This is a genomic window from Chryseobacterium taklimakanense (assembly GCF_900187185.1).
Lineage (GTDB): Bacteria > Bacteroidota > Bacteroidia > Flavobacteriales > Weeksellaceae > Planobacterium > Planobacterium taklimakanense.
The window spans coordinates 1,035,833-1,093,503 of record NZ_LT906465.1 but is presented as its reverse complement, the minus strand read 5'-3'; the positions used below and the strand labels follow the sequence as shown (position 1 = coordinate 1,093,503).

Genomic DNA, 57,671 nt, shown 5'->3' with positions numbered 1-57,671 from the left:
GCACATTTCCTCTACACTCTCCATTCTGTGTGTAGACAATATAATTGTAGTTCCCTGATTTTTTAGATTAATGATCTGATCTTTGATGAGGTTGGCGTTTACCGGGTCAAAACCTGAAAACGGCTCGTCAAGAATCAGAAGCTTAGGTTTGTGGAGCACGGTCACCACAAACTGGATTTTCTGCGCCATCCCTTTGGAAAGTTCAGAGAGTTTTTTCTTCCACCATTGGTCGATATTCAGCTGCTCAAACCAATATTTGGCTTCGTGCAGGGCATCGTTTTTTGTCATTCCTTTCAGTTCGCCAAAATAAAGAAGCTGGTCGCCCACGGTCATATTCTTGTAAAGGCCGCGTTCCTCCGGCATATAGCCAATTTGTTTGATGTGATTGGGATTCAGCTTTTCAGAATTGATGAAAACTTCCCCGGCATCCGCCTGCAAAATTTGGTTTACAATCCGGATGAAAGTTGTTTTTCCGGCACCGTTTGGTCCCAGAAGCCCATAGATGCTGCCTTCAGGAACATCGATGCTGAAGTCCTGCAGCGCGATTTTCTTTCCGGAATTGTATGTTTTGGTTACGTGTTCTGCTTTTAGCATTACGGCTTTTTTTTAATAATTAGTGGGTGTGGCAAAGGGAATGTTACGGCGTACGCCCAAACACCAGATTATGAAAATTTTATTTCGCAAAAGAATGTTCTTTGTAAAAATGATCAGTTTCAGCAATCAGTTTATCCATTTCAGCTAAGGTGAAAACCTCCAGAAATCTTCGTTTGAATTCTTTAAAATGAGGAATGCCACGGAAATAATTGCTGTAGTGCTGGCGCATTTCAATCAGTCCCACACGTTCGCCTTTCCATTCGGTGCTCCATTCTGCGTGTTGGCGTACAGCTTCAAGCCGCTGTGAAATAGTGGGTTCCGGCAAAATTTCACCGGTTTTAAAATAATGTTTGATTTCATTAAAAATCCACGGATAGCCAATGGCGCCACGGCCGATCATCACACCGTCGCAGTCGTATCTTTTTTTGTATTCTTCGGCTTTTATGGGACTGTCGATATCGCCGTTTCCAAAAATTGGAATTTCGATATTCGGATTGTTTTTTATCCTGGAAATGTGTTCCCAATCAGCTTCACCCTTGTACATCTGAGAACGGGTTCTGGCGTGAATGGTGAGTGCTTTTATTCCGGCGTCCTGCAGTCTTTCGGCAACTTCATCAATATTTATACTGTCGAAATCCCAGCCAAGTCGTGTTTTCACCGTTACAGGAAGATGTGTGGAAGTTACCACAGCTTTGGTAAGTCGAACCATCAGATCAATGTCTTTCAACACTCCGGCGCCCGCACCTTTGCACACCACTTTTTTTACCGGGCAGCCAAAATTGATGTCCACCAGATCAGGTTCTACGGTTTCCACAATTCGGGCAGACATTGCCATCGCTTCCTCATCGCCACCGAAAATCTGGATGCCTACAGGCCGTTCGTAATCAAAAATGTCAAGTTTTTTTCTTGATTTAATGGCATCACGGATCAAACCTTCCGAAGAAATAAACTCCGAATACATCAAATCTGCCCCGTGCATTTTGCACAGCCGGCGAAACGGCGGATCGCTCACATCCTCCATGGGTGCGAGCAAAAGCGGAAATTCCGGCAGTTCTATATTCCCGATTTTTACCATGGTGCAAAGATAATAATTTGCAGCCGGCTATCGGCTATCTGCCTTCGGCGATGTCAAAAAGTAATCTTTTAAACTTTTAAATTACAGGTAATTTGACAGGTTGATCGCAGATCACAGACCGCGGAACACGGTTAAAATGAAGCCTTCACCTGTACCGAACCGATATGAATGGTCCTGTCGCCGGAATTACGCCCTTCATAATTCATATTTAAAATGATGAAAGAATTCAGATTTTGCTGCAGGAATACGCTCCAAACCTGATTTTTACCGGGCTTCAGTCCGTCAAGCATTTGATTTCCGACGATTGAGAAATTGTTTCCGTTAAAATCATTGCTGATGAACGTGAAATTTCCGCGAACTGAAGTTTTCTGTTTTTCCCATTGCAAGCCGCCGGTCAGTTCAAAAGCTTTAAGTTTTTCAATGCCGTCTGTGCGGTTTTTGTGGCGTAAAGCAGAGGAAAATTCGGCCTGTATGGCTTCTGAAAATTTATAGGTGATTTTTGGTTTTGTTTCAAAGTTTTGAAGGCTGTAATCCCTGGATTTGAACAGCTCCGAAGCATTTCTGACATGGGCAAAAGAATTTTCCCAATCGGCACGCAGATTTTTGTTAAACCAATAGCCCAGATTCATAAAATGCATATTTCTGAAGCTTTCCTCGTTGCTGAAATTGGCATTGATGAGGTTCTCGGTGGAAGTAAAACGGTAATTTCCGTTCCAGCCAGATTTTTCGGTGGGATTGAACTGCGCCGTTGCCAGAAAGTTTTGATTTTTAAGAATTTGATCAGCTTCCTTTTCAAAAGGATTCAGCACCAGAACGCGGTTTCCTTTCATAAATGAGTTTTGAGAAAGCAGTGAAAGATTAAAGTTCCACCGTTTAAGAAACTGATTTTCAGAATTAAAAACTGCCGCAGGATTCACGAATAATGCGAGCTGCAACTTGTTTTTGTTGGAAGGAAGATACCTGACTGTATTGGTGTAAATTCTGATGTATTGCGCCAAATCAGCATATTCCGCAATTTCAAATTCATCGAGTTGCTGTATACCGTCGCCGTTGTAGTCCGTCCATTTGTAAATGCCCTGTCCGTCGGTAACCTTAATATACTGAAATTCGCGCTGCGCTTCCTGGCCGTTGCCCAGTTCATAAAACGCCTGCAAACGCATACCGTTTCTGAATAACTGCTGATTGTAAAGAAGATTCCCCACCACAAAATCCTGATTTCCGTTGTCTGACAAATCCTGATTCTGATAAAAGAATTTCCGGTAGTGGATGAGCGCGCTCAACTGCGTTTTTTCGGTTTTAATGATTTGGCTTTCAGTCATTAAACCTAAAATATGATTCATGTCTTCCAATTTGTTGTCACGAATGGAATCGTTGTCGCGGAAGTACATTTTTGCAAGAAGCTTCGTGCGGGCAGAATCGCCGATCTTCTTCTGTAAAAACACTTCTTTCCAGCTGAAGCTCGATACATCATAACGCTGCGTTTCTTTATATCTTCGCTCATTATGTTCCAGGCTGCCGCCGATGCCCCAGTTTCCTTTTTGGCCCTGCCATTCATTTAAAATATGGCCTCGGATGAATTTGGTGTCTTCAACACTTCCGCCTGTATCGAGGTGTGAAAATTTTCCGGTGGTGCTGAATTTTCCTTTTTTTAAACCAAAATCGAAATCATTTTTTAAACCTTTGTAAGTGTCTTTTTCATTCAGATAATTAATTTTATAGTTCAGAAATGCTTTTTCTTTCCATTGATTGGTAAAACTGAAAATAAAGCGGTTCTGGGTTCGCTGACTGAATTCCTGTACCAAATTGAAATCGCGGGCAAATTCCACATCATTAATACGGTCGAGGATATGGAAGCGTTTGTTAATGTGCTGATACTCAAAAGTTGGTGTTCCTGTCCAGTTATTTTTCCTGAAAATTTTTGAACCGAAAATTCTTCCGGCATATCCAGTGTTTTGGTTGTTGTTGATGGAAGAAAACAGGTTGACATCATGATTACTCAGCGAGAAATCTGTGCCAATTTTTCCTTCATTTAAAAGGTATTCAGTGTGGGCAGAGATGACCTGTGATCTCTGCGGTGAAGGCAACCTGCGCAAAGCAGAGTAATCACCCAATCCTTGACCGGTGTATTCGAAAACACGGCCGTTGTTGGTGGTTTGCTTAATCCTGTAATCGCCTTTGCCTTCACCAAGATAGGTGAATGAAACCTGATAAAGTTTCTCGTTTTTATCTGTAGAGAATTCATAATAATTCCCGGTGGCGTTCTGTATGAGGCGGTACAGGATTTTATTCACATCATATTCCGTTTCAGAACCCGAAGGCGAAAACATCAGGTCCGGATTGTTTCCCGCATTGGCGAGAACCTTTTCATCTTCTTTACTTAAATTCAGTGCGACAGGAGCGTTTTTATTGTCACTTTCAACAAACCAGCTGATGCCGGTTTGCAGACGTTCCCGGTGATGGCTGATGCTGCCCGTAAGCAGGAATCTGGAGTAATTCCGGTTGGTATAATTGTAAGAAATCGTGATGAAATTCTGCCTGTAGATCGGCCGGAAGCTGGTAAAGGTTACCTCACCGGTGTTATAATTGATGACGTAATCCTGGTTTTCGCCGCGCTTCATCAGGATGCCGTCGATAAACACCTGCTCCGAACCGGAAAGAATGGTGATAAACTGTTCGCCATTTATCCCATTGAGCCGGTAAGGTCCCTGATTTCCCTCGATGCCCTGAAATCTCACGCGGTGAAACTCGCTTCGGGCAACACCTGCGGAAATGTCCGTAAAAGTTTTATTTTCCTTACCAAAAACCGTTTGATACTGAAGCCCCATGCTCCGGCGCTGGAATTTCCCGAAATACGTTTTATCATCATACAAATCTAAATGTCCGGCCCGGATTATCGAGTTCTTCCGGATGTTGAGCTGCATATAGATTTTATCAAATTCCTCCAGCGTCTGCGTATAGCCATCGGCCTGTATAGGCAAATTATGGTCTGAAATGGAAGCTAATACCGAAACATCATCTGAAAGTTTGCCGGAAATCTGCAGATCCATCGAACTCTGAACTGATGATCCCTGGCTGTTGCCAAACGTGATTCCGCGGATGATGGAGCCTTTCGAATTTAAATCACCAAGGATTTTACTGCGGTCGTTTTTCACAAAAACCCCTTCGTCCACAATAATTTTATTTTGAGTCCTGATAAAATCGGCGGTATCCCTTTCAAAAATATCTTTGTTGATTTTGGAAGCGAGGATGCTGTCCTTTTTCAGAGAATCCTTGGGGAGGTTCGGGTTTTTCCAATCGAAAATTTGGGCGTTAATTAAAATTAACCCATTGAAAAACAATAAAATAAATATTCCCTTCAAATCCCGGTAAAAATGTTCTGCAAAAATAAACGAAAATATGATGTGGAAATTGTGGATATTTTTAACATTAAATTAAACTGTAGCTTTCAGAAACTTATTATCTTTATGGCGAAAAAAATAATTTTAAATTTTATATTATGAAAAAACTTTATTCTTTGTTAGCTACAGTTGTTGCTACTATTGCATTTTCTCAAGGGAAAATTGTTATCAATGAAATTTATGGGGCGGGCGGAAATTCTGGAGCTACCTATACCTGTGATTACGTTGAATTAAAAAACATTGGTGACGCACCTCTAACATTAACTGGAGCTTCTTTGCAGTATGCAGCTTCGGGATCAAGCAGTACATTTAACAGTTATCAGGCTTTACCTGAAATTACACTTTCTCCCAACCAGACTTATCTAATACAGGAAGCTTGTGGAACAAATGGTGCACCTTTGCCAGTAACAGCAGATTTTGTTGGAACTACAAATACTTCATTTACAGGAACTGTATATAATACACCATTAAATTTTGCTGCAAGTAATGGTAAGGTTGCATTAGTTAGCAATTACAGCCAAGTTGTTTCTCCAACAGATGCAAATGTAATTGATTTTGTAGGTTATGGTACAGCGTCACTTTATGAAGGGACAGCCCCAGCTCCTGCAGCCTCAACCACTAAATCAGTTGAAAGAATATCTGGAGATTCCAACAACAATGGTGCAGATTTTGCGGCAGTGACACCAACACCAACAAATTCTACATTGGCCGTTTCTGACATAACCTCTTCAAAAGTAAAATTCATCAAGAATACTTTAGTAACCAATACAATTGAATTTTCTGCAAAAGCCAACGTTAAAATTTACAGCGTAAACGGACAGGTTGTTAAAACCGCTGCTGTAAACGACGGAACTTCTCTTGATATTTCTGCACTTGCAAAAGGTGTTTATGTGGTAGCAGGTGATGTTGATGGACACTCAGTTTCTCAGAAAATCATCAAAAAATAATCACTCACAAACCAAAACTAAAACTGCTCCGCCGATGTGGAGCAGTTTTTTATTATCACCGTCACCAACCTCGCCTTGCCACCCAGAGCTTGTAGAAGGGTAGCAGTTAATACCATCCCTTCCGGAAATGGTTGGTCAGCGCATTCATATTAAGTACCAGTGTAAACCTGATCCGTTTGCTGTAGTCTTTAAATGAAGGCTCGAAGCCCAGGGACGACTGTACGGGGAAATAAACTTCAAGAAAATCGGGAATAACCTTCAGTTTCACACCCGAATCCCAGATGAATTTTGCGTGATGGCCTTTATTCTGGTACAGACCGGCATCGGCGTAGACATTGAACATTTTCCAAACGTGCGCATCAACATTCGTGCTGGTGATCCATTTATTGACTGAAGAATTCAGATATGATTTAAAGCCGCCTTCTGCCAGGACATACTGTTGCGAAAGGATACCCGAAGTGGCGCTCTGCCCTAAAAGATTGTAGGAAAATGCGTAATTAGAAACCTTCGAGACACCAAAATTAAATAAATCGTTTCTCGATCTGTTGCTGAAGAAGTAGCCGCTAAAAAATCTGAAACTTACCTTCTTGTTTTCAGCAAACTCCCAGCGGTAGAAAGCTTCTGCAGAGAGTTTCTGAAAATCCTTCATCACCTGAAGGTTTGAGCCAAAGGAAATTTCATGAATGATTTTGTTGTCCGTATATCCGTACCCTAAGCTCCAGATGCCGTATTTGTCATATTCATTGGCTGCAACCATTTCCGGAGTGAGGTCTTTCTCGAAATAGTTGTAAGAAAGGTGCAATGAGCGCGAAATATCACTTCTGGAAACCTTTGAAAAGATGAGGCTGGAGAATGCAGAAAACTTTTTATAAGAAAGATTTTTGTCGTAGTGGAAATATGAGCCGGAAGTGCCGACCTGCCAATTTCTGAAGAACGAATCCACCGGCCTGAAATTGTAAGCCAAAAGCCCGGAGCCGGTCATTTTTCCGGTGCCGGTACTGTAAAAAGGCGTGAAACTGTAGAGAAACTGCTGGTCAAACAAAGATTTATTCTGGAAATTAAGTCCTAAAAGCGCCTTATCATAAGCATTGAAACTTACACTTGGATTCATATAAATTTCGTTGTATTCAGGATTGGGAACATCCTTGCCCAACTTGAGTTTTACTTTTTTTGTATTGGTAAAAAATCCTTTGGTGTAAAGATAATTGTCTCTGTAATTGGCTTCCGGGAAGATGTAGCCGTCGTTCAGCTGTATTTTGTTGATGTCGTTTCTTGGGATTAAAAATTCGCCTGTATGCTTTCCTGAAGCCGTATCGTACCAGTAGGATTCTGAGTGCCCGTGCCGGTCTTCGGAAGTTATCTTTATAGGAATATTGAAATCTGTGTTTTTTGAAATCTTAACCAGATAACCCTCGGGAATTTTTTTGAATTTTTTAGCTTTGAAATTTACCCGCATCTCCCTGTTGATATAAGTTTCCAGGAAGTCTGAAGAATATGCGGACTGTATCGCGAGCTGATCGAGGAACGATTTCGTGTCGATAATTTTACCCTTATTTTCAGTAAGAAAGTTTTGGATGAAGGCATCGAATTTTTCATAGGTCATCTTTTGGGCAATAAAGTCAAAAAGATTACCGGTCTCGAAATTACTGATCGCCATATCATTGAAATTGCTCAGCGCACTGAACGGTTCACCAATTTTTTGATCAAGATTTTGCGCCATAATGTATTGGTAGGCAATTCCGTATCTTTCTGTGAGCTTCAGCTTTCCGATGTTGAAGTATTTTAGCGGTTTAATGCCGAAAATACGGGCGTTTTCCGGCAACTTGCCCAGGAGGTTCTCGTCGGCGTAATATTTTGCGAGGTATTGCTTTTCGATGTAGGTCTTCAGGCCGTTTTTGAACCAGTGATTTTTGTTTTTTTCGGTAATTCCAGCCTGTTTGAAAACATTTTTGGTGATGATGCTGATATAGTCCAGATCGGTTTTCTGCGCATCCGTAAACATCTGAAACTTAAATTTCCAGAATTTAATATCATCATTACCGAAAAATTCCTCCTTGTTTTTAAATTTTTCCGAAATAAAAATCTTATCCGGTACAAACCCCATTTTTTCCTGGATGAAATTAAGATGTAGCGGAATGAAGAACTCCAGGCTGCTTTTCTCAGCTTCGGTGATTGGATAGCCAAAAACAACTTTGGTTTCTTTGGCTTTGTTTTCTGCAATTATGGAGACAGGTTCAGTTTTCGTAATAATGAATTCGGGATCCGCCGTCAGTGTTCCGGCAAATTTTTGTCCGTTCTTTAGAAGATTTCCTTCTGTGTAACAGTTTTGTGGTGCGTGAAGTTCTATTTCCCAGTAGCTTCCACCGTTCTGGGTTTCGTCAATGTCAAGAAAATGCCTGCCGTATTGATTTTCGGTCTCAAAAGTATCAGGAACGATAAAAAAATATTTTAGTTCAGCTTTACCTTCACCGACGCCAAATCCGGTAATTGAAATTTTTGGCAACTTTAAGTCGTACTGTAAACTCAGGTTCAAGGATTCACCGGGTTTCAGCGGTTCCGGTAATTCAAAATAAAGATTTTCAGAATCCAAGTTGAGATCGGCTTTTACCCCGTTTATGCTGAGATTCTGCAGAGATCCCAAATCTTCTTTTTTTGCAAAATGAAGGTCTTTCCTGCGGTCTTCAACTTTACGTTTTGCCAAGGCCGTGCCTTCATTTTTATAGGCAGCGATCCAGTTCAGCAGCTTTATTTTCGTAATAGGGACTTGCAGCCGGTTGGCATATCTGAAATTTTGAGAAACAGTTATTTCCTTCAGATTCGTGGAAACATCTGCCTTTATAAAAATACTGTCCTGCTGCGCATGTACCACAACAAAACTCATCACACAAAACAAAAAAAAGAGCAGTCTCTTCAACATTCTTTCAGCAAATGGCATCAAATATAAGGTTAACTTTCATAATATGAAACCATTATTTCACCTTTTATAATATCTTTTATAAATTTGATTAAAGCAAAAAAATTGAAGAACTTTTTCTGTTTATTTCTGTTTCTAATGATTTTTTTTCCGTGCATTTTCAACGCGCAGGTAATTGAAACCACGAGAGAAATCGAAATGAGTGCGGAGAGCAGCACGATAAAAACCAGATTTAAAGCCCCACAGGGATATCGCTGGGAAACCGCTCCGACGGAAAGTTTTGAGGATTTTCTGATAAACTTCCCACTGAAGCCTGCAACTTTCCCGTTACGCGACTACCGCAACCTGCCTCTGGCCAAGCAGTATCAGCACGCAGCAATTTTGGATATTGATGTGGGCGAGAAGGATCTGCAACAGTGTGCCGACGCCTGGATGCGGCTTTACGGTGAATATCTCTGGCTGCATCAACGTTATGATGAGATTGAATTTGAATTCACGAGCGGCCAAAAAATGTCGTGGTATGATTACAAAAAGGGAGTGCGGACCACAGAGGATAACGATTGTGTAAAGTTTCATAAAACAGCAAAATATTCCGACAGCTACGCTAATTTTCGCGAGTATATGGATTTGGTTTTCCGATATGCGGGTACTATTTCGCTCGACAGAGAAACTGTTCCTGTGCTGAAAAATTCAGACATCAGGGTGGGAGATATAATCATAAAACCCGGAAGCCCGGGACACGCCGTCTTTATTGTGGGAAGCGCTAGAAATTCTGTTGGTAAAAGGGTTTTTCTTTTGGCAGAAAGCTATATGCCGGCTCAGGATATCCATATTCTGAAAAATCCTGTGAACAGCAGGATTTCACCGTGGTACGAGCTGGACATCAACGCACCGAAACTGATGACGGCCAAGTACCTCTTTGCACCCGCGCCGATAAAGCGTTTTAAAAGTATAAAGTAAAACCGGCCTTAATTTGGCCGGTTTCTGATTTTTTATTGTTCAGTGAGCTCAAAATCACCTTTGATTCTAACCATATTGCTGATCACCGCTTCGGGAAATTTGCCGCCTATTTCAAAATCGGATCTTTTCAGGCTTGCATAGACCTGATAGCCGTAAGTGGTTTTTTTATTCATTTGGTTGACCGTCGATCCGCGATAGATCAATGTTACTTTTACCGGTTTAGTGACGCCGTGCATTAGTAAATTGCCGTTTGCTTCGTAATAATTTTTCTTGAGCCTTTTTATCGAAGTGCTGGTGAACACCATTTTAGGATACGTCGCAACATCGAAAAAATCAGCACTTTTCAGGTGATTGTCTCGGGCCTCCACATGCGTGTTGATGCTGGCTGGATCAACTTCAAACATGATTTTTGAGTTTGCAAAATTCTTATTATCCGTATTGATGGTAAGGTTTGCCTTATCGAAATTTCCGGTGATATCGTTGATGGTAAGGTGAATCACAGAAAACTGAATTCGTGAATGCGCGGGATCACTTACCAGCACTTTCTGTGCAAAAACGCCTACTGTAAAAAGCATAACTGCGACTAATGACATTAATTTTTTCATAAGCTGAAATTTTTAAGAATTGGTATGAATAATTAGATTTTTTCTAAAATTAGCACTTTATTTTGAATATTGGGGGTATGAAGCGTAAATTTCATTTACAGTTAATTTATATTTTACAGTTCTTGGTTCTTCAGATGCCGTCTTAAGGCAGGAATTTTTTTACCTTTTCATAATTAAGTTTTAAAGATAACTGGTCTGATGTGTTACATTCATAAAGTTTATAATAAACCTTTTAAGTGTTTTTTGTTACCAATTATTGCCTATATTTGTATTCATTGAAAGATATAAATATTCTACTATGAAAAATATAGCTATTGCAATTTTTTTGGGTGTTACCCTGATTTCGTGTTCTAAAAAAGAAGCAAATCCTAATGCGGATTCCAATTTAATGCTTGAGGAATCGGCTACTGCAACGGCGGGGGCTGCGGCAGGCGAGCATGAAGGTAAAACGCTGATCGCCGGGATGGACTGCCTTACTTGCCACAAGGAAGATGCAAAACTTATCGGCCCTTCATATCAGGAAGTAGCTGCGAAATATACGGAAGCTGATATAGACCAGTTGGCTCAGAAAATCATTGATGGCAGCGTAGGTGTATGGGGACAGGTACCGATGACGCCACACGCCGGCCTCAGCAAGGAGAATGCTAAGAAAATGGTTGAATATATCCTGACTTTGAAGTAATAAAAACTTTAAAAAATAGTGAAAGGCGCTTCGGTACACGGAGCGCCTTTTCTTTTGTTTATTTTATTGATTGTCTTTTCCTTAGCCCTGATCGTCGCGGTTACCCCACAGCGAAGCCGCGGAACGCAGTGGAGCGGCAGAGCGAGGAGTAGTAGCAGAGAGCAGGTTCCCGGCTCCTGAAAAAAAATATGTCAATTTGTCACAAAAGTTTGCGTGGTATAGTATTGGAGAAAACCTTCGCAAACAGTTTTAGAAATAAAAACATATAATATTATGAGCAAAATAATTGGAATTGACTTAGGGACAACCAACTCCTGCGTTTCTGTAATGGAAGGGAAAGATCCGGTTGTGATCCCGAACTCTGAAGGTAAGAGAACAACACCTTCGGTGGTAGCATTTACAAAAGACGGAGAAAGACTTGTGGGCGACCCGGCTAAAAGACAGGCGGTAACCAATCCTCACAATACCGTTTATTCAATCAAAAGATTTATCGGTACACACTTCAAAGATGATGCTTTGGAAGTGGCAAGAGTTCCTTACGCTGTGGTTTCGGGACCGAATGATACCGTAAAAGTAAAAATCGACGACAGAGAATATACACCACAGGAAATTTCGGCGATGATCCTTCAGAAAATGAAGAAAACAGCTGAAGATTACTTGGGCCAGGAAGTAAACAGAGCAGTAATCACCGTCCCGGCTTACTTTAACGATGCGCAGAGACAGGCCACGAAAGAAGCGGGAGAAATTGCAGGTTTGAAAGTGGAAAGAATTATCAACGAACCCACTGCGGCTGCACTAGCTTACGGTTTGGATAAAAAACAGAAAGACCAGAAAATTGCAGTTTATGACTTAGGTGGCGGTACTTTCGATATCTCGATCCTTGATTTGGGTGACGGCGTTTTCGAAGTATTGTCAACAAACGGTGATACACACCTTGGTGGTGACGATTTCGATGATGTGATTATCAACTGGCTGGCTTCCGAATTCCAGACTGAAGAAGGGGTGGATTTGAAAACAGATGCCATCGCGTTACAACGATTGAAAGAAGCCGCAGAGAAAGCAAAAATTGAACTTTCTGCATCTACACAGACGGAAATCAACTTGCCATATATAACGGCTACCGCTACAGGGCCAAAACACCTGGTGAAAACTTTAACAAGAGCAAAATTCGAACAGCTTTCTGAAGATCTGGTAAGACGCTCGATGGAACCATGTAAAAAAGCATTGGCTGATGCCGGTCTTTCCACTTCAGATATTGATGAGGTGATTTTAGTGGGTGGTTCTACGAGAATCCCAATCATCCAGGAAGAAGTTGAGAAATTCTTCGGTAAAAAGCCTTCAAAAGGTGTAAACCCGGATGAAGTGGTGGCTGTAGGTGCTGCAATTCAAGGTGGTGTACTGACCGGTGATGTGAAAGACGTATTATTGTTAGACGTAACGCCACTTTCACTGGGTATCGAAACCATGGGTTCTGTTTTCACAAAACTGATTGAAGCTAACACGACTATTCCAACCAAAAAATCTGAAGTTTTCTCTACTGCAAGCGACAACCAGCCGGCAGTAAGCATCAGAGTAGGGCAGGGTGAAAGACCGATGTTCAACGATAACAAAGAAATCGGTAGATTCGACCTTACTGATATTCCACCGGCACCAAGAGGAGTTCCACAAATTGAAGTAACCTTCGATATCGATGCGAACGGTATTTTGAGTGTTTCTGCGAAAGATAAAGGAACAGGTAAGGAACAGTCAATCAAGATCCAGGCATCTTCAGGACTTTCTGATGAAGAAATCGAAAGAATGAAGCGTGAGGCTGAAGAAAATGCAGCTGCCGACGTGAAGAAAAAAGAAGAAGTGGAAGCTTTCAACAAAGCTGACGGACTGATCTTCCAGACTGAAAAGCAGCTTAAAGAATTCGGTGATAAACTTTCTGCAGACAAAAAAGCAGGCATCGAAACAGCAGTTGCAGAACTGAAAACCGCCTTTGAAGCCAAAGATGTGGATTCTGTAAAAACCAAAACCGAAGCCTTGGATGCTGCATGGATGGCAGCTTCTGAAGAACTGTACAACGCACAGGCCCAGGCGCAGCCGGGCGCAGATGCAGGCCAGGGTAATCCTGGAGGCAATGCAGCCGGAGCGGATGATGTTCAGGATGCTGATTTCGAAGAAGTCAAGTAGGGAAAGTAACAAACGATAATTATTAATTACTAAATCGCTGTAAACTATTTGTTTACGGCGATTTTTAATTTTAGCCCATTTTAAATAATTGTCGATTTTAATTGATTTTTATCATATATTTGTATCACATTTGTATCGCGCCTTATTTGGATATAATGTGCGTCTTATGCGCCTTATTATATTTTCAGTTGAAAAGTAACACAAAAATTCAGGGAGAATTATTATAATGGGATTTAGCAAATTAAAGATACCGAGAGTATGCGAACAATGTTCGAAACCATTTGAAGCTAAGACAGTTACTACTCGTTTTTGTTCTTCTTCTTGTGCGAATAAAGCAGGGAAAGAACGGAAGAGACAGGAGAAAATTCAAAAAGAAACCGAAGGTTTACTTCAGAAATATTCTAACAAGATTGCGGAAACTCAAACTCGTGAATTTATTTCTGTTTCCGAAGCAACAGTAATGTTTGGAATTTCAAAAGATACTATTCACAGAATGATTAAAAGAGGACTGATTACAGGACAAAATCTTGGAATAAGATTAACCCGCGTAAAAAGGTCAGATTTGGAAGCATTATTTACGGCTGTAAAAATCCCCGTCGAGCAAAAGAAAGAAAAACCCAAATTTGAAGTTGGCGAATGCTATACAATTTCGCAAATCTGCGCGAAATTTTATGCGGATCCGGTCACTGTTAATAACGCAATTAAGCGATATAAGGTTCCGACTAAAAAGGTTGGAAGTTTTGTATATGTTCCTAAGATTTTAATTGATGAAATTTTTGCTGGCAAATGAAAAAACTGCTTAAAACCAAAGTCACTGTGCGCCTTCGTAAGGCAGAGTTTCGCAAGGAATGGTATATTTATCTTGAAAGTTATCCAGTGAGTGTTCCGGGAAAGAAGAATCTACAGAGAATCCGGGAATATGTGAACCGCAGTGTTACCACGGTGGTCTTCGACAAGAATAGACCTGCGCGAACAAAGGAAGATTCGGTATCCTATAAACCCAAAAGGGATGATAATGGAATTATTGTTTGCAAAAGCAAAACCGACCAAGAAACCATGATTTATGCAGATTCCCTTCGGAAGCTACGCCAAAGAGAATTTGATACTGTGGAACTCTACAGCGAACTTGATAAATTTCAGGCGGAACAGAAAGAAAAGTCAGAAGAAAATTTTGTTAAGTACTTCGAAGGTTTAATTAAAAAACGCCACAGAAACAGTTCTGAATCTATCAGAATTAACTGGGAGCGCGTCATTCACTTTTTGACTGAGTTTGGAGGTGAAATTATTCCGTTTTACAAGATTGACATTAAGTTTTGCGAGAATTTTAAAAACTATCTTTTGACCGCCCCACGAGGTGGAAATAAACAAGGCACACTTTCTAAAAACAGTGCCGGCACTTATTTCTCAATTTTTAAAGCAGCGCTAAGGCAAGCGTTCGTAGATGGATATTTTTTATCGGAAATTTCTGCTAAAATAAAAGGTATTGCTGACGAAGAATCAAGAAGGGAATATTTGACGATTGAAGAACTTAACAAACTTGCTTCAACAGATTGCGATAGTGATGTGTTAAGGCGCGCTGCATTATTTTCTGCACTAACAGGGCTTCGCTTATCCGATATTCAAAAACTAAAATGGAAGGAAATCAGTGTTGAAAGTGGCTTGCCAAAAATCCATTTTACACAGCAAAAAACGAAAGGCGTGGAATATATGCCCATTTCGGAACAGGCAGTAGAACTTTGCGGCGAAAGAAAACTGCCGGATGATTTAGTCTTTGAAGGATTGCCAAATTCAGCGTGGATTTCCCGACCTCTGAAAAAATGGATTGAAAGCGCCGGAATTACCAAAAATATTACTTTCCATAATTTCCGCCACACCTTTGCCACTTTACAATTAGCCAATGGAACTGATATTTACACCGTCAGCAAAATGTTAGGTCATACCAATGTAAAAACGACGCAGGTTTACGCCAAAGTGGTGGATGAATCTAAAAACAAGGCGGCAAACGCAATAAAGTTAAACCTCAATTCCAAATAAGTCGACTGATGAATATTAAATTTTTTGAAAATGTTCTAAAGTACGGATCTGTCTTGGTGGGTTGCGTCGTTGTAGGTATTATTGCGAGGAAAATTTATATAGATTCGGGAGGTGATGATTATACAGGTACTGCAATTATGTGGGCAGTTGTATCAGTTTTATTTATTGTCTATTCTGGAATTATGATTATTCTTAACGAAGTTTCAGACTCGGTAATAAAGAATAAAAGGTCTAAAAAAATTACCGAAAGTAACGAAATAGAAGACTCACCTGTAATTTCAGAGCAAATAAAATTTGACGACTCTACCGAAATTTTAGAAACAGAAGAAATTCTGAAACCAGAAGAAATCTTAGAATTACCTACGGAAGAACCATTAATTAAAATTGAAGAAATTCGTACAGTGAAAGCCGAAGCACTTTCCAAAGTTGCTGAAGAAAAGAAAAATATAGCGCTCAGTTATACTCGAGAAGAATTTGCGCTTTATCTTTCAGATGCAAATTTGGATAGCCTTTGCGAATCGGTTTCGGTGTATGCTGAAAATGGTGATTTTGAAAATTTAAAATCTGTACCAATTAATGATTTGACGAGTCTTGATTTATTTCATTTCGGCTGGAACTTATGGAATCATTTCCGAATTCGCGATCAAAGAGAAACAGCAGTGTTTTTAAAAACCGTTTTTGCGGAAACACTGAAGGATATCGAAGTTGAAAGCATAAAAAAACACCTGAAAGATGACGAACGAAAAGGTATAATCAAAATAAAAAAGGACTTAACACAACCCGATAGTGATCAATAATCACAATTAATTTGTGATTTATAAGTGATTTCCCTGTGATCCGGTGTTTCCGGCCGTCACAGGGAAATCACTTTTTTTCTTTGCGCCATAATAATCAAAAACAAGTATTATGGAACAGACAGAAATTTCATTTGAAAACCTGCCGAAAGCAGTTGCATTTCTTTCGGATCAAATTGCAGAAATCAAACAGATTGTTAAAAGTCAGCATTCCGCTCCGGAACCCGAAAAAAGAATTCCGATTGATATTGAGGCTGCCTCAAGAATTATCGGAAAGGCAAAGCCAACAATCTATACGCTGGTTCGCGAGCGCAAAATTCCGTGCTATAAAAATGGTAAGAAACTCTATTTTTTTGAAGATGAATTGATGGCTTGGATTTCTTCCGGCAAAAGAAAAACTATTCTGGAAATCGAGGAAGATGCAGAAAAGTCATATAGAAGAAAACATCTTTAATATGGACGAATCCCCTAAACTCTACCAAACCGATTCCGAGACCACTACCATTTTCGATATGGTGATGAAGTATCTTGAAAGCAAGTATGACCTTCGCTTTAACGCCATCGCCCTGGAGATAGAAATATCGCTCAAGGGAAAGGACGACTGGACAGAGCTAAACATCAACTCCCTGCTGATAGAACTCGTACAGGCCGGGATGCAGATCACCATGCAGAAGTTGGAGATCCTCGTACGGAGCCACCTGATAAAGAGATACAACCCGTTAGCGGAATACTTTAAAAAACTCGCGGGCTGGGACGGCGAAGACCATATCCGGAAGCTGGCGGGATTTGTTCGGACCAACGACAGCGAAGCGTTCCGCTACCATCTCGAGAAGTGGCTGACCCGCGCCGTGCTTTGCGCATTGAAGAAAGACTATGTCAACAAGCAGTGCCTCGTGCTGGCAAGCTCCAAACAGAACACGGGCAAAACCACCTTCCTGCGGTTCCTCATCCCGGACGGGCTCAGGGATTATTATTCCGAAAATGTCACAGTGGACAAGGACGGCATCATCGCTATCTGCAAAAACTTTATCCTCAATGCCGACGAATTGGCCGTCCTGTCCAAATCGGATGTCAACACGCTGAAATCCTTCATCTCGATGGGCGGCGCAAAAGTAAGGGTGCCTTACGGACGGAGGCCGGAGAACATGGATAGGATATGTTCCTTTGTTGCCTCCACCAACAGAACAGATTTCCTTACCGACGAGACAGGAAGCGTAAGGTGGCTGGTTTTCGAAGTTTTAAGCATTGACTTCAATTATTCCAAGGAAATAGACATAGACAAGGTATGGGCGCAGGCGTACCACAATGCTTTTGAAAGAAAAAATTACCAACCGGAAATGACGCTCTCGGACATAGAGGCTAATGAGCTGAGGAACGAGCAGTTTTCCCAGCTTTCACTTGAGCAGGAAATCGTTTCCGCACACTTCGAGAAATCGAAGGACATCAAGGACTTTCTTACGGCGACGGACATCGTTGTGGCAATGAACAACGCCCTGAATTTAAGATTGAACAACATCAAGGTCGGAAAGGCGCTCACCAGGCTCAAGTATGAAAGAATCAAGCATCCGAAACTGCAGGTTTACGGCTACCTGATCCGAAGAAAGATTGACTGAAAGAAAGTTTAAATCCTTGACATTCAATTTATCCTACCTACTTACCTAAGTGGACTTACATAACTCATTTTCAAATTTTTATCAAGGTAATAAAATAGCTAAGTTTTTACCTAAACTACCATCGTTAAAGAAGGGATCCAATTAACAGGTAACAACAAGGTAAGTTATAAAATGATATAACTAACTGATATTCAATATTTAGGTAGGCAGGTATGGAAAAACGGTAAAAACATAACTGGATATAAAAAAAATAAACTTTAAAAAACACAAAAAATGAACTGCAAACAAGCTAACGAAAATATCAGCATCCGGGAAGTCCTTGAGAGTTTTTCTCTTTTCCCGAGCAAAGACAACGCTAAATCCGCATTCTATCATGCGATAGACCGCGAGGAGCGCACACCGAGCTTGGTCGTAAATTTTACTAAAAATACGGCCTTCGACTTTGGAACGGGAATGATGTACGACAATGTCTCCATCGTCCAAGCCATTAAGCGATGCTCGGTATCGGATGCGTTGGAATATCTTTCTCGTTTCGATTTTCCTTATAAAAAGCCGAGTGTGACGGAAGCAATTACTGCTGAAAAGAAAAACGAGATTCTTGAAGTAAAAGAAGTTAGTCATCCGGCATTGTTAGATTATTTGAAATCAAGAAAACTCGAGTCACAAAAATCGGCATTGAGCGAAGTCCACTACCGGATTAACGACAAAAGATATTTTGGGCTGGGTTTCAAAAACGATTCGGGAGGCTACGAGATCCGCAGCAGGTTTTCCAAAATCTGTCTTGGAAAAAAGGATATCACCACGATAAAAAATAATTCTGAAAACCTCAAGGTTTTCGAGGGATTTACCGACTACCTCTCCCTTAAAATTTTAGAACCGGAAAAGACACCTTCCGACTATCTAATTCTGAATTCTGTCGCCATGGTTCACAAGACATCAGGGCTTTTTGGAAATTATAAATCTGTCGAAATGTACCTGGATAACGACCGCGCCGGCGAACAGTGCAGGGATTCAATTTTGAAAATATTCCCGGAGGCAGATGACCGCTCGAATGAATATTTCCCTCATCAAGATCTGAATGATTTCCTGATATCACAGGAAGAAAAGACGCTTGAAAATAAGCTTGAAAAAAATCAAACAGCCATACACGAGTCCGAGGAAAACCAGAATATTTACAGGAGAAAAAGATGAAGATTTATACAAGCCGGCCTGCGCAAAATAAGCACAGGTGGAATGCTCTAAAAAGGCTGGGTAAAAACTTGCCATGTGTCTAGTGCAAAAAGTACCCAATGTTTACAACAAGCGTGGGGCTTGTCGTAAAAATCGGGCTTTTTGGCTTCCTCCTGTCGTCGGAAACACTTGTTTGGAAATGGAATTCAAGCCAGTAATTTATAATCATAAAAAAATTAAACACAAAATAAACACAAGATGAAAAATGACTTTTTAAAACAGTTTGTCAGACAGGTTTCCGAGCAGCAAATTGCAAAGGTTGCAGAAGAAAAAAGAAAGAAACGGTTCCGAGAAATTGGTCGAAAGGGAGGTTTGAAAAAGAAGACGGCGAACCAATTTTCGAAGGTAGTCTCAGTTCGTTTTACCGAAAAAGAGTTTGAGAAAATTCAAAAGGAGGCTGACTTCTACAAACTCAAAATATCAAAATATTTAAGACTGGTTTCAACCGAAAAAGAACTCAAAATAAACGAGTTTCAAACCGACGCGGTTCTGTTGAATTACGGCAACAATTTTATAAGGATATCCAATCTGCTCCGGAACAGAGAATGGAATGAGTTTGAAAACAAGAAAGAGATCCTTGAGGAAATTCAAACCACAACGAGGTTGATCCGGGAATACCTCTACCAACAAATCATCAAGCATGAACAATTCGGCAACGACGAGGAGGATCAGTAAGATAGCGATTGAATACAACGGCAATGACAAAGGCACGGCGGAATGTGTTTATTCCAACAACCTGCTTTCAACAACACCGGAGGAACAGTTTGCGGAAATGAAGTTTATTGCCGAGAGAAATCCGAATGTAAAGAAATGGGCTTTGACGGGTTACATATCTCCAACAAAGGAAGTCGGCGACAGTCTGACGAACGAAGAGTTGAAGGAACTGGCTTTAAAATCATTGAAGGATGTGGGACTTACGGAAAATAACCAGGTCGTCCTGGATGTCCACAATTCCACGAAGCAGAAACATATCCACTTCATCGTGAACCGCATAGATATTTATGGTAAATGCACGGTAAAATCTGCCAATATCGGAAAGCGCTTCGGTGAATCAGTGAGAAATGTCTGCAAAGAGATGAACCTTAAAACAGATGTGGAAATAGGGAAAGAGAAAAAGCAGCAGATGCTGAAAGTTCTGCAAAACTGTCTGAAGGTCTCAAGAAATTTTGACGACTTGGTGGATTATATGCGGAGATGCGGTTACAGAGTGACGCTCTCGCAGAATGTGAAGGACGGTATTTCGGGGATGCGGATTGTTAGATTAAAGGACATAAACGACCAAACCCAGAGGCAGTATCATCCCGGTTACAAACTGTCGGAGATCACCAGTAAACTGAAGATTAAGGACATCAAAGAAATTCTAAACTGGAATGCGGAAAGCCACCAGTCGGCAATTTTCAGTCAGAGTAATCCACAAACGAACGAAATAAAAAATCCGGAAAAATCATCCCTCAAGGAGATTGAGAATGCCGTGAAGGAACTGCTCAAACCGAGCTACACACCGGCGGCTGACGACGAATTGCTGAGGAAGAGAAAAAGGAGGCGATAGGTCTTTAAAAAAAACATCAAAAAAAAACAAAATGAACAACAACGAATTTAACAACCAAGAGAATACAGAAAATTATTCTTCACAAGATGCAGGCATCGAACTTTTGCACCGCGTCATAGAAAGTAATAAGGCGGTAGAAATTTCGGGGAAGGCGATTTTCCACATGTACTGCGACATCAAGGAGGATGTAAAGAAAATCCAAGCACTGGCACATCAAGAAAATCTAAAACGGCAGGAATTGCTCAAATCCATCCCCAACAATATTATCGCAGAATTATCTCCGGACGTTATAAAGCATCTGGAAAAATTCCATCAGAAATCAGATACTGTTAAATATTGGTTTTTCGGAATCCTGGCTATATTGCTGGTTGCATTTTTTATTTTAACAGCAACTGTTTATCTCGGAAAAAACTGGTACCGAGAGAGCATCCGCACCAAGACCGAGGTTCGGGAGGAAATACTTTCCGAAATTAAGAATGAAAACAAGGCGATTTATGAAACCGAGCAGGTAAAGCAGCTGGAACATAACACCACGCTGATGAAAAAATGGATGAAGAAAAATCCTAAAGACGCAGAAAAGTTCTTGAAGTTTAAGGAGGGGTATGAGAGTAGGTAGACTAAAAATTATTTGAATCTGTCTCACAACTGAGGCAGATTTTTTTTTGGTTTTTTTCAAGAGAGTGTTGTTTATTTTCAGATTAATTCGTATATTGTACTGGTAATCAATACGATGTATGAATTTCAAAGACTATAATCAATCACAGCTGTTTTTGTTTCCCCCAACTTTTGAGGACCTGATCCCGGAATCTCATCCGGTTCGGGTGGTTAACGATATCATTGAGAAGATAAAGATCGAACCGTTATTAAAAGCCTATAAAAAAGAAGGCAATCCGAGCTACCACCCGAAGATGATGCTCAAGATTATGGTTTTCGCCTATATGGAAAACACCTATTCCAGCCGCAGGATTGAAAAGCTGGTCCGCGAGAATGTCAACTTCATGTGGCTTTCGGGAATGAAGATGGTAGACCATAACACCATTGCACGTTTCAGAAGCCAGCGCCTTCAGGATGCCTTCAAGGATATTTTTCGGCAGGTCGTCCTGCTTTTGGCAGACGAAGGACTCGTTACTCTGAAAGAAATGTATACGGATGGCACCAAGATAGAGGCACAGGCAGGAAAATATACTTTTGTGTGGAAAAAATCTATAGAAACCAACAAAGCAAAGATGCTCCGGCAGCTGGAAGAACTCTGGACCTACGCGCAAAACATTGCCGCATCCGAGGACAGGGATCCCGAGCCGCCGGAGTTTACCAAAATCAGCAAAGAGAAAATCCGTGAAACCGTGGAAAGTATCGACAGAAAGCTCAGCGGCAGCGATACCCCGGACAAGAAGGGGAAAGCAAAAGCCAAAGCCAAACTTCGTTATATTAAAAATAATTTTGAACAGAACCTGGAGAAGTACAAACTTCAGGAAGAGATTTTAGGCGAAAGAGGCTCCTACAGCAAAACCGATCCCGATGCCACCTTCATGAGGATGAAGGACGACCATATGGGGAACGGACAGCTCAAGCCGGGGTACAATCCACAGATCTCCACCGAGAACCAGTTTATCCTGCACTACAGCATCCACCAGCAGACCACCGACAGCACGACGCTTCCTGATCATTTGGAGGGTTTTAAAGAAACTTACGGAGAAGAAGTTTTCGCCGGGCTTGAAAGCATCACCACAGATGCGGGCTACGGCAGCGAGGAAAACTACGAATATCTTGAGCAGGGCGGCATTGAAGCCTATGTAAAGTACAACACCTTCGACAAGGAACAGGACCAGAACTACCAGCAGAAACATAAAACCTTCAGCAAGGAAAACCTTCACTACAACGAAGAAATGGATTTTTATGTCTGCCCGATGGGACAGCGGATGGAGAAAACCCACGAAAGCAGCAGGAGAACCAAGAACGGCTTTGAGCAAAAACTTTCGCACTACCAGGCAAAAAAACTGCGAAGGCTGCCCGATACGCAGCATGTGCCACGGCTCGAAAAACAACCGAAGTCTGGAGCGCAACCACAATCTGGAGCGGCACAGGGAAAAAGTCCGGGAACTCCTTAAAAGCGACGAAGGCATCAGGAAACGCAAACGGCGCTGCTATGACGTGGAAGCCGTCTTCGCCCACATGAAACACGCCCACCAGTTTAGAAGGTTTACACTAAAATCCCTCAAAAAAGTTGAAATAGAGTTCGGATTACACGCTCTTGCACACAACCTAAGGAAGAAAGTGGCCTAAAAGGCCGCCTTCAAACATGTCTTTACCTCAAGAATTAAAAGTCCTCTTACAAAAAAAATCCATCTCATCAAGTTATGAGACGGATTTTTTTGTGGATTGCAATCTCTTAAACTGGAATCATAATGTTTATGATAAATGTCATTTTCTTTCAAAACTTAACAAATATGTAAAAAAAACAGCCGATTAATTTAATAATTTATTAATATGATATTCGCTCAAAATAGGTTTTTGCCGATATAATTTTGCAATGAAAATCTTGAGCAAATCTTTATGAACAAACTATTCATCCCGGTTTCGCTGCTGTGCATCGGAACCTTGGCGGCTCAGACGGCAGACAGCCTCAGAGCGAAAACAATCGAAGAGGTGGTGGTAGTCGGATATGGCAGCCAGAGGAAATCCAAAGTTTCGAACGCGGTATCTCAGGTAGAGCTGGATAAAATCGGCTCCAGATCGCTCTCAGGAGTAGGTTCTGCACTTCAGGGGAAGGCACCCGGCGTCACTGTGATCAATGAGGGCGGTGATCCGACTTCCTCACCGCGCGTAAATATCCGCGGCTTGGGGGGCATCAATGGTGAGGCTCCCCTGTATGTGGTAGATGGCGTAGTTTTCGAAGGTACGCCGAACATTAACCCGAATGATGTTGAATCCATCTCTGTGCTGAAGGACGCCTCTGCCGCCATCTATGGAGCGCGGGCTTCCGGTGGTGTGGTTCTTATTAGCACGAAACAGGGCAAAAGAGGCGCTCTAAATGTAGAGCTGGATGCTAAATATGGGATTTCCAAGGCATGGAAACTTAGGCATTCCCTAAATGCTTCTGAATTCCAGAGCGTGATGACGCAGGCCTACCAGAATGAAGGCAAGGCGGTTCCAGATGCTTTTGATCCTGCTAAATATCCTGATGGCGCTATTACGAGAACTGACTGGGTGGAGGAAATATTTCGCACGGGTGTTACTCAGGAGTACAATATAAACCTGACGGGCGGTGGGGACAGCTCTCGTTTCTTCGTTGGTATGAACCACCGCTCTATGGAGGGAATTTTAGACAACACCCAGGCTAAAAGGTATAGCTTCCGGGTAAATTCCGACCACACGGTAAATGATTGGCTGAAAATCGGCGAAAATATGTATTATCATTTTTCTGACGGCAATTCGGCTAACACGGCCAGCGGCTATACGGGCGCTATTCTCGCAGCAATGTATTACCCGTCGAATGTTCCTGTCTATGATCAGAACGGAAATTTCTCCGGCCTGCCGATCAGCGTGGCAGGGAGCTACGGCGATATGATCAACCCCGTGGCCTACCTGAAAAGACTTACCTATAAAAACCCAACCCACGAGATTCTTATCAATCCTTATGTTGAGATCTCCCTGCTGGACGGGCTGAAATTCCGTTCAAACTTTTCACAAACCTTCCGCCTGGCAGACAGCAAGGAATTCACGCACCGTGTGTTAGAGGTTGGAAAGATATTCGACTTTAACAGGCTTGAGCAGAATTCCAGCAACATGTCCAGCAGCCTTGCCGAACAGATTCTAAGCTATAAAAAAACATTCAGCGGTCATACTATTGATGCTACGGTAGGCTATACATTCCAGAAAAACATATCAGATGGCTTCTCAGCAAGGGGGGAGGATTTTAGAAATGAGCATCCAAACTACCAATATCTGGTAAATGCCAATGATAATAAAAATGTATCCAGCTATAAATATTCTGATGCGCTCACATCGCTGCTTGGCCGTGTGAATTACGATTATAGAAGCAGATACATTATAAGCTTGCTGGGCCGCCGCGACGGATCCTCTATGGTATCTAAAGATAACCGTTATGAAAACTACTACGCTGTTTCCGGGGCATGGGGCCTTGGCAGGGAGAGCTTCTTTGAGAATGTAAGCTGGATGAGGGATTTTAAATTGCGTGCGAGCTATGGTGTGCTGGGGAATCTCGGGGGCATATCGTATGACGCTGTAAATCCAGTAATGAGGAGGGAAAATTACATCATATTTGGCCAGGACCCTCAGCCGAATGTAGCATACTTCCCAAGTGTATACCCCAACCCTAATTTGAAATGGGGTAAATCTGAGCAGACTAACTTCGGTATCGATATGGGCTTCCTGAACGGCCGCCTGACGCTCACCGCAGATTATTTCATCAAAAAATCCAAAGACCAGATTTTTGAAGTGCCTTTGCCGATCACGGCGGGTTACAAGACCACCTTCATAAACGCGGGGCTTTTTGAGGATAAAGGATACGAGATCGGCCTCAACTTTCAGGGACCGCGCGGAAGAGAGATTTTTTACAGCTTTAATGCCAACCTGAGCCACCTTCAGAACAAGGTGAAGGAAATGCCGGTACAGCAGATTTCGATGAACAACAGTGTCCGCGGCGTGCTATATCCTACCAGAGTAGTCGTGGGCGACGCTTTGTACTCATTCTACGGTTATAAAACTGCGGGTCTCTTCCAGTCTCAGGAGGAAATCAATAATTACAAGGATGCCAATGGTGTCCTGATCCAGCCGAATGCGAAGCCCGGCGACATTAAATTCCTTAAAAAAGAAGGCAATACCGGCAGGCTGAACAACGATGATATGGTTTACCTCGGGAATCCTTATCCTAAACTCAACTACGGCTTCAGCGCTAATTTTAGCTATAAAGGCTTCGACATCAACGCATTCTTCCAGGGGGTGTACGGCAGCAAGATTTTCAACGGGCTGAAATTCATCACCCTGAACCCGGGCGGTACAGGACAGAATTACAATATGGATACAGATATCCTCAACGCCTGGACGCCAAACAATACCGGCGCCTCTATCCCTCGCCTGGCGATTGGCGACCCTTCCGGGAACTACTCCCGCGTGTCGGATTTCTACATTGAGAAAGGAGATTATCTCCGCCTGAAAAACCTTACCGTGGGCTACACGCTCCCGCTGAAATACACCGAGATGATCGACATCAAATCAGTCAGAATTTACATCACGGCAGATAACCTTGTGACCTTTACAAACTACAAAGGCTTCGATCCTGAAGTGGGGATGAATAACTATGGTATTGATATTGGCCGCTATCCACAGGCGCGCACCGTTCTCTTCGGGTTAAATGTTGGACTTTAAAAAATAAAACTAAATATGAAAAACTGGAATAAAATAATTGCCGCATCTTTCTTAGCAATTTCTCTTACATCCTGCGACAGGGAGCTGGACATCGCCCCCCAAGGGCCGCCCACAGAGGCTACCTTCTGGAATACCGAATACGATCTGATTACCGGTGCCAATGCAATGTACCGCCTGATCTACGATTCTGAATTCTACGGTAGAGGCTTGTTTTGGTACATCAACGCATCTGATGATATGATTACAGGCCGCTCCAAGGGCGAGGCAGATAATGCTAAAAACTTCAGCAGCGCCTACATCGGCGCCGGTGATCTGGAAAAGCAATGGGATATGCGCTATACGATAATATTCCGTGCAAACCAGATTATTAAAAATATCGACCGGATTCAGACAAGTCAGGAGGTTAAAAACAAATATCTCGGAGAGGCGCTTTTTATGAGCTCCAGGATGTATTTTGAACTTGCATCAAACTACGGCAACAGCAAAGCCGGCGTGCCGATAGTAGATCCCACAGCTGAGGCATCGCTGGAAGCCATCCCGCGTGCCGCAAATGTGATGGAAAACTACAACATGATCGTCCGAGACCTGAAACGAGCAGTAGACCTGCTCCCGGCGCAGGAGGCTCTGCCGGCTACCGATTATGGCCGCCCTCATAAAGTGGCCGCGATGGCGCTTCTCGCTAAAACTTACCTTTTCATGGAAGACTGGAAAAATGCTGAATATTGGGCCGGAAAGGTAATGACTGATGGCAAGCGAGCCCTTCTCCCAAAATATGCCGATGTATTTAAAGCAGAAAACAACTATGGCTCCGAGTACATCCACTCCGTACCTTCCACTCCTGGGTTCGGGGCGTGGGGCAGCATCTTGCCCGGGGTAATGCTGGAGAACAAAGGCTGGGGCGAATATAATGGCTGGGGCTATTTTCAGCCCACCAAGGAACTTTATGATGAATTTGAGCCGGGAGATGAGAGAAGAGAAGTCACCATACTGAAGCCAGGAGACAAATTTATGTTCAACGGCAAAGAACGCACATATTCTTCCACGAACTCACTGAGTGGCTATCAGTTTAATAAGTACATGGATGCCTTCAAATATGATCTGAAATCCGGCCATGTAAGCCCCGATGGAAACTATCCCAATACAGACCTCGCCGTACCCATCATGAGATATGCAGAAGTAATCCTCATAAAGGCCGAGGCACTACTTAAACAAGGAAAAAATGCGGATGCAGAAATTAATATGATCCGTCGCAGAGCAGGGCTATCTCCCAAAATCAATGCCACAATGGCAGACCTGAAACACGAGCGCAGATGCGAACTTGCCGGGGAATGGGCAGACCGTCACCGCGACCTTGTACGCTGGGGCGATGCTCAGGCGGCCTACGCCAAACCACTCCACGGGGTGGATGGAAAAGTAGTATGGCCGGCAAGAACATTCAACCCGAGTGTGCATAATGTGTGGGCGGTGCCGCAGCGCGTGATCACAAACAGTAAAGGTATCATCAAACAAAACGAGGGCTGGTAAGGGTTGTAGGGTCATGAAAAAACTATTTTTCTTTATATTTTTGGTTTCAGGATTTTGCGCAGAATTTTCTGCGCAAAATTTTTCCGATTATTCCGTGCGGAATGCGCATTCCCACAACGATTATCATCAGCCCATACCTTTCTGGACGGCCTATTATGCGGGTTTTGGCTCCATTGAGGCAGATGTGTTTTACCAAAACAATCAGCTTTTGATTGGCCACGACCCGCACGAGCTCACTTCAGATCGTACCCTTGAGAAGCTTTACCTGGAGCCCATCGCCGTCTTACTCCGCGAAAACAATGGCAGCATCCGCGCAGATAAAATGGAGAAGCTGATACTTTTCATAGAAATGAAGAGCGATTACAGATCAGAATTGCCCGCGCTGGTGCGCCTGCTGGATTCTAAGTATCAGATTATTATACAGAATAAAACTGTGAAACTCATCATTACGGGCAATGTGCCGCAGCCTTCAGAGTTCAAAAATTACCCTGAATATCTTTTTTTTGACGGAGATTTAACGAAAGAATACTCGCCCGATCAGCTGAGAAGGGTGGGCATGTTCAGTGCGCCGCTCAGGGATTATACCAAATGGAATGGTAAGGGCATTATGCGGGATGAGGAATCGGCGAAAGTGCGGGAAGCTGTTCGGCAGGCGCATCTGCAGGGCAAGGCCATCCGCTTCTGGGGTGCGCCGGATTTTGCGAATGCCTGGGTAAACCTTATGGATGCAGGCGCGGATTTCATCAATACCGACAAAATCCCCGAGCTGGCAGCCTTCCTCAACCAAATTCCAAAGAATGAGTACCGCAGCCATACTTCCTTTGAGGCTTACCACCCGAAGTTTCCCAAATTTAAAACACGGGCTAAGAATGTCGTTTTAATGATTGCCGACGGCGTGGCGCTCCCTCAGCTTTACGCGGCATACACAGCCAACCGCGGCAGCCTGAATATTTTTAGAATGCCTTACACCGGGATCTCCAAAACCAACTCTGCCAATGCTTTTGTCACGGATTCTGCGCCCGGGTCCACGGCGTTTTCCTCCGGGGTAAAGACCAATAATAATTTCGTAGGGGTAGATCCTCAGGGCAAGCCGCTGCGCCTTTTGCCGGAAATTTTGAAAGAAAAAGGAATCGTGAGCGGGCTCATCTCCACGGGCGATGTTACAGATGCCACGCCTGCAGACTTCTACGCGCATACGGACAACCGGGACGACAGCCGTGCGATCCTTCAGCAGTTCGCGGATTCCGGAGTGAAAATCCTCGCCGGCGCACCGGCAGTGGAACTTTCCGAGGCGGAGAGGGAAAAATTTAAATCTCAAAAAATTAACATCTTCAGTAATTCCGAAATTGCGGATTTTCAAGGGGAAAGAGCATTGATAATGGATCCCTTGGCTTCAAAAAATTTCGCCGAGCGCGGCAACTGGCTTATTAATACTTTTGAAAAAACTCTAAAAGTTTTAAGCCGGAATAAAAAGGGTTTTTTTATAATGGCAGAAGCTTCCCGCACGGATATCAATCTGCATTCCAATGAATTCGGCAAAATGGTGGATGAGCTGCTCGATTTTGACGAGGCAGTGGGCAGGGCGATGCGATTCGCTGACGAGAACAGGGAAACCCTCGTAATCGTAATAAGCGACCACGAAACCGGCGGCGTCACGCTGCTGGATGGAGATCTGAAAACTGGGCGCATATTTGCTCAGCAGAGCACCAACGACCACACCGCGCTGCCGGTATCCGTTTTCGCCTATGGCTCCGGGGCAGAGCGGTTTGTCGGTTTTTATGAAAATACCGCAGTTTTTTATAAAATCTTGAACGCGCTAAATATTAAACCATGAAAAAATTCTTTTTTGCATTGTTGCTTTCTGCCGTAGCAATGGCGTACGCGCAGAAAAATCAGTTGAAATTTAATTCTGATGGTGAGCTTAAAATCCTCCAGTTTACGGACATACACTGGAGCAATGAGCCGAAATATACCAATAAAACTACGGAAACCCTCCGCAGGATAATAGCGGCTGAAAAGCCTGATTTCATCGTGCTGGATGGCGATAATGTCAACTGTATCCCGATGAGGGACGGCTGGAGAAACCTTGGCAAAATCATAGAGGAGGCAGGCGTGCCGTGGACTTTGGTCTTCGGAAACCACGATGCCGAGCAGGACTGGACCAATGCACAATCTTTTGATTTTCTGAAAACTTTCCCGCATTTTGTTGGTGAAAAGGGCTCTGTGGCAGGCGTTGCAAATTTCTCGCTCCCGGTGCATTCTTCAAAAACCAACAAACCGGCCGCTACGCTTTATTTCTTAGACAGCGGGGATTACACCCGCAACCCTAAGCTTGGCAACTATGCGTGGATTAAGCGCGACCAAATTTCCTGGTACGCTGAAGAAAGCGAACGGATTGAAAAATCTGCGGGGAAAACTTTGCCCGCGCTGATGTTCTTCCATATCCCGTTGCCGGAATTCGCGGTGGTGGCGAAGGACCCGGCAAAAGTGGGAGAGGCAAATGAAGATGTATCTTCGGCGGCGGTAAACAGTGGCTTGATGGCCGCTATACTGGAGCGCAAGGATGTAATTGGCGTTTTCTGCGGGCACGACCACGATAACAATTATATCGGAAGCTACCGCGGGGTTGCGCTTGGCTACGGTGCGAAGACCGGCAACGATGGCTACGGCAGGCTGGAGCAGGGCGGCAGAGTGATAACTTTAAAAGAAGATCAGTTTGCTTTTTCATCCTATCTGTCGCTGCCTTCCGGCAGGAAATTTCCTTACAGTTTCCCGTCCGGGCTTTCGGAAATTAGCGAAAAAACCAAAGTTCTGAAAGCGCAGAATGTGAAACCAAGTAATGAAGGCCTGCATTACAGTTATTACGAAGGAAAAATAAAATCGGTAAAGGAAATTGGGAACCTGAAAGAACTGAAAAGCGGTACTGCAACTAAAATAGACCTTGAGAATGCCGCCGCAGAAGACCACTTTGCCCTGTCCTTTAGCGGGTATATCCGCATTCCCGAGACTGCTTTTTATAAATTTTACAGCTACTCTGACGACGGCTCCGTTATTAAAATAGATGGCCAAACCATTGTAGATAACGATGGCGGACACAGCGCTCAGCGCAAAGAGGGCATAGTGGCGCTGGAGAAAGGTTACCACAAAATAGAGGTGCTATACTTCGAGGACTATATGGGGCAGGTGCTGGATGTGGGCATCTCCAGCATCGGGATCCCTGAGCAGAATATCCCGGCTGAGATGCTTTCGCATTGAAATTTTTTATGACTATATCGCCGCCTGCCGCTATGGCTGGCGGTTTTTTTATTTGGATAAAAAAATGGTTGGATAAGGCTAACAGCCTTGTATACGGATAAATTTGCGATGGGCAATATTAAATTTTTGCTTTGAGGCCTATCCTGCTGAGCCTTAGATTCCATCAGAAATCAGATACTGTTAAATATTGGTTTTTCGGAATCCTGGCTCTATTGCTGGTTGCATTTTTTATTTTAACAGCAACTGTTTATCTCGGAAAAAACTGGTACCGCGAAAGCATCCGCACCAAGACCGAGGTTCGAGAGGAAATCCTCAAGGAGATCAAGAATGAAAACAAGGCGATCTATGAAACAGAGCAAGTAAAACAGCTGGAACACAATACCACGCTGATGAACAAATGGATGCAGAAAAATCCCAAAGACGCAGAAAAGTTCTTGAAGTTTAAGGAGGGGTATGAGAGTAGGTAAATCAAGTGTTGTTTGTCCAGTTTTTTAATTAAAAAACTGGACATTTTGTTTTCTTCACTGCGAGGATACTAAATGCTACCTAAGAAATTTAATTTCCTTAATTTTGAAAATTACGGAAAATTTGCGTTAACGGTACAACCGGAATGCACAAAAAAATACGACTAAAAACTAAATGACAAGCACTATACAAAAGACCCAGCTGCGAAACCAAATATGGAAAATTGCCAACGAGGTGCGAGGTTCCGTGGATGGTTGGGATTTTAAGCAATTTGTTCTCGGAACTTTGTTCTACCGTTTTATTAGCGAAAATTTTGCTAATTATATGGAAGGCGGAGATGATGAGATCAATTATGCTGAACTTTCAGACGATATTATCACGGTAGATATAAAAGAAGATGCCGTAAAAACCAAAGGCTACTTCATCTATCCCAGTCAGTTATTCGCCAATGTAGTGGCGAAAGCGAAAGACAATGAAAATCTCAATACTGAATTAAAATCAATTTTTGAATCTATAGAAAATTCTGCATCTGGCTATGCTTCAGAACAGGATATTAAGGGTTTATTTGCTGATTTTGATACCACCAGCACAAGATTGGGCAACACGGTAGATGAGAAAAACAAGCGTCTTGCATCGGTTCTGAATGGCGTAAGCGAACTTCCTTTCGGTAATTTTGAAGACAACCATATCGATTTATTTGGCGACGCTTACGAATACCTTATTAACAACTATGCCGCAAATGCAGGTAAATCAGGTGGCGAATTTTTCACGCCGCAGAATGTTTCGCGGCTAATTGCCCAACTCGCCATGCACAGGCAGGATAAAGTGAACAAAATCTACGATCCCGCAGTTGGTTCCGGATCCTTGCTTTTGCAGGCCAAGAAACAGTTTGACGACCATATTATAGAAGAAGGGTTTTTCGGGCAGGAAATCAACCATACCACTTATAACCTGGCCCGTATGAATATGTTCTTGCACAACATCAATTACGATAAATTTGATATTGCGCTGGGAAATACCTTAACGGAACCCCACTTTTTGAATGATAAACCATTTGACGCCATCGTTTCTAACCCGCCGTATTCTGTTAACTGGGTGGGTAACGACGATCCAACCTTAATTAATGACGACCGTTTTGCGCCTGCCGGAGTCCTTGCTCCAAAATCCAAGGCAGATTTTGCTTTTGTGCTCCACGCGCTCAATTATCTTTCGGCAAAAGGAAGAGCAGCCATCGTCTGCTTTCCGGGAATATTTTACCGTGGTGGTGCAGAACAGAAAATCAGAAAATACCTGGTGGACAATAATTTTGTGGAAACCATTATTGCGTTGCCTTCCAATCTGTTTTACGGCACCTCTATTTCCGTGACTATTTTGGTGCTTTCCAAACATAAAACCGATACCAGAACCCAGTTTATTGACGCCAGTGGCGAAGACTTCTTTAAAAAAATTACGAATAATAATATTTTGGAAGACCACCATGTCGCCCGAATTATAGAAATTTTTGATACCAAGGAAGAAGTGGCGAATGTAGCAACGACGATAGACAATGCGAAGATTGCGGAAAACGACTACAACCTTTCCGTGAGTTCTTATGTAGAAGCCAAGGACACGCGAGAGAAAATAAATATTGATGAGTTAAAGGCCGAGGTTGCAGAAACCGTAGCCAAAATCAATACGCTTCGTGCCGAGATTGATCTAATCATAAAAGAAATTGGAGGATGAGCGAAATTATATTATATATAACAGACGATGGCCTTACCAAAATTAATGTCCAGCTTGAAGATGAAACCGTTTGGATGACTCAAAAACAGTTGGTAGAGTTGTATCAAACTTCAAAATCGACAGTGAGTGAACACATTAAAAATATTTTTGGAGATGAAGAATTGAACCAGGAAGCAACTGTTCGGAAAATCCGAACAGTTCAGCAGGAAGGTGGTAGAGAGGTTTCCCGTGAATTGGACTATTATAATCTGGATATGGTTATTGCATTGGGGTACCGTATCAATTCCAAAATAGCGACCCGTTTTCGCCAGTGGGCAACCCAAAGATTAAAAGAGTACATTGTGAAAGGCTTTGCGATGGACGATGATCGGCTGAAAAATCTTGGAGGCGGGAATTACTGGAAAGAATTATTAAACCGGATTCGGGATATCCGCTCCAGCGAGAAAGTGATGTACCGGCAAGTCCTGGATTTGTATGCTACGGCTACGGACTACGACCCTAAGAGCGATGAAAGTTTGGCATTTTTTAAAATGGTGCAGAACAAACTGCATTATGCGGCACATGGCAATACTGCGAGTGAAGTAATTTATATGCGGGTAGACAGCAACAAACCTTTTGCCGGACTTACTAATTTTAAAGCGGAGGAACCAACCAAAGCCGAAGCCATGATTGCTAAAAATTTCCTGGAAGAAAAAGAACTTAGAGTGCTGAACAATTTGGTGGCAGCGTATTTTGATTTGGCAGAACTCAGCGCCATTGAAGAACGTGAAATGCGTATGGCAGATTTTGTAACCGAGTTGGATAATATCCTGCAATCTGCAGGAAGAAAAGTCCTGGATAACGCCGGAAGCATTTCCCACGCACAAGCCAAGGAAAAGGCGGAGCGGGAATACCGGAAATACAAAGCCAAAACCCTCAGTGCGGTAGAAAAAAATTATTTGGAAACCATAGCAGATCTGGAAAAAACTGCAAAAAAAGCAAGCCGTAAAAAATGAGTATTTTAGAAAAATTATTGGAGGGAGTTGATGTTCAAATGAGGACAGTTGGTGAGTATATTGACTATTTGCAACCAACAAATTATTTGGTGAGAACTAAAAATTATCATCCAACTTTTAGTACACCTGTGTTAACTGCTGGTAAAACATTTATTTTGGGCTATACTAGCGAAGATACGGGTATATATGAAGCGTCAAAGTCACCAGTAATAATTTTCGATGACTTTACAACAGCAAATAAATGGGTAGATTTCGATTTTAAAGCAAAATCATCTGCAATGAAAATTTTATTACCAATTGATGACTCTATTATTTCATTAAAATATTTTTATTATTGGCTCAATTCATTACCAATAGATTCTTCTGATGGAGACCATAAACGACAATGGATTAGTAATTTTTCATTAAAGAAAATGCCAATTCCCTGCCCTGAAAATCCTGAAAAGTCTTTGGAAATTCAGAGAGAGATTGTGCGCATTTTGGATGAGCTCACGGAAAAAAATACCGCCATCATCAGCGAACTTTCCAAAGAAATTGAGTTAAGAAAAAAGCAATACGAGCATTACCGCGATAAGTTGTTGGATTTCAATGAAATAGGGGGGGGGTAAATGGTTCAAAATGAGCGACTTAGGAAAAATTATAAGAGGGAATGGCTTACCCAAATCAGATTTTGCAGAAACTGGAATTCCTGCTATTCATTACGGTCAGATTTATACTTATTATAATACTGTCGCATATTCAACAAAATCATTTGTGTCGGCAGAGACGGCAGAAAAACTACAAAAAGTAAATTATGGTGATGTAATAATTACCAATACAAGTGAAAATTTAGATGACGTGGGAAAATCACTTTTATATTTGGGAGAGGAACAAGCAGTTACAGGAGGACATGCGTCAATTTTCAAACCCTCTGAATTGATATTGGGAAAGTACTTTGTTTATTACACTCAAACTATTCATTTTTATAATGAAAAGAAAAGATATGCTAAAGGAATTAAGGTTATCGATGTTTCTGCTAAGGATATGGAGAAGATATTAATTTTTGTTCCTGAATTAGCAAAACAAACCCGCATTGTAAAACTTTTAGACGAATATGATTTGGCGAATAAAACCATCATAGAAGAACTGACCAAGGAAATAAAATTAAGAAAAACAGAGTACGAGTATTACAGGGATCTTTTGTTGGATTTTCATGATCAAAAAGTTAGCGCATAATGGGAAAAACTTTACGGGAAATAGCTCAAGATTTAAAAGACGCCAATAAAAAGGTGCAGTTAATCTATGCCTTTAACGGAACCGGAAAAACAAGACTTTCCCGCGAGTTTAAAGAATTGATTTCTCCAAAATCCAGTGAAACCGAAGATGAAAAAGTAAAAGTATTGTATTATAATGCATTCACTGAGGATTTATTTTATTGGGATAATGACTTGCAGTATGATTCTGATAGAAAACTGAAGATACAGCCAAATAATTACACCAATTGGGTTTTGGTAGACCAAGGGAAAGAAGCGAGCATAACAACACATTTTCAACGCTATACCAGTGCTAAGTTGACACCGAAATTTAATGAAGCATACAGTATAAAAGATGCTGCAGAAAAAGACATAATTATCCCGGCATTTTCTGAAGTCCATTTTTCTTTTGAACGAGGTAATGATGAAGCGCCAGAAAATATAAAAATTTCTAAGGGGGAGGAAAGCTGCTTTATTTGGAGTGTTTTTTATAGTTTATTAGAAGAAACTATTGATGTGTTAAACATTCCTGAAAAATCAGATAGAGCGACCGATGTTTTTAATGATTTGAAATACGTGTTTATTGATGATCCTGTAAGTTCATTAGATGAAACCCATTTAATTGAGTTGGCAGTTAATATTGCGGAATTAATTAAATGGAGCCAATCTGAAATTAAATTTATAATTACAACTCACAACCCGTTATTTTATAATGTCTTATTTAATGAGTTTAATAACGCAGAACCGAAATATAACTACAAACCAAAACACTCTTCAAAATATATATTAGAAAAGTTGGAGGATGGAACTTATTATTTAAAAAACCAAAATAATGATTCGCCATTTTCTTATCACTTATTCCTTTTATCAGAATTGGAAAAACTTATAACTACACCGGAAAATATTCAGAAATATCACTTTAATTTTTTAAGAAATATTTTGGAAAAAATGTCTACATTTTTAGGCTATAATAAGTGGAAGGAACTTCTACCTGCCGAATCGCAAGAAGCTTATTATAATCGAATCATCAATCTTTCAAGTCACAGCAAATTTTCAGGGGAAGAAACGACCGTAATAAACGACAACGATAAAAGAGTCTTAATTTACTTGGTAAAACAAATCAAAACGAATTATCGTTTTAAAGACCATAAAAATAATACAACAGAAGAAGAAAATGTCACAGTATAATACCATCGCCGAAACCAACAACTTCATCGTCCTAGATAAATACGTTAAAATATCTTCCGTACATGAAGCGCCTGCAGTTTACCAAACCGAAGCAGACCTGGAAAAGGAGTTTATAAAAGACTTAATACAGCAAGGTTATGAAGATGCTTCCCATATCAAAAGTGCAGGTGCCATGCTCGAAAATGTACGCACGCAACTTCAGGTGCTCAACAATATGGTTTTTACGGATAGTGAATGGGTGCGCTTTGTAGAAGAATATCTGGACAAACCCGGCGAAAACCTGATAGAGAAAACACGAAAAATTCAGGACAACCATGTTTATGATTTTGTTTTTGATGACGGGCATATCCAGAACATTTATTTGGTAGATAAAAACAACATAGCACGCAACAAAGTGCAGGTGCTCTCACAATTTGAACAAAAAGGAAAGCACCAAAACCGCTACGACGTTACCGTTTTAGTGAACGGTTTGCCACTGGTACAGGTAGAACTCAAAAAGCGTGGTGTAGCCATTCGTGAAGCCTTTAATCAGGTACACCGTTACACCAAGGAAAGTTTTAATACAGAAAATTCTCTGTTCAGATATGTGCAGATTTTCGTGATTTCCAACGGAACAGATACGCGGTATTTTGCCAACACGGTGCAGCGCGACAAAAACAGTTTTGATTTTACCATGAACTGGGCCCGGGCAGACAATTCCCTGATTAAAGATTTAAAAGATTTTACCGCCACCTTTTTTCAGAAAAAAACCTTGCTGGATGTTATTTTAAAGTACGCTGTATTTGATGTAAGTAATACATTGCTCATCATGCGGCCCTACCAGATTGCAGCTACCGAAAGAATTTTATGGAAAATACAGAGTTCTTACCAGGCAAAAAACTGGTCAAAAAATGAAAGTGGTGGATTTATCTGGCATACCACAGGCTCGGGAAAAACTTTGACCAGTTTTAAAACGGCGCGACTGGCCACAAAATTAGATTTTATAGATAAAGTATTTTTTGTGGTGGACAGAAAAGATCTGGACTTCCAAACCATGAAAGAATACCAGCGCTTTTCTCCGGACAGCGTGAATGGTTCTGACAGCACAGCCGGACTAAAAAGGAATATTGAAAAAACCGACAATAAAATTATCGTCACCACCATCCAGAAGCTCAACAACCTCATGAAGAGTGAGAGCGATCTGGAAATTTATCAGAAACAGGTGGTTTTTATTTTTGATGAGGCGCACCGCTCGCAGTTTGGGGAAGCGCAGAAAAATTTAAAGAAAAAATTTAAAAAATTCTATCAATTCGGCTTTACAGGAACGCCTATTTTTCCTGAAAATGCTTTAGGTTCTGAAACTACGGCAAGTGTTTTCGGCAGGGAGTTGCATTCCTATGTGATTACCGATGCTATTCGTGATGAAAAAGTTTTGAAATTTAAAGTGGACTACAATAATGTCCGTCCAAAATTTAAAGACATAGAAACGGAACAGGACGAGAAAAAACTGAATGCTGCAGAAAATAAAAAAGCGTTCCTTCATCCTAACAGAATAAAGGAAATTTCGCAATATATCTTAAACAATTTCAGGATAAAGACCCACAGAAACATGGGCGGAAACCAAGGGTTCAATGCCATGTTTGCTGTAAGCAGTGTAGATGCAGCAAAATGTTATTATGAGGAGCTGAACCGTTTGCAAAAAGACAGTGAAAAACCTTTAAAAATTGCTACCATCTATTCTTTTGCCGCGAATGAAGAGCAAAATGCTATCGGTGAAATTACGGATGAAACCTTTGAGCCTTCGGCAATGGAGAGTAGCGCTAAAGAATTTTTAGTGAAGGCCATCAATGATTATAATGCGATGTTTGGAAGCAGTTATGGTGTTGATAGCAAAGAATTTCAAAACTATTATCGCGATCTTGCCAAACGCGTGAAAAGTAAGGAAATCGACCTCGTTATTGTGGTAGGGATGTTCCTTACCGGATTTGATGCACCAACCCTCAATACGTTGTTTGTAGATAAAAACTTACGTTATCATGGTTTAATGCAGGCATTTTCCAGAACTAACAGGATTTATGATGCTACCAAAACTTTTGGAAACATTGTTACCTTCCGGGATTTGGAGCAGGCAACGGTGGATGCTATCACGCTTTTTGGAGACAAGAATACCAAAAATGTGGTATTGGAGAAAAGTTACGAAGAATACCTACAAGGATTCACAGATTTGGTGACAGGTGAAGCGCGAAGAGGCTTTGTGGAAATTGTGAATGACCTGAACGAAAAATTTCCAAATCCGGATGAGATAGAAACCGAAAAAGACAAAAAAGACTTTGTTAAATTATTTGGGGAATATCTGCGTGTGGAGAATATCCTTCAGAATTATGATGAATTTACGAATCTTAAAGATTTGCAGTCTTTGAATTTGGGTGATGAAGAAGCGGTGGAAAAATTCAAGCAAACACACTATGTTACTGATGAAGATATTGCCATCATGCAAAAAATTGAAATTTTGCCTGAAAGAACGGTCCAGGATTACCGTTCTACTTACAATGACATTCGGGATTGGCTGCGCCGACATAAAGAAGGTGAAGGTGAAAATCAATCGCAGATTGACTGGGATGATGTGGTTTTTGAAATAGACCTTTTAAAATCTCAGGAAATCAACCTGGATTATATTTTGGAACTCATTTTCGAAAAACATAAGAAAACGAAGGATAAAGCTTCTTTGGTAGAAGAAATTCGCAGAGTGATCCGAGGAAGCATCGGCAATCGTGCCAAGGAAGGTTTGGTGGTGGATTTTATTAATGAAACCGATTTAGACCAGATAAAAGACAAGGCATACATAATTGATGCCTTTTTCACCTACGCACAGGAAAAACAAAAAATTGAGGCCACCGAAATTATCGAGGAGGAAAGATTAAATGAAGAAGCCGCGAAACGCTATCTGAAGCGCTCACTCCAAAGAGAATATGCTACAGACAATGGTACGGAACTCAATGATATTCTACCAAAGATGAGTCCGCTAAACCCTAACTATCTTACGAAAAAGCAAAGTATATTTCAGAAAATAGTAGCGTTTGTTGAGAAATTCAAAGGTGTGGGTGGAGATATATAAATAAAGTGTGGGAAGTAAATTCAAAAAATTAAATAATGGAAACAAAAGAATGGGAAGAACTTCATAACAGACTTCGTACTTTTTACAGCGAGTTTTTAAACGTATTTTATGATAGTAATACTGCGAAAAGCAAGAATGCAAAAGAAAAATCATTAGAACGAATCTATGATATGATAGGTAAATCTATCGATAGTTTACCAGATATTCCGGAAGTGAATCTTCTTGTTTATCACGAAGAAAATCCTAGTGAGATGAAAAGGTCGGTCATTTTGGAAGATTTGCGAAAACCACGATATTTTGAAGCAGATATGGAAAGAATTATACAAGCGATCCATTTACAAACGGTTAGTGCTAATTCTAAAATTTAGCTGTATGAGGTATTTAATTTTAGACTATACTGAATCTCCAATCAACTCAATTGATTTTCCTGATTATTATTACTGTCATAAAAGTAATTTAAATAAATTGTATAAAACTGGGAAATGTGCAGTTGATTATTTGGATAATTTGTCAACAGAATCTTTTACAAAGACTTTTAATAAAGATTCTGAAGCGTCATTGCTTTTTTTGACCAAAACCATTACATTGGTTAGTCAGGAAAATGATGATGATGACAGAAATGCAATCAGGGATGCGCTAATAACTATGACAACAACAAAGTTTGAAGTAGAAAGTACAGATAAAGACTAATGATATTAATTGTATCTCACAAACAAGATTTTACAACAGATTATATTGTAAATAAACTTAATAAAAAAGGAATTGAATATTTACGATTTAATACAGATGATATATTGGAAAAACACCGTATATCGGTTAAATTCCAGAATGGAATTTTAAAGTCATGTATTGATAACTGCGATAAATTTGATACTGTTTGGTTCCGCAGGACAAAAAGTCCACTACTAGAATTTGATACTGAAATTGATGGAAATGCCTTCCAAAAAGATTATTCAGAATTTTTGAAATGTTTTTGGAAAATATTAGATACGAAAAATTGGATTAGCAATCCTGAAAAAATACAGATAGCTGAAAATAAACTTTTCCAATTAAAGTTAGCAAGCGAAATAGGTTTCAAAATTCCTGATACGATAATTTCAAATCAAAATGAAGAAATCAGTAGGTTTTCACTCGACTTTGATGAAGTCGTTATAAAGCCTTTTTTTACAAGTAGGATTTCGGTTGATAATGAAGAAAAGTTGGTATTTACTAATCTTTTTAATCGTCATTTGTTAACAGACGATGAAATTGCTTTTCCTATTTTTTTTCAGAATAATATTGGAAAAGAATACGAATTGAGAATCACTGTTGTTGGGGATCAAGTTTTTCCTGCAAAAGTACAGTCACAAAATCTGGAGACCACAAAAATAGATTGGCGAAAGGATCGATTAAAGTTCGAAAAAGTTGAGATACCACTATATTTGGAAAATCAATGTATAGAAATTGTAAAAATCCTTGGATTACAGTTCGGGGCTATTGATTTGATTAAACAACAAAATGGCGAATATATTTTTCTTGAAATAAACCCTAATGGTCAATGGGTTTGGATTGAATCGGATACAGGCTTGGAAATCTCGAATGCAATCATTAACTTATTAATAAATCAAAATGTTTAGTAATTCTGGAAACCAACTTGTTGCCATTCAATATTTAACTCGATTATTTGACAATGAAGAAAAAAGATTAGTTGTTATTGAATCTAAGATTACCCAGTTAATTTCACAATCAGGAGTTGTTATCTCGCTAATAGCTTTTCTAGTCCCTTTTCTATATGAAAGATTAATTACCTCAAATTGTTTAATAAAGGTAGGTTTTAGTTTGCTTTTTATATTAACTGTAACATTATTGGGTTTTTCAATCTATACCGCGTCTAAAATTTTTAATGTTAAAAAATTTAGGTATATGGATTGCGATACAGCTTCTGTTACTCAAAATTTTGATACAATTGAAGAGTTTAATTCAGAATATATTTCAGATCTAAAAAATAGTATAGAGAATAATAACAAGGTCAACAATGAGAAAGCAAACATTCTCCTTAAATCACATTTTTATTTTGTAAGAGGATTATATTCTTTGATTACGTTGACGATAATCTTGATATTGAATTTCTTGTTTCAATAATTACATCAAAACCCTCGCCACGACCCAAAAACTGAAAGGATTTTAAGTTGGAACTGATATTCGTCCGGTAAGATTGTTCTCAGAAAAAAATCTTGTTGAATCTAATTTATTTGACGACAGAACTTGTGGCTTACAGATTTGTTCAGTTTTACCTGTACTCTTCCGTTATCTAGCTGCTTATTTTGCATGTTCAATTTCACTAAAAATCTAGACGCAAAAGGATATTTTGATATATATTCTCAATACACAATCCTAAAATAATCCAAAATACTTTTATAGTGATCCTGTGCGGTTAGACAGGTATCAAGTAAATATTCTTTCACGTTCGGCCATTGCTGCAAACCTCTGTAATAGAACTGTTTCAGATCGTCTTCAATGATAAACGGAACAATGTTATTGGCAAGGCATTCTTTGAACATAATCAAGCGCCCAACACGGCCGTTGCCGTCCTGAAATGGATGAATAATTTCAAACTGATAATGGAAATCTATAATGTCTTCAAAAGTTTTATTTTCGATTGAGTTATAATTTTGGAGAAGTTTCTTCATTTCCGAAGCCACATTTTCGGGCGCACAAGTTTCGTTTCCGCCTACTTCGTTGGGAAGCTTTTTATATTCTCCGGTATTGAACCAATCCTTACGGCTGTCAGAAGTACCGGATTTCAACAAAAAGTGAAGTTCTTTAATGAGGGTCTCCGTAAGTTTTCGGTTGGCTTTATCAATGATTAAATCTATACAACGGAAGTGATTGGTGGTCTCAATAATATCGTCCACATTCACAGTTTCCTTAGTAATGCCAATAGTATTGGTTTCAAAAATGAAGCGGGTCTGGTCTTCGGTCAGTTTGCTGCCTTCGATCCGGTTGGAATTATAGGTGAGGTCAATCTGCGTTCGGTGGTAAATTCCACCTTTCAGCTTCATATCTTTCTGTTCCTTAAGGTAGTTTAGAAGAACATTTTTACTGAATTTTTTAGAACTTTCTTTTTCAGTAAAAACATAATCTTCAGGAATATTCCAAGTTTTACCTGTTATAAAAGCACCAGTAATTTTTCCGGTAGCGCAATAATTCCGCACCGTTCTCTCAGGGATATTCCACTTTTTCGCAAACTCGCTTACTGAAATGTATTTCATATTTACAATGCCGTTATCGGCAAAAATACGATAATTTCTTACTTAAAAATCAACTTTTGCCGATAATGTTGTTTTGAATTTTTTATCGTTGTAATTTGTAGTTTTACTTTCATAAGAGGATTTCAGATGACAGAAAAACAGGCAGAGAAACTACAGTTAAAAATCAAAAAGATTAAAGCGGCTTTGGCAGCAGACAAAAGACGCTGGGGAGGTTTTTATGATGACAGTAGCGGACGCAGATATTTACCGCCACAATATTACATAAAACTTGAAGATTGGACGGGTGGATTGCAATACATTAACTGGTTTTATAAAAATTTCCCCGACGATTCTGGCTTTCCAGATTTTCTTTTTGAGCTGGCGATTATTCTTTTCAAAGCCAACAAAATAGAAAGAGCGGAGAAAATGATTTTCATGGCATTTTGTTCCAATACCTATATTCTGGATAAATTTTTTGGCCGACCGGTGATTCCTATGGAGAAATACCAATCCTCAAATATTGACGTTCCAGAATATCTGGATGATTTTTCATATAGCAGTAATCAAAAACAGTTTGCCCATTTTTCGGAATGGCTGGCTGTACTTGCAAGCGACAAAAAATTTACAGAAGCCAGCGGGAAGTTTATTGAAATTCAGAAATTACTTCTTAAAGAAGATGACCGTGAACTTCGCAGCATATTACTCGAAAAAATGCGGCAACTAAAAAGAGAATATTAATTCGCGTATTTTTAAATGAAAATTTCGACAGAAGACAATGTGCAAGGTCTCATTTTCTATTCCATATTTGTACCATGACTTTGTAACTAATTGATTTTCATATATCGTTATTTTTGAAGAAGTAAAATAATTCTGGGTTGAATGACAGATTCTTGTGAAGAATCATCAAATATTGGAAGTCCCCACTTTGGTGGGGATTTTTTGTATTTTTAACGAAATAATCATCCATGTGGTTTAGGCAGTTAATGGGCTTCGACGAAATTTCCCATGAGAATGTACAGAAAAATATATCTGTTGAAGGAGCGTTTATGACTTCCCTCGTCAATGGTAAAAAATACCGTTGCGGGTTTCTTGAAGTTCCTGCTCTTAAGGATTTAAGGAGCGGGATTAACCTTGAAAACTACCGGGAAAATATCAAAATTTCTGAAACGGTTGGCGATGTGGCGTCGCTGCATAAGGATGAAGAAAACAACAATGCAGTTTTTCAGGCGGCCTCACAGTTTAACCTTTTGGAAATGGTTCACCCGGGCGTTACCCCTGAAAGCGGTGTGGATATTTATGAAAATGACCGGACGCAAGGGCCTGCATGTGCGGTGAGTTGCGGTGCAGGAACAGTTTTTAGAAATTATTTTGCGCAGGTAAACGGCAAAACCGGCCAAACGGCAGCCAACCAAATAGACTGTCTTTCTGGTATCGGACAGTTTTTTGAAAATGAAAAACTTAACCTTTGGAAAATGAAAAACGGTTATGCCATGTTTTCTGAGGAAGGACTCAGCTATATCAATGAAAAACTTTCCGGCCTTGCGAAAGGGGAATGGGAAGACCTTAAAGCCCGTTTAAAAGTTGGGATTCAGTGGAACACAGAAGTCACCACTGCGACTTCCGGCCAAACGGTTACCCAGGTTTACTGCTCTGCTTTACCGGTGGGCTATCATTCCATGGTTCAGGGGCGTATTTGGGAAAATTTTGCCCGCTTAATTCTGGAGGCCTCTTATGAGTCAACGTTCTATGCCGCAGTTAAAAACCTTCAAAAAGGCGGTTCACCAAGGCTGTTTCTAACGCTGGTGGGCGGTGGGGTTTTTGGCAATGAAGTATCTTGGATTCTGGATGCCATCAGGATTTCAGTGGAAAAGTTCAGAAATGTTCCTTTGGATGTAAGAATTGTAAGTTACGGAAAATCAGATTCCAACGTTGCCGGTTTTATCCAGTGTCATAATTGTTTTTAAATCAGTCCGAATCCTTTCGCCAGCATTTCATATTCTTTCAGTTTGAAATCCTGCGCAAATGGAATGGTGCAGATCATCAGTTCGTCAAACCGGTGCATTTGCTGTTCATTTTTAAGATAATCAACCACCTCATTGATTTCTCCGCGGATGTGCCATTTTTTATTCTGCTCAATAAAAAGCCGTTCTGCATCACTTAGAGGATAAGTCTGTGCATCTTCGGGTGACATTCTGCGGATGCGCTGTCCGGTGTGGAGCTGCATACGGGCAATATCGGAAGAAAGCGCCTGAAATTCGGCTTCTTCATGCGTTTCAGGAACGGTTACCATATAGCACGCTAATACATTCGATTCTTTTTGAAAAGCTGAAGGTTCAAAATTTTCGCGGTAAACCTCAAAAATATCCCGGTCGATAGTTCCGGTAAAAAACTGGACATAAGCGTAACTCAAACCCATTTTTCCGGCTTCCAAAGCACTGTTTCCCGTGGAACCCAGCAGAAAAACCTCGGGCAGGATAATTTCTGTAGGATTGGCGACCACATTCTGGTTGAAATAATCCTCACCGTTTTCATCGTTCATTAAATGTAAAGTTTCCGAAAGTTTTTTATAAAGATCCTGAAAACGTGTGTCTTTGCCTTCAGATAAAGCCAAAATGGATTTTCCGTCGCCGCCCGGAGCGCGTCCTGCACCAAAATCAATTCTGCCCGGGGAATAGGCGGATAAAGTTTTGAAAGTCTCCGCCATTTTGTAAGGAGAATAATGCATCATCATCGTGCCACCGGAACCCAACCGGATTCTTTCGGTTTGCCCGGCAAGATGCGCAATCGAAATTTCAGGCGCCGAACTGGCGAAACCTTCTGTATTGTGGTGTTCGGCAAACCAGAAACGGTGGTAACCCAGTTTATCCGCAAATTTTACGGCTACGCGCATGTTTTCTAAAGCTTTCTGCGGAGTTTGCCCCTGTGAAATGGGTCCCTGGTCGAGTATGGAGAGTTTCATTTGCTTCTTTTAGAAAAAGTAATATTTTATGGGTACAAAATTCTTAAAATAAATATTTTCCTGGCTCAAAATTACATTGATTTTAGTAATTTAATTCATCGTAAAATAATAAAGACTGCCTTTTCTAAAGCAGCCTTTCACTTATTATTACACGATGTTTTATCCGTTCAATGATTGGCTCAGATTTTGAGCGTCTGTGTTACCTGGATCATACTGTAAAGATTTTGCAATGTGCGTTTTTGCAGCATTTTTATCAGTTTCAAACAAAGCGTACGCAATAAAGAAATGTGCATAAGCCAAATTCTTTTTGTTTGCTTCCACTTCTTCAGGTTTTACCATGGTAACATACTTTTCGTAAGCCGCTTTGGCACTTTCGTTATTTTTCAGATTTTGGTAGGCAATTCCCTGGCTGTAATAAGCTGGAGCCCATTCTGGCAACAGTGTTGAGATTTGTAACCAAGTTTGTAATGAATTATTCCAATCGGATGCATTTTGGTAAGCTACCGCCAGTTTAGACAAAGCTTCTGCATCTTTAGGATTTGCTGCAACCTGCTTTTTCAAACCCTCAATTTCAGGGGTTGTTTGCACTGCAACTTGTGTTGTTACCGCCGTTTCTGCTTTTGCTGCTGTTTCTTTTTTGTCTGTTTGTGCAGATGCCAAAGAAACCGTTCCGAAGAACGCTGCAGCCATTAATACTCTTTTCGTGTTTGCTAACATTTCAAATTTCATTTTTTTAAAATTTTATTGTTTTACCGCAATTAGGCAGCAAGAATAATTCCGCGAAACTGAATTTTTTTGAAATCTTAAGTTTTTTTTTACCTTCTTAACGGTTTCAGCCATTATTTTAGAATTTTTTTTGATCTAGAATTTAAAAGGGAAATCAAAACTTTTCGAAGGTATAATTTTATAACCGTATTTAATTCGGGGAAGAAATAGTAATCAAGAGCCTCAAAGTGAAAAGCGTTGTGGTTTTCTTTTGCCAAACTTTCAATAATTCGTAAATTTGAAGGTCATTAATTTCAGCATCTTTTAAAGGTGAAAATTAGACTTAAAACCGGATAATTTAATTTAAAAATAAATAAGTATTATGAAAGTTACCGTAGTAGGAGCAGGAGCAGTAGGTGCCAGTTGTGCTGAGTACATTGCAATGAAAAATTTCTGTTCAGAAGTTGTGTTAGTCGACATCAAGGAAGGTTTTGCCGAAGGTAAAGCGATGGATTTGATGCAAACCGCATCCCTGAACGGATTCGATACCAAAATTACCGGGACAACCGGAGATTACAGCAAAACAGCTGGCTCTGATGTTGCCGTTATCACTTCCGGAATCCCGAGAAAACCGGGAATGACCCGTGAGGAACTCATCGGCATCAATGCAGGTATCGTAAAAGATGTAACTGCCAATTTGGTAAAACATTCACCCAACGTAATCATCATCGTGGTTTCCAATCCTATGGATACGATGGCTTATCTGGTTCACAAAACTTCAGGATTGCCGAAAAACAAAATTATCGGTATGGGCGGTGCATTAGACAGTGCACGTTTCAAGTACAGACTGGCTGAAGCCCTTGAAGCTCCAATCTCTGATGTGGACGGTATGGTGATCGCAGCACACTCCGATACGGGAATGCTTCCGCTGATGAGCAAAGCCACGAGAAACGGTGTTCCGGTAACTGAATTCCTGGATGAAGCTAAACAAAACTACGTGATCGAAGAAACTAAAGTTGGCGGAGCTACTTTAACCAAACTTTTAGGAACTTCAGCCTGGTATGCACCGGGTGCAGCAGTTTCAGTAATGGTACAGGCAATTGCTTGCGACCAGAAAAAAATGATTCCTTGTTCACTGATGCTTGAAGGTGAGTACGGACAGACCGATATTTGCCTTGGCGTACCGGCCATCATCGGCAGGAACGGTGTTGAAAAAATCGTTGACGTGCCGTTGAATGATGCTGAAAAAGCAAAATTCGAGGAAGCTGCAAACGCTGTAAGAGAAGTAAACGGTGATTTGAAATTTTAATTTCTTTTAATATAAACAACAAAGCCCGAATTTTTTCGGGCTTTTTGCGGCTTTATAGTATTCTTAAAATTTATTTTCCACCTGTGCAGCCTTCAGTAAGAATGCGTGAATGTCCGTATTTTTCATAAACGGTTTCATATACTGGCTTCCCGGACCGTACATTGCCAGTTCGGTATAATCTGCAGAATGGTCCATGCTGATCCATCCCACAGAAGTATAGGATTTCTGAATTTCGGCCAGCGTGCGGAACGGTAAATGTTTCGGATTGTATACGCCGTCTTCTTTTTCAGCTTTCTGGTAGTAAGAAAGGATGTCCTTCGCCTGATCATCAGTTATTTTTACGCTGCCGTTCGCTTTTTCGATGCGCTCTTTTACCGCAGCAATGCTGTCGGTTGGTTTGATGCCCTGCAGAATCCATTCGTTGGTATTTTTAAATTTCTGGAGGCTGTCGAAGTTTTCATTCACAAATTTACCATAAATCAGCCCGGGATTGGCGTTTCCATGGTCGGTGGTGATTACAACCAGTGTATTGCCGTCCCTTTTAGCGAAATCCACAGCCACTTTTACGGCATCATCAAAAGCCAGCTGGTCGTAAAGCAAGCCTGCAATATCGTTGGCATGCGCAGCCCAGTCTACCTTTCCGCCTTCTACCTGCATTACAAAACCGTTTGAATGGTTTTTCATCTGGTCTATGGCCTTTGCTGTCATTTCAGCAATTGTTGGGATGTTGTTTTTCATAAAATTGCTGCTCATGTGGTCAGCCGTATAGGGAAGTCCGTCTTCATCAAAGGTTGCCAGAAGCGGTTTGCCTTTCGGTGCAGCATTCATTTCTGATTTGTTTCTTGCCACCGTATATCCTTTGTTTCTGAAAACAGAATACATATCCTTTTTATCCTTTCTCTGTGCTGCATCAAAATACTTATGCCCGCCACCCATCATCACATCGAAACCAAGCTCAGCATAGATATCTGCAATTTCTTCCTGTGAGTTTCTGCTTTTGGTAAATACCGAAAAACCGGCCGGTGTTGCATGGGTAATAGGAACTGTAGTTACACAGCCTACTTTCTTACCTGCTTTTTTGAATTTTTGAAGAATCGGCATATTTTCCTGTCCGTTCGGGCTTACGTTCAGACTTCCGTTGTTTACACGAACGCCGCCGCCCCACGAAGAGCTTGCTGCAGCAGAATCTGTAACAATGGAGCTTGCCGAAGCCATATCCATCAGCCCCCTGTTAACCAGAGAATCTTCATAAAGCGAAAGCCAGTGCGAGTGTCGCCCAAGCTTCCTTTTGCAGTATAAATCCGCCATATTCAAAGTTCCTGAACTCATCCCATCGCTTACCATAAAGATGATGTTTTTCGCTTTTTTCCCTTTAAATTCTTCAGTTATAGTGTTTGCTTTTGCACCGAACGGATTCAGTAGTAATGTGCCAATTGTGGCCAGAGAACCGCCTTTCAGAAAATCTCTTCTTTTCATATTTCATTTTTTTTCAAAAGTACAGAAAGCTATATTAACAGAAGATGAATTCCCTTTTTTTTAAATGCAGCAATAATTTCATTTAAATTTGCACCCAAACAACGTTTAAAATGTTCAGACAATTTCAGATTTTAGTTCTTACGTTTCTTACTATAGGAACAATTACGGCACAAAGCAAAAAAAATATTCACCCCGAACGCCCGGCGCTGGTCGTAGGTTTGGTGGTAGACCAAATGCGGTGGGATTTTCTTTACAAATATGAAAACCATTACGGTAACGGTGGCTTCAAAAGGCTTTTGAATGAAGGGTATAACTTTAATAATGTAATGATCGATTATGTGCCGACGGTTACCGCTCTTGGCCATACTTCAGTTTATACCGGCTCTGTCCCCTCTATTAACGGTATAGCGGGAAACGACTGGACCGACCGCGAAACCGGCGAAAATGTATATTGTACCACAGATAATTCTGTTAAAGGTGTGGGTTCTTCTTCAGAGAAAATTGGCGCACATTCACCAAAAAATCTTTGGAGCACCACCATAACAGACCAGTTGCGAATGGCGACCAATTTCCGTTCAAAAGTGGTTGGCGTTTCTTTGAAGGACCGTGCCTCTATCCTGCCGGCAGGACATAATCCTACAGGAGCATTTTGGTTTGATGAAGGCACAGGAAATTTCGTGACCAGTACTTATTATATGAATGATCTTCCGGATTGGCTGAAGCGTTTCAATGATCAGGAAGTTGGTAAGCAGCTTGTTTCGGGAGGTTGGGACACCGCAAAACCAATCCGCGAATATATCGAAAGTTCCGCAGACAATGTAGCCTGGGAACAGCTTTTGGGAAGTGCAGCGACGCCGACTTTCCCGTATAAAAATCTCGCATCAGATTACGATAAGAAAAAAGGAGTAATCAGAACGACGCCTTTTGGTAATTCTTTGACTTTGAGAGCTGCCGAAGCTGCCATCGACGGTTACAACTTGGGCAGAAATACGGATACAGATTTCCTTGTCGTGAATTTAGCTTCAACTGACTATGTGGGACACGCATTTGGACCAAACTCCATAGAAATTCAGGACACTTACATTAGATTGGATAGAGATCTCGAAACTTTTTTTAAAAAGCTGGATGCACAGGTGGGGAAAGGAAATTATCTGGTTTTCCTTACCGCTGATCACGGGGCAGCTCACGCTGAAGGCTATATGAAAGAAAATAAAATGGTGACCGGCTTCTTCGATGAAGATTTGGAAAAATCCCTTCAGGAAGACCTTAAAACCAAATTTGGCTATGATAAAATGATTTGGGCCATTGATAATTACCAAATTTATCTGAACCAAAAACTGCTTGCAGAGAAAAATCTAAAAGAGAATGACATCAAAGAATACCTGCTGGAAAAACTTAATAAAGATAAAAGAGTGCTTTACGCCGTAGATTTGAAGGAACTTGCTGAAGCTCCGATTCCTGAGCCGATCAAGACGAGGGTAATCAACGGGTACAACTGGCAGAGAAGCGGCGATATCCAGATTATTTCACACGACAGTATGTTGCCGACTTATGCAAAAAAAGGAACCACCCACAGCGTCTGGAATTCTTACGATGCTCATATACCGTTAATTTTTATGGGTAAAGGCATCAGAAAAGGGGAAAGTGCGAAACCATATCACATGACCGATATTGCGCCAACCCTTGCACAAATTCTTAAAATTGAAAATCCAAGCGGAAACATCGGCCAGCCGATTGTTGAACTCCTTGAAAAATAAATTGAAAAGCGCCTTTCTGAGGCGCTTTTTTTGTGAAGAAAGTGAGCTTTAATGGCCGCGCTGCTGGTCGATAACACGGTCAAGAACTGTGCGAATTTTATCAATGGAAGCGTCGAATGCGGCTTTCTGTGCAGAGGCGTGGCTGGTTACAATTTCCGGGTTTCTTCCTTTAATCCTGGCTTCAATCACGCACTTCTGGTCGCCTGGAGTGTCTTTGTTGCTGGTTTCGTCGGAAAAATATACCTCAAAGCGGGTTACATAATCTTCAAATCTCTTTAAGGAATCCTGAAGTTCAGCTCTGAAATAGTCTTTTCCCGCCTGGTCCATTTTTACTTCGTTGTCTGAATTGATAAGTATTTCCATAATATTTAAAATTTGTAGTTTTCAATGCAAAAACCAGTCCTGAAAGTTTCAGGTTAAGATAATAATTATTCTGAATCTTGGTCATCCTCATATTGCTCAAGATAGAGGTAAAGGTATGACGCTCCAGTTCATCCTCGGCATCCTCCAGTGCAGTAAGCAGGTCTTCAAAAAGTTTCCAGTAGATCTGCAATCATGTTAGCCAATTCGATATGGGAGGGAGTTTCTACAAAACCAACTGGTTCTGATTGTAATGGCCGAGATTCATATATCTGACCGGATGCCACTCAAATATAAGAAATTTTAGACACATATACAACACAGAAAGCCGCCTCATAACTGGGACGGCTTTCTGCTCTTACAAGAATTTTTGTTATTTTTTTGGCGGATAGTTTGCCATGATTTCAGCAACGATCTCCGGGATTTGTTTTTGTTTCGCTTTTGGCGAATCTACAGAAATCCCTTCACCAATTCCTTGCCATACTAATTTTTGGGTTCTTGCATCGATCAGATCAAGTACTAAAGCACCCTGGTTGTAGTTACTGCTCCACGTTCTGCTCATCCCGACACCCCAGCCCCAAGGACCGCCCCATCCGTACATTCCGTAAGGTCTGTCTCTCTGGATATCGGTTATTTTCTTATGCTGGGCTTTCACATTTACGATAAGATCCGGGTTTTCGCCAACGGAAAGGCCTTTTGTCTGAAGCTGTTTTGAAACCTCATTCAGAACGCGGTCCTTATCGATATCATTAAGCTTCAAATCATCAATTCTTAATTTATAAGTTTTATAATTGTTGAAGTTTGCAGTCTCCGCATAATCTGAACGCACCTGGAACGGTGAGCAGGAAGTTATTCCCAGAGTTGCAGAAGCCAAAAGAAGGAAAAAATATTTTTTCATTTTTTTAAAATGTATATAGTTATTTTTTATTCTGTTTTTTTATAAAAGTGTCGGTCTTCTTATCATAACCGTAGGGGCAGTGCTTGCAGCCGTTTTTGCAGCAGTAGCCGCGCTTCAGATGGTATTTTTCGGTAAAAACCCTGTAGCCCTGCTCATTATAATAATAGTCCTCATTTTCTTTGATGTCAGGTTTTGGCATAAGTTAAATCCTTAGTGGAATATTTTTTTTATATTATTTTTGTTTGATGATTATCGTAGCGCACAGACTGCTCAAAAATACGAAAATAAACGGCATCACCCTGTTTCCGTTTATCCTGCTGCGCAAGAAGGAAGACCGCAATAATGAGGTTTTGGTCAACCACGAAAAAATTCACCTGCGCCAGCAACTTGAGCTTTTAATCATATTTTTTTACATCTGGTACGTGGTTGAATATTACTATTGGTATTTCAAACTCAGAAACAGTTTTCTCGCCTATAAATACATTTCGTTTGAACGGGAAGCTTACGCCAAAGAAGACGACTTAAATTACCTCAAAAGCCGCAAGCTGTGGAGTTTCACCAAATATTTTTCAAAATAAATTAGAGCTCAGCTTACAGTTGGATATTCCATAATATTGTATTTTTAAAAACAACACTTATTGTAAGTTTTTTAAAAACTTTTTTGTGTTCCTCTGTCAAGCAAAATGTACCTATTTATTCAGCCTCACAAAATTCTATTAATCGATGGGGGCTTAAGAATAAAACCATAGCCGAAAAAGCCGCCTTCATCAAAAATTATTCCAATTTTCCTTACATTTGCACACTACAGATGTTTACCATGGAAAAGAGAACAGTAAAAGACATTTTAGAAGGTTACAAAAAAGTCCTTCATCACGATATCACGGTTCAGGGTTGGGTGCGTGCATTCCGTTCCAACAGATTTATTGCTCTGAATGACGGTTCCACGATCAACAATCTACAAATCGTAGTAGATTTTGAAAACTTTGATGAAGCGATCATTAAACAGATCAATACCGCCTCTTCCCTCAAAATCACCGGGGAAGTTGTAGAAAGCCAGGGTGCCGGCCAAACGGTTGAAATTTTAGCGAAGAAAATCGTAATCCTTGGTGATAACTTCAGTGAAGAACTGCAGAAAACCATTCTTCAGCCTAAAAAACACTCTCTTGAAAAACTTCGTGAAGAGGCGCATTTGCGTTTCAGAACCAATCTTTTCGGAGCGATCTTCAGAGTGAGAAGTGCGGTGAGTTTTGCCATTCATGAGTTCTTTAATAAAAATCAGTTTTTCTACATCCATACGCCGATTATTACCGGAGCGGATGCTGAAGGTGCCGGCGAGATGTTTGGTGTGACGAACTTTGACCTGAATAACATACCAAGAGACGAAAACGGCGATATCGATTTCGAACAGGATTTCTTTGCCAGAAAAACCAGCCTTACCGTTTCCGGGCAACTTGAAGCTGAGACTGCAGCGATGGGCTTGGGAAGGGTTTATACTTTTGGCCCCACGTTTCGTGCAGAAAATTCAAATACCACGCGCCACCTTGCGGAATTCTGGATGGTAGAGCCTGAAGTGGCTTTCAATAACCTTGAAGATAATATCGACCTGGCAGAAAACTTCCTGAAGTACGTCATTAAATATGTACTGGAAAACTGTAAAGATGATCTTGAGTTTTTAGATAAGCGTTTCGCGGAAGAACAGAAACAAAAACCCGAAAAAGAAAGGGCAAAAGAAGGTCTGATCGAGAAACTCGAAAAAGTAGCTGAAAAACGCTTCAAGCGTGTTTCTTATACGGAAGCCATAGAAATCCTAATGAACTCAAAGGAAAACAAAAAAGGAAAATTCCAGTTTCCGGTGGAGCACTGGGGAACTGATCTGCAGTCGGAACATGAAAGATTTTTGGTTGAAAAGCATTTTGAGTCACCGGTTGTACTTTTCGATTATCCGAAAGAGATCAAAGCATTTTATATGCGCCTGAACGAGGACGGTAAAACGGTAGCCGCGATGGACGTTCTGTTCCCGGGAATCGGTGAAATCATTGGTGGCTCGCAAAGGGAGGAGAGAATTGATGTTCTGAAACAAAAAATGAAGGAGATGCATGTGGATGAGGATGAACTTTGGTGGTATATCGATACCCGCAAGTTCGGTTCGGTACCGCACGCTGGCTTTGGCCTTGGCCTGGAAAGGCTGGTGCTTTTCGTGACGGGAATGACCAACATCCGCGATGTTATTCCGTTCCCAAGAACACCGAAAAGTGCAGAATTTTAAACTAATTATAAAAAATTTCGCAATAATATTGTAAGCCTCTACTTTGGCAATAGGATATTTTTGCACACAATAGAACTATGTTAAAACAAAACCTACAGCTCAAACTTGGTCAAAAACTGGCGCCGCAGCAGATTCAGCTGATGAAGTTGATACAGCTTCACACTTTGGAGTTTGAAGAGGAACTGGAGCGCGAGTTGGAGGAAAATCCGGCCCTGGAAAGAGCCAGCGAAGACGAAAACCAGGAAGAGGAATCTTACGACGATATCGGCAGCGAATATGAAGATGAGGGTTCCGAGAGCATCGATACCGATTTTGATGTAGATGAATACCTTTTTGATGACGAACCTTCGTATAAAACCGCGTCCAGCAACTATTCTGCTGATGATGAGGAATTCGACAATGAAAGTTTACTCACGGAAGGACAGACGCTTTACGATTATCTGATCGAGCAGATCCGCCTTATCAATATCAGTGGCGACGATCTGAAAATTGCAGAATACGTCATCGGAAACCTGGATACAGACGGCTATCTGAGACGTGAAATCAAATCTATTGTGGATGATTTGGCGTTCTCACAGGGCGTTTACACCACTAAGGAAAAGGTTGAAGACATTCTTGAAAATTATGTTCAGAAACTTGATCCGCCGGGAGTTGCAGCCCGGGATTTGCAGGAGTGTCTTTTACTTCAGATCGAGAAGAAAGTCAGTGCGGATAAAGCCGTTTCTTTGGCTGCCAATATTCTAAGGAATCAGTTTGATGCCTTGACTAACAAGCATTATAACAAGATCATGCAGAAGTATGATGTGGACGAGGAAGACCTGAAAGATGCACTGGACGAAATTTCGAGGCTTTCCCCGAAAGTTGGCGGCAATTTCGATACGCAGACCATCACCATCAATCAGGAAATCATTCCCGATTTTGTAATTCAGGTGAAGGAACTTTCAAAAGGCAAATACGACGTCATCCCTTTGCTGAACAGCAAAAATGCACCGACTTTAAGAGTTTCAGATGAGTACAAGGATATTCTCTCCACATACTCTCATGATAAGACTTCTGCCGAGCACAAACAGGCCGCGCTTTTCATCAAACAGAAACTTGATGCCGCCAAATGGTATATCGACGCGATTAACCAGCGCCAGAATACCTTGTTGCAAACCATTACCGCGATTGTAAAACTTCAGAAAGAATATTTTTTGACAGGCGACGACAAGTCTTTGAAACCAATGATTTTAAAAGATGTTGCCGACATTACAGGATTTGATATTTCTACGATTTCGCGTGTGGTAAAGAGCAAATATGCCGACACACCGAACGGAATCGTTTATCTTAAAGATTTATTCTCTGATTCACTCACCAATGATGATGGTGAAGAAGTATCTACCAAAGAAATCAAGATGCATCTTCAGGAAGCTATAGACAAAGAAAACAAGAGAAAACCTTACACCGATGATGCCCTGGTTGGAATTCTAAAGGAAAAAGGCTACAACATCGCAAGGAGAACCATCGCCAAATACCGCGAGCAGCTCAATATTCCGGTGGCACGGCTTAGGAAAGAATTATAAAAACAGTGAACCGGAGTTTTTTCCGGTTTTTTTATGTCCTTATTCCGGCATTCGTAAATCCGTAAATAGCTTTAATAAAAACTTTTTTTAATATCTTCGTTCGCATAATTTTACAAGGTTTTGACGGACAGAGAGAGAGAGTTTTCGCAGCTGGTAAAAGATAATCAGGGTTTGATTATCAAGGTTTCGCGCCTGTACACCAACTCTACTGAAGATGAGCAGGACCTTTTTCAGGAAATAGTGTTACAGTTGTGGCGCAGCTACGACACATTCAGAGGGCAGAGCAAGATTTCGACCTGGATGTACCGTGTGGCACTGAACACAGCGATTACCTTATTCCGAAAAAAAACCAAATCTCCACAAACCGACGAACTGATGGATTACCATCACCGTGATTATGTGGAAGATGACGATGAAAAACAACAACAAATCTCCTTACTTTACAAAGTAGTGAAAATGCTCCCGAAAATGGAGCGGGCGATTGTAATGATGTATCTGGATGATTTGCCATACCGCGAAATTGCTGAAACTTTGGGTATCTCTGAAGTGAACGCAAGAGTGAAAATGAACCGTCTGAAGAAAACATTAAAAGAACTGATGGAAAAATATGCCTGATTTTGATATTGACAACCTGAAAAAGCAGTGGCAGGAGCAGCCCGTTCCGGATAAATACAACAGCAGCGAAATCCTGAAAATGCTGAACAGCAAGTCACGGAACTACGTGAAATACATTTTCTGGATCAGTGTTGCAGAATTTTTACTGTTTTTGGTGATGAACATTTTTTATGTGTTTCAAAAAGGCGGTGATGACAGTTTCATGCATATCATGGAAAAACTCGGCGTGGAAAAAACTACGAAGTTTGAAGCCGATTATGCCCATTTGTATTTCATTATGAGGGTTGTAAGCCTTTTAGTTACTGGCTTTTTTGTGGTAAAATTCTACCTCAACTACCGGCAGATCCACGTAGAGGAGAACCTGAAAAAATTCATCCTGCAGATTATGAAATTCAGGAAAACGGTGAGCCTTTTCATCCTGACCAATATTCTGTTACTGGTATTTTTTATGGCGATACTTACAATGTTTGTTCTTAATACGATTTCGTCCCAAAACCTTCAAATGGACCATCCTACATTTATAGGATTCCTCGTTGGTTTGGGCATTTCTACAGCGATAAGTATTTTCCTCATCTGGCTGTACTACCGTGTGGTTTACGGAATCATTATGGGAAGATTGGGAAAAAATCTCGAACAGTTGAGAGAGATTGAGGAGAACGGTGAGGAAAAACTCTAAAAATTTTTTATTTAAAGAAAACGGGTTTCTATTCTAATTTTTAATGGCCTTCAATGCTTAAGATTCCTGATATAAAAGTTCCGGTGGTTGAAATTCCTTTTCGAAAGAACATTCGCCTTTTCATCAAAAGAGAAGATTTAATTCATCCTGAAATTTCAGGCAACAAATACTGGAAGCTCTTTCATAACGTCAATAATTATCTGGCAGAAAATCCTCAGAATCCACTGCTGATGACGTTTGGCGGCGCCTATTCCAACCATATTGCAGCGCTTTCTGCCCTTGGAAAAATCCATAATATCAAAACGGTGGGCATTATCCGTGGAAATGAGCTGGAATACCGCTGGAAGGAAAATCCGACTTTGAGATTCGCCTCAGAAAACGGTATGCATTTTTGTTTTGTAAGCCGCGAGGATTACCGGGACAAA

Annotated in this window: 51 protein-coding genes and 1 pseudogene (2 of these 52 running past the window's edge); 39 read left to right on the top strand and 13 right to left on the bottom strand. The window is 40.9% G+C overall.

Going from position 1 to position 57,671, the window contains the following annotated elements; translation table 11 throughout:
* From CKV81_RS05175 to CKV81_RS05165, 3 genes are all read right to left on the bottom strand, one after another.
* On the bottom strand, nucleotides 1-594 hold the 5' portion of the coding sequence (locus tag CKV81_RS05175) for an ABC transporter ATP-binding protein (protein WP_095071098.1). The gene continues 318 nt to the left of window position 1, outside the view; 594 of the gene's 912 nt are visible here — the first part of the coding sequence; it begins with the start codon at nucleotides 592-594; its stop codon lies beyond the left edge, outside the window.
* A gap of 79 nt (nucleotides 595-673) precedes the next feature.
* Nucleotides 674-1,669, bottom strand: coding sequence for a tRNA dihydrouridine synthase DusB (gene dusB / locus CKV81_RS05170; protein ID WP_095071096.1), 996 nt, complete (start codon nucleotides 1,667-1,669; stop codon nucleotides 674-676).
* Between the two features lie 131 nt (nucleotides 1,670-1,800).
* Nucleotides 1,801-5,028 carry a hypothetical protein gene (locus tag CKV81_RS05165; RefSeq protein WP_185116915.1) on the bottom strand — a complete coding sequence of 1,076 codons (3,228 nt, stop codon included), beginning with the start codon at nucleotides 5,026-5,028 and terminating at the stop codon, nucleotides 1,801-1,803.
* Between the two features lie 137 nt (nucleotides 5,029-5,165).
* On the opposite strand from CKV81_RS05165, the gene CKV81_RS05160 reads away from it, so the two are divergent.
* The gene (locus CKV81_RS05160) at nucleotides 5,166-6,014 is read left to right on the top strand and encodes a lamin tail domain-containing protein (protein WP_095071094.1); all 849 of its coding nucleotides are present in this window, start codon (nucleotides 5,166-5,168) and stop codon (nucleotides 6,012-6,014) included.
* A gap of 106 nt (nucleotides 6,015-6,120) precedes the next feature.
* Here the strand turns inward: CKV81_RS05160 and CKV81_RS05155 are convergent, their stop codons facing one another.
* A complete protein-coding gene (locus CKV81_RS05155) occupies nucleotides 6,121-8,931 on the bottom strand; it encodes a gluzincin family metallopeptidase (RefSeq protein WP_258454553.1) in 2,811 nt (936 codons plus the stop codon).
* A gap of 135 nt (nucleotides 8,932-9,066) precedes the next feature.
* On the opposite strand from CKV81_RS05155, the gene CKV81_RS05150 reads away from it, so the two are divergent.
* Entirely contained in the window at nucleotides 9,067-9,888 is an 822-nt protein-coding gene (locus CKV81_RS05150) for a DUF4846 domain-containing protein (RefSeq protein ID WP_095071090.1), read from the top strand.
* A gap of 32 nt (nucleotides 9,889-9,920) precedes the next feature.
* On the opposite strand, the gene CKV81_RS05145 is transcribed toward CKV81_RS05150, so the two are convergent.
* A complete protein-coding gene (locus tag CKV81_RS05145) occupies nucleotides 9,921-10,493 on the bottom strand; it encodes a YceI family protein (RefSeq protein WP_095071088.1) in 573 nt (190 codons plus the stop codon).
* A 298-nt stretch (nucleotides 10,494-10,791) separates the two neighbouring features.
* Here CKV81_RS05145 and CKV81_RS05140 point away from each other — a divergent pair, with 298 nt between their 5' ends.
* The 27 genes and pseudogenes from CKV81_RS05140 to CKV81_RS05015 all read left to right on the top strand — a co-directional run bounded on the left by CKV81_RS05140 (nucleotide 10,792) and on the right by CKV81_RS05015 (nucleotide 41,554).
* The gene (locus tag CKV81_RS05140) at nucleotides 10,792-11,175 is read left to right on the top strand and encodes a c-type cytochrome (protein WP_095071086.1); all 384 of its coding nucleotides are present in this window, start codon (nucleotides 10,792-10,794) and stop codon (nucleotides 11,173-11,175) included.
* 273 nt (nucleotides 11,176-11,448) lie between these two features.
* On the top strand, nucleotides 11,449-13,350 hold the full coding sequence (gene dnaK / locus CKV81_RS05135) for a molecular chaperone DnaK (RefSeq protein ID WP_095071084.1): 1,902 nt from the start codon (nucleotides 11,449-11,451) through the stop codon (nucleotides 13,348-13,350).
* Nucleotides 13,351-13,576: 226 nt separating this feature from the next.
* Nucleotides 13,577-14,140 carry a helix-turn-helix transcriptional regulator gene (locus CKV81_RS05130; RefSeq protein ID WP_095071082.1) on the top strand — a complete coding sequence of 188 codons (564 nt, stop codon included), beginning with the start codon at nucleotides 13,577-13,579 and terminating at the stop codon, nucleotides 14,138-14,140.
* Nucleotides 14,137-15,384 (top strand): site-specific integrase, encoded by a 1,248-nt coding sequence (locus CKV81_RS05125; protein WP_095071080.1) that lies wholly within the window; start codon nucleotides 14,137-14,139, stop codon nucleotides 15,382-15,384. The genes CKV81_RS05130 and CKV81_RS05125 overlap by 4 nt, the downstream gene beginning before the upstream one ends.
* A gap of 8 nt (nucleotides 15,385-15,392) precedes the next feature.
* Complete coding sequence (locus CKV81_RS05120; protein ID WP_157727369.1) at nucleotides 15,393-16,181, top strand: hypothetical protein; 789 nt, start codon at nucleotides 15,393-15,395, stop codon at nucleotides 16,179-16,181.
* Nucleotides 16,182-16,290: 109 nt separating this feature from the next.
* Nucleotides 16,291-16,632 carry a helix-turn-helix domain-containing protein gene (locus CKV81_RS05115; protein WP_095071076.1) on the top strand — a complete coding sequence of 114 codons (342 nt, stop codon included), beginning with the start codon at nucleotides 16,291-16,293 and terminating at the stop codon, nucleotides 16,630-16,632.
* A complete protein-coding gene (locus CKV81_RS05110) occupies nucleotides 16,598-17,791 on the top strand; it encodes a virulence-associated E family protein (RefSeq protein ID WP_239284122.1) in 1,194 nt (397 codons plus the stop codon). The genes CKV81_RS05115 and CKV81_RS05110 overlap by 35 nt, the downstream gene beginning before the upstream one ends.
* 273 nt (nucleotides 17,792-18,064) lie before the next feature.
* The gene (locus CKV81_RS05105) at nucleotides 18,065-18,982 is read left to right on the top strand and encodes a toprim domain-containing protein (protein WP_095071072.1); all 918 of its coding nucleotides are present in this window, start codon (nucleotides 18,065-18,067) and stop codon (nucleotides 18,980-18,982) included.
* Between the two features lie 237 nt (nucleotides 18,983-19,219).
* Nucleotides 19,220-19,696: a plasmid mobilization protein gene (locus CKV81_RS05100; protein WP_095071070.1), complete on the top strand. Its 477-nt coding sequence runs from the start codon at nucleotides 19,220-19,222 to the stop codon at nucleotides 19,694-19,696.
* On the top strand, nucleotides 19,662-20,570 hold the full coding sequence (locus tag CKV81_RS05095) for a relaxase/mobilization nuclease domain-containing protein (protein ID WP_095071068.1): 909 nt from the start codon (nucleotides 19,662-19,664) through the stop codon (nucleotides 20,568-20,570). The genes CKV81_RS05100 and CKV81_RS05095 overlap by 35 nt, the downstream gene beginning before the upstream one ends.
* Nucleotides 20,571-20,601: 31 nt before the next feature.
* Complete coding sequence (locus CKV81_RS05090) at nucleotides 20,602-21,186, top strand: hypothetical protein (RefSeq protein WP_095071066.1); 585 nt, start codon at nucleotides 20,602-20,604, stop codon at nucleotides 21,184-21,186.
* Nucleotides 21,187-21,304: 118 nt separating this feature from the next.
* Nucleotides 21,305-22,853 (top strand): annotated as a pseudogene (locus CKV81_RS05085) (IS1182 family transposase).
* Nucleotides 22,854-23,123: 270 nt separating this feature from the next.
* Nucleotides 23,124-25,958 carry a SusC/RagA family TonB-linked outer membrane protein gene (locus CKV81_RS05080; protein ID WP_095071064.1) on the top strand — a complete coding sequence of 945 codons (2,835 nt, stop codon included), beginning with the start codon at nucleotides 23,124-23,126 and terminating at the stop codon, nucleotides 25,956-25,958.
* A gap of 15 nt (nucleotides 25,959-25,973) precedes the next feature.
* A complete protein-coding gene (locus tag CKV81_RS05075; RefSeq protein WP_095071062.1) occupies nucleotides 25,974-27,482 on the top strand; it encodes a RagB/SusD family nutrient uptake outer membrane protein in 1,509 nt (502 codons plus the stop codon).
* A 13-nt stretch (nucleotides 27,483-27,495) separates the two neighbouring features.
* On the top strand, nucleotides 27,496-29,316 hold the full coding sequence (locus tag CKV81_RS05070) for an alkaline phosphatase (protein WP_095071060.1): 1,821 nt from the start codon (nucleotides 27,496-27,498) through the stop codon (nucleotides 29,314-29,316).
* Nucleotides 29,313-30,737, top strand: a complete 1,425-nt coding sequence (locus CKV81_RS05065; protein WP_095071059.1) for a metallophosphoesterase — start codon at nucleotides 29,313-29,315, stop codon at nucleotides 30,735-30,737. The genes CKV81_RS05070 and CKV81_RS05065 overlap by 4 nt, the downstream gene beginning before the upstream one ends.
* Before the next feature lie 131 nt (nucleotides 30,738-30,868).
* Nucleotides 30,869-31,204, top strand: a complete 336-nt coding sequence (locus CKV81_RS05060) for a hypothetical protein (RefSeq protein WP_095071057.1) — start codon at nucleotides 30,869-30,871, stop codon at nucleotides 31,202-31,204.
* Between the two features lie 172 nt (nucleotides 31,205-31,376).
* Nucleotides 31,377-32,924 carry a type I restriction-modification system subunit M gene (locus CKV81_RS05055; RefSeq protein ID WP_095071055.1) on the top strand — a complete coding sequence of 516 codons (1,548 nt, stop codon included), beginning with the start codon at nucleotides 31,377-31,379 and terminating at the stop codon, nucleotides 32,922-32,924.
* Nucleotides 32,921-33,919 (top strand): virulence RhuM family protein, encoded by a 999-nt coding sequence (locus tag CKV81_RS05050; RefSeq protein ID WP_095071053.1) that lies wholly within the window; start codon nucleotides 32,921-32,923, stop codon nucleotides 33,917-33,919. The genes CKV81_RS05055 and CKV81_RS05050 overlap by 4 nt, the downstream gene beginning before the upstream one ends.
* A complete protein-coding gene (locus CKV81_RS13580; RefSeq protein ID WP_157727368.1) occupies nucleotides 33,916-34,527 on the top strand; it encodes a restriction endonuclease subunit S in 612 nt (203 codons plus the stop codon). The genes CKV81_RS05050 and CKV81_RS13580 overlap by 4 nt, the downstream gene beginning before the upstream one ends.
* 10 nt (nucleotides 34,528-34,537) lie before the next feature.
* A complete protein-coding gene (locus CKV81_RS13575) occupies nucleotides 34,538-35,134 on the top strand; it encodes a restriction endonuclease subunit S (RefSeq protein WP_157727367.1) in 597 nt (198 codons plus the stop codon).
* Nucleotides 35,134-36,339 (top strand): AAA family ATPase, encoded by a 1,206-nt coding sequence (locus CKV81_RS05040; protein ID WP_095071050.1) that lies wholly within the window; start codon nucleotides 35,134-35,136, stop codon nucleotides 36,337-36,339. The genes CKV81_RS13575 and CKV81_RS05040 overlap by 1 nt, the downstream gene beginning before the upstream one ends.
* Nucleotides 36,326-39,433 (top strand): type I restriction endonuclease subunit R, encoded by a 3,108-nt coding sequence (locus tag CKV81_RS05035; RefSeq protein ID WP_095071048.1) that lies wholly within the window; start codon nucleotides 36,326-36,328, stop codon nucleotides 39,431-39,433. The genes CKV81_RS05040 and CKV81_RS05035 overlap by 14 nt, the downstream gene beginning before the upstream one ends.
* Before the next feature lie 35 nt (nucleotides 39,434-39,468).
* Nucleotides 39,469-39,801 carry a hypothetical protein gene (locus CKV81_RS05030; protein WP_095071045.1) on the top strand — a complete coding sequence of 111 codons (333 nt, stop codon included), beginning with the start codon at nucleotides 39,469-39,471 and terminating at the stop codon, nucleotides 39,799-39,801.
* A 4-nt stretch (nucleotides 39,802-39,805) separates the two neighbouring features.
* The gene (locus CKV81_RS05025) at nucleotides 39,806-40,123 is read left to right on the top strand and encodes a hypothetical protein (protein ID WP_095071044.1); all 318 of its coding nucleotides are present in this window, start codon (nucleotides 39,806-39,808) and stop codon (nucleotides 40,121-40,123) included.
* The gene (locus CKV81_RS05020) at nucleotides 40,123-41,049 is read left to right on the top strand and encodes an MvdC/MvdD family ATP grasp protein (RefSeq protein ID WP_095071042.1); all 927 of its coding nucleotides are present in this window, start codon (nucleotides 40,123-40,125) and stop codon (nucleotides 41,047-41,049) included. Before CKV81_RS05025 ends, CKV81_RS05020 begins: the two co-directional genes overlap by 1 nt.
* Nucleotides 41,042-41,554 carry a hypothetical protein gene (locus tag CKV81_RS05015; RefSeq protein ID WP_095071038.1) on the top strand — a complete coding sequence of 171 codons (513 nt, stop codon included), beginning with the start codon at nucleotides 41,042-41,044 and terminating at the stop codon, nucleotides 41,552-41,554. Before CKV81_RS05020 ends, CKV81_RS05015 begins: the two co-directional genes overlap by 8 nt.
* A gap of 239 nt (nucleotides 41,555-41,793) precedes the next feature.
* On the opposite strand, the gene CKV81_RS05010 is transcribed toward CKV81_RS05015, so the two are convergent.
* Nucleotides 41,794-42,684, bottom strand: a complete 891-nt coding sequence (locus CKV81_RS05010) for a Fic family protein (RefSeq protein WP_095071034.1) — start codon at nucleotides 42,682-42,684, stop codon at nucleotides 41,794-41,796.
* A 126-nt stretch (nucleotides 42,685-42,810) separates the two neighbouring features.
* On the opposite strand from CKV81_RS05010, the gene CKV81_RS05005 reads away from it, so the two are divergent.
* Nucleotides 42,811-43,401, top strand: a complete 591-nt coding sequence (locus CKV81_RS05005; protein ID WP_095071031.1) for a hypothetical protein — start codon at nucleotides 42,811-42,813, stop codon at nucleotides 43,399-43,401.
* A gap of 227 nt (nucleotides 43,402-43,628) precedes the next feature.
* The gene (locus CKV81_RS05000; RefSeq protein ID WP_095071029.1) at nucleotides 43,629-44,627 is read left to right on the top strand and encodes a hypothetical protein; all 999 of its coding nucleotides are present in this window, start codon (nucleotides 43,629-43,631) and stop codon (nucleotides 44,625-44,627) included.
* Here the strand turns inward: CKV81_RS05000 and CKV81_RS04995 are convergent.
* Together CKV81_RS04995 and CKV81_RS04990 are read right to left on the bottom strand one after the other, a co-directional pair.
* Complete coding sequence (locus tag CKV81_RS04995) at nucleotides 44,624-45,622, bottom strand: LLM class flavin-dependent oxidoreductase (protein ID WP_095071027.1); 999 nt, start codon at nucleotides 45,620-45,622, stop codon at nucleotides 44,624-44,626. The two genes, CKV81_RS05000 and CKV81_RS04995, sit on opposite strands and share 4 nt — an antisense overlap.
* A 159-nt stretch (nucleotides 45,623-45,781) precedes the next feature.
* The gene (locus tag CKV81_RS04990) at nucleotides 45,782-46,351 is read right to left on the bottom strand and encodes a tetratricopeptide repeat protein (protein ID WP_258454550.1); all 570 of its coding nucleotides are present in this window, start codon (nucleotides 46,349-46,351) and stop codon (nucleotides 45,782-45,784) included.
* A gap of 358 nt (nucleotides 46,352-46,709) precedes the next feature.
* Between CKV81_RS04990 and CKV81_RS04985 the strand changes: the two genes are divergently transcribed.
* The gene (locus tag CKV81_RS04985) at nucleotides 46,710-47,636 is read left to right on the top strand and encodes a malate dehydrogenase (protein WP_095071025.1); all 927 of its coding nucleotides are present in this window, start codon (nucleotides 46,710-46,712) and stop codon (nucleotides 47,634-47,636) included.
* 63 nt (nucleotides 47,637-47,699) lie between these two features.
* Here CKV81_RS04985 and CKV81_RS04980 read toward each other — a convergent pair whose 3' ends face one another.
* The gene (locus tag CKV81_RS04980; protein ID WP_095071023.1) at nucleotides 47,700-49,112 is read right to left on the bottom strand and encodes an alkaline phosphatase; all 1,413 of its coding nucleotides are present in this window, start codon (nucleotides 49,110-49,112) and stop codon (nucleotides 47,700-47,702) included.
* A 110-nt stretch (nucleotides 49,113-49,222) separates the two neighbouring features.
* Between CKV81_RS04980 and pafA the strand changes: the two genes are divergently transcribed.
* Nucleotides 49,223-50,869: an alkaline phosphatase PafA gene (gene pafA, locus CKV81_RS04975; protein WP_095071021.1), complete on the top strand. Its 1,647-nt coding sequence runs from the start codon at nucleotides 49,223-49,225 to the stop codon at nucleotides 50,867-50,869.
* A gap of 48 nt (nucleotides 50,870-50,917) precedes the next feature.
* On the opposite strand, the gene CKV81_RS04970 is transcribed toward pafA, so the two are convergent.
* From CKV81_RS04970 to CKV81_RS04960, 4 genes are all read right to left on the bottom strand, one after another.
* A complete protein-coding gene (locus tag CKV81_RS04970) occupies nucleotides 50,918-51,232 on the bottom strand; it encodes an HPF/RaiA family ribosome-associated protein (protein ID WP_095071019.1) in 315 nt (104 codons plus the stop codon).
* Nucleotides 51,162-51,422 (bottom strand): hypothetical protein, encoded by a 261-nt coding sequence (locus CKV81_RS13320; RefSeq protein WP_157727366.1) that lies wholly within the window; start codon nucleotides 51,420-51,422, stop codon nucleotides 51,162-51,164. Before CKV81_RS13320 ends, CKV81_RS04970 begins: the two co-directional genes overlap by 71 nt.
* A 180-nt stretch (nucleotides 51,423-51,602) precedes the next feature.
* Nucleotides 51,603-52,127, bottom strand: coding sequence for a DUF4136 domain-containing protein (locus tag CKV81_RS04965; RefSeq protein ID WP_095071017.1), 525 nt, complete (start codon nucleotides 52,125-52,127; stop codon nucleotides 51,603-51,605).
* 19 nt (nucleotides 52,128-52,146) lie between these two features.
* Nucleotides 52,147-52,326, bottom strand: a complete 180-nt coding sequence (locus tag CKV81_RS04960) for a DUF5522 domain-containing protein (RefSeq protein WP_095071015.1) — start codon at nucleotides 52,324-52,326, stop codon at nucleotides 52,147-52,149.
* Nucleotides 52,327-52,372: 46 nt separating this feature from the next.
* On the opposite strand from CKV81_RS04960, the gene CKV81_RS04955 reads away from it, so the two are divergent.
* The 6 genes from CKV81_RS04955 to CKV81_RS04930 all read left to right on the top strand — a co-directional run.
* Nucleotides 52,373-52,705: a hypothetical protein gene (locus CKV81_RS04955; protein ID WP_095071013.1), complete on the top strand. Its 333-nt coding sequence runs from the start codon at nucleotides 52,373-52,375 to the stop codon at nucleotides 52,703-52,705.
* 239 nt (nucleotides 52,706-52,944) lie between these two features.
* Nucleotides 52,945-54,393, top strand: a complete 1,449-nt coding sequence (asnS, locus tag CKV81_RS04950) for an asparagine--tRNA ligase (RefSeq protein WP_095074253.1) — start codon at nucleotides 52,945-52,947, stop codon at nucleotides 54,391-54,393.
* 77 nt (nucleotides 54,394-54,470) lie between these two features.
* The gene (gene rpoN / locus CKV81_RS04945) at nucleotides 54,471-55,955 is read left to right on the top strand and encodes an RNA polymerase factor sigma-54 (RefSeq protein ID WP_095071011.1); all 1,485 of its coding nucleotides are present in this window, start codon (nucleotides 54,471-54,473) and stop codon (nucleotides 55,953-55,955) included.
* Nucleotides 55,956-56,075: 120 nt separating this feature from the next.
* Nucleotides 56,076-56,570, top strand: a complete 495-nt coding sequence (locus CKV81_RS04940; RefSeq protein WP_095071009.1) for an RNA polymerase sigma factor — start codon at nucleotides 56,076-56,078, stop codon at nucleotides 56,568-56,570.
* The gene (locus CKV81_RS04935; RefSeq protein ID WP_095071007.1) at nucleotides 56,563-57,246 is read left to right on the top strand and encodes a beta-carotene 15,15'-monooxygenase; all 684 of its coding nucleotides are present in this window, start codon (nucleotides 56,563-56,565) and stop codon (nucleotides 57,244-57,246) included. The genes CKV81_RS04940 and CKV81_RS04935 overlap by 8 nt, the downstream gene beginning before the upstream one ends.
* Nucleotides 57,247-57,299: 53 nt before the next feature.
* On the top strand, nucleotides 57,300-57,671 hold the 5' portion of the coding sequence (locus CKV81_RS04930) for a 1-aminocyclopropane-1-carboxylate deaminase/D-cysteine desulfhydrase (protein WP_095071005.1). The gene runs 549 nt beyond the window's last position; 372 of the gene's 921 nt are visible here — the first part of the coding sequence; its start codon is at nucleotides 57,300-57,302; its stop codon lies off the right edge, out of view.

Bases quoted from the DNA above. Each gene is read 5' to 3' on its own strand.
- dusB (WP_095071096.1), bottom strand. From the start codon at position 1,669: ATGGTAAAAATCGGGAATATAGAACTGCCGGAATTTCCGCTTTTGCTC.
- CKV81_RS05160 (WP_095071094.1), top strand. From the start codon at position 5,166: ATGAAAAAACTTTATTCTTTGTTAGCTACAGTTGTTGCTACTATTGCA.
- CKV81_RS05155 (WP_258454553.1), bottom strand. From the start codon at position 8,931: ATGTTGAAGAGACTGCTCTTTTTTTTGTTTTGTGTGATGAGTTTTGTT.
- CKV81_RS05150 (WP_095071090.1), top strand. From the start codon at position 9,067: ATGATTTTTTTTCCGTGCATTTTCAACGCGCAGGTAATTGAAACCACG.
- CKV81_RS05145 (WP_095071088.1), bottom strand. From the start codon at position 10,493: ATGAAAAAATTAATGTCATTAGTCGCAGTTATGCTTTTTACAGTAGGC.
- CKV81_RS05140 (WP_095071086.1), top strand. From the start codon at position 10,792: ATGAAAAATATAGCTATTGCAATTTTTTTGGGTGTTACCCTGATTTCG.
- dnaK (WP_095071084.1), top strand. From the start codon at position 11,449: ATGAGCAAAATAATTGGAATTGACTTAGGGACAACCAACTCCTGCGTT.
- CKV81_RS05130 (WP_095071082.1), top strand. From the start codon at position 13,577: ATGGGATTTAGCAAATTAAAGATACCGAGAGTATGCGAACAATGTTCG.
- CKV81_RS05125 (WP_095071080.1), top strand. From the start codon at position 14,137: ATGAAAAAACTGCTTAAAACCAAAGTCACTGTGCGCCTTCGTAAGGCA.
- CKV81_RS05120 (WP_157727369.1), top strand. From the start codon at position 15,393: ATGAATATTAAATTTTTTGAAAATGTTCTAAAGTACGGATCTGTCTTG.
- CKV81_RS05115 (WP_095071076.1), top strand. From the start codon at position 16,291: ATGGAACAGACAGAAATTTCATTTGAAAACCTGCCGAAAGCAGTTGCA.
- CKV81_RS05110 (WP_239284122.1), top strand. From the start codon at position 16,598: ATGCAGAAAAGTCATATAGAAGAAAACATCTTTAATATGGACGAATCC.
- CKV81_RS05105 (WP_095071072.1), top strand. From the start codon at position 18,065: ATGAACTGCAAACAAGCTAACGAAAATATCAGCATCCGGGAAGTCCTT.
- CKV81_RS05100 (WP_095071070.1), top strand. From the start codon at position 19,220: ATGAAAAATGACTTTTTAAAACAGTTTGTCAGACAGGTTTCCGAGCAG.
- CKV81_RS05095 (WP_095071068.1), top strand. From the start codon at position 19,662: ATGAACAATTCGGCAACGACGAGGAGGATCAGTAAGATAGCGATTGAA.
- CKV81_RS05090 (WP_095071066.1), top strand. From the start codon at position 20,602: ATGAACAACAACGAATTTAACAACCAAGAGAATACAGAAAATTATTCT.
- CKV81_RS05080 (WP_095071064.1), top strand. From the start codon at position 23,124: ATGAACAAACTATTCATCCCGGTTTCGCTGCTGTGCATCGGAACCTTG.
- CKV81_RS05075 (WP_095071062.1), top strand. From the start codon at position 25,974: ATGAAAAACTGGAATAAAATAATTGCCGCATCTTTCTTAGCAATTTCT.
- CKV81_RS05070 (WP_095071060.1), top strand. From the start codon at position 27,496: ATGAAAAAACTATTTTTCTTTATATTTTTGGTTTCAGGATTTTGCGCA.
- CKV81_RS05065 (WP_095071059.1), top strand. From the start codon at position 29,313: ATGAAAAAATTCTTTTTTGCATTGTTGCTTTCTGCCGTAGCAATGGCG.
- CKV81_RS05055 (WP_095071055.1), top strand. From the start codon at position 31,377: ATGACAAGCACTATACAAAAGACCCAGCTGCGAAACCAAATATGGAAA.
- CKV81_RS05050 (WP_095071053.1), top strand. From the start codon at position 32,921: ATGAGCGAAATTATATTATATATAACAGACGATGGCCTTACCAAAATT.
- CKV81_RS13580 (WP_157727368.1), top strand. From the start codon at position 33,916: ATGAGTATTTTAGAAAAATTATTGGAGGGAGTTGATGTTCAAATGAGG.
- CKV81_RS13575 (WP_157727367.1), top strand. From the start codon at position 34,538: ATGAGCGACTTAGGAAAAATTATAAGAGGGAATGGCTTACCCAAATCA.
- CKV81_RS05040 (WP_095071050.1), top strand. From the start codon at position 35,134: ATGGGAAAAACTTTACGGGAAATAGCTCAAGATTTAAAAGACGCCAAT.
- CKV81_RS05035 (WP_095071048.1), top strand. From the start codon at position 36,326: ATGTCACAGTATAATACCATCGCCGAAACCAACAACTTCATCGTCCTA.
- CKV81_RS05030 (WP_095071045.1), top strand. From the start codon at position 39,469: ATGGAAACAAAAGAATGGGAAGAACTTCATAACAGACTTCGTACTTTT.
- CKV81_RS05025 (WP_095071044.1), top strand. From the start codon at position 39,806: ATGAGGTATTTAATTTTAGACTATACTGAATCTCCAATCAACTCAATT.
- CKV81_RS05020 (WP_095071042.1), top strand. From the start codon at position 40,123: ATGATATTAATTGTATCTCACAAACAAGATTTTACAACAGATTATATT.
- CKV81_RS05015 (WP_095071038.1), top strand. From the start codon at position 41,042: ATGTTTAGTAATTCTGGAAACCAACTTGTTGCCATTCAATATTTAACT.
- CKV81_RS05010 (WP_095071034.1), bottom strand. From the start codon at position 42,684: ATGAAATACATTTCAGTAAGCGAGTTTGCGAAAAAGTGGAATATCCCT.
- CKV81_RS05005 (WP_095071031.1), top strand. From the start codon at position 42,811: ATGACAGAAAAACAGGCAGAGAAACTACAGTTAAAAATCAAAAAGATT.
- CKV81_RS05000 (WP_095071029.1), top strand. From the start codon at position 43,629: ATGTGGTTTAGGCAGTTAATGGGCTTCGACGAAATTTCCCATGAGAAT.
- CKV81_RS04995 (WP_095071027.1), bottom strand. From the start codon at position 45,622: ATGAAACTCTCCATACTCGACCAGGGACCCATTTCACAGGGGCAAACT.
- CKV81_RS04990 (WP_258454550.1), bottom strand. From the start codon at position 46,351: ATGAAATTTGAAATGTTAGCAAACACGAAAAGAGTATTAATGGCTGCA.
- CKV81_RS04985 (WP_095071025.1), top strand. From the start codon at position 46,710: ATGAAAGTTACCGTAGTAGGAGCAGGAGCAGTAGGTGCCAGTTGTGCT.
- CKV81_RS04980 (WP_095071023.1), bottom strand. From the start codon at position 49,112: ATGAAAAGAAGAGATTTTCTGAAAGGCGGTTCTCTGGCCACAATTGGC.
- pafA (WP_095071021.1), top strand. From the start codon at position 49,223: ATGTTCAGACAATTTCAGATTTTAGTTCTTACGTTTCTTACTATAGGA.
- CKV81_RS04970 (WP_095071019.1), bottom strand. From the start codon at position 51,232: ATGGAAATACTTATCAATTCAGACAACGAAGTAAAAATGGACCAGGCG.
- CKV81_RS04965 (WP_095071017.1), bottom strand. From the start codon at position 52,127: ATGAAAAAATATTTTTTCCTTCTTTTGGCTTCTGCAACTCTGGGAATA.
- CKV81_RS04960 (WP_095071015.1), bottom strand. From the start codon at position 52,326: ATGCCAAAACCTGACATCAAAGAAAATGAGGACTATTATTATAATGAG.
- CKV81_RS04955 (WP_095071013.1), top strand. From the start codon at position 52,373: ATGATTATCGTAGCGCACAGACTGCTCAAAAATACGAAAATAAACGGC.
- asnS (WP_095074253.1), top strand. From the start codon at position 52,945: ATGGAAAAGAGAACAGTAAAAGACATTTTAGAAGGTTACAAAAAAGTC.
- rpoN (WP_095071011.1), top strand. From the start codon at position 54,471: ATGTTAAAACAAAACCTACAGCTCAAACTTGGTCAAAAACTGGCGCCG.
- CKV81_RS04935 (WP_095071007.1), top strand. From the start codon at position 56,563: ATGCCTGATTTTGATATTGACAACCTGAAAAAGCAGTGGCAGGAGCAG.